Origin of the sequence: Lysinibacillus sp. AR18-8 (genome assembly GCF_001705465.1) — a bacterium.
GTDB classification, from domain to species: domain Bacteria; phylum Bacillota; class Bacilli; order Bacillales_A; family Planococcaceae; genus Lysinibacillus; species Lysinibacillus capsici.
In genome coordinates, this window is sequence record NZ_MDGU01000053.1 from 1 (window position 1) to 56,773 (window position 56,773).

53 protein-coding genes and 1 rRNA gene are annotated in these 56,773 nt (G+C 37.1%); 36 read left to right on the forward strand and 18 right to left on the reverse strand.

Annotation, left to right across the window (positions count from 1 at the left end):
* The first annotated feature begins 61 nt into the window (after nt 1-61).
* Nucleotides 62-177, forward strand: a 5S ribosomal RNA gene (gene rrf / locus BFM98_RS22450).
* Between the two features lie 101 nt (nt 178-278).
* Here rrf and BFM98_RS22455 read toward each other — a convergent pair.
* Nucleotides 279-950, reverse strand: coding sequence for a LytTR family DNA-binding domain-containing protein (locus BFM98_RS22455; protein WP_048395918.1), 672 nt, complete (start codon nt 948-950; stop codon nt 279-281).
* Between the two features lie 214 nt (nt 951-1,164).
* Between BFM98_RS22455 and aceA the strand changes: the two genes are divergently transcribed.
* Nucleotides 1,165-2,448: an isocitrate lyase gene (gene aceA / locus BFM98_RS22460; RefSeq protein WP_004233046.1), complete on the forward strand. Its 1,284-nt coding sequence runs from the start codon at nt 1,165-1,167 to the stop codon at nt 2,446-2,448.
* A gap of 112 nt (nt 2,449-2,560) precedes the next feature.
* Nucleotides 2,561-4,159: a malate synthase A gene (gene aceB / locus BFM98_RS22465; protein WP_048395937.1), complete on the forward strand. Its 1,599-nt coding sequence runs from the start codon at nt 2,561-2,563 to the stop codon at nt 4,157-4,159.
* Nucleotides 4,160-4,433: 274 nt separating this feature from the next.
* Here aceB and BFM98_RS22470 read toward each other — a convergent pair whose 3' ends face one another.
* Nucleotides 4,434-5,099: an O-methyltransferase gene (locus tag BFM98_RS22470; RefSeq protein ID WP_066038441.1), complete on the reverse strand. Its 666-nt coding sequence runs from the start codon at nt 5,097-5,099 to the stop codon at nt 4,434-4,436.
* A gap of 129 nt (nt 5,100-5,228) precedes the next feature.
* On the opposite strand from BFM98_RS22470, the gene BFM98_RS22475 reads away from it, so the two are divergent.
* The 6 genes from BFM98_RS22475 (at nt 5,229) to BFM98_RS22500 (ending at nt 10,288) form a co-directional block, all read left to right on the forward strand.
* Nucleotides 5,229-6,122, forward strand: coding sequence for a LysR family transcriptional regulator (locus BFM98_RS22475; RefSeq protein ID WP_054548490.1), 894 nt, complete (start codon nt 5,229-5,231; stop codon nt 6,120-6,122).
* A 72-nt stretch (nt 6,123-6,194) separates the two neighbouring features.
* Nucleotides 6,195-6,590: a GntR family transcriptional regulator gene (locus tag BFM98_RS22480; RefSeq protein WP_048395924.1), complete on the forward strand. Its 396-nt coding sequence runs from the start codon at nt 6,195-6,197 to the stop codon at nt 6,588-6,590.
* Nucleotides 6,591-6,594: 4 nt separating this feature from the next.
* Nucleotides 6,595-7,692 (forward strand): DUF1648 domain-containing protein, encoded by a 1,098-nt coding sequence (locus BFM98_RS22485; protein WP_066038442.1) that lies wholly within the window; start codon nt 6,595-6,597, stop codon nt 7,690-7,692.
* A gap of 73 nt (nt 7,693-7,765) precedes the next feature.
* Nucleotides 7,766-8,437 carry a response regulator transcription factor gene (locus BFM98_RS22490; protein WP_048395929.1) on the forward strand — a complete coding sequence of 224 codons (672 nt, stop codon included), beginning with the start codon at nt 7,766-7,768 and terminating at the stop codon, nt 8,435-8,437.
* On the forward strand, nt 8,434-9,807 hold the full coding sequence (locus tag BFM98_RS22495; protein ID WP_066038443.1) for a HAMP domain-containing sensor histidine kinase: 1,374 nt from the start codon (nt 8,434-8,436) through the stop codon (nt 9,805-9,807). Before BFM98_RS22490 ends, BFM98_RS22495 begins: the two co-directional genes overlap by 4 nt.
* A 73-nt stretch (nt 9,808-9,880) precedes the next feature.
* The gene (locus BFM98_RS22500) at nt 9,881-10,288 is read left to right on the forward strand and encodes a hypothetical protein (RefSeq protein ID WP_048395933.1); all 408 of its coding nucleotides are present in this window, start codon (nt 9,881-9,883) and stop codon (nt 10,286-10,288) included.
* Between the two features lie 44 nt (nt 10,289-10,332).
* Here the strand turns inward: BFM98_RS22500 and BFM98_RS22505 are convergent, their stop codons facing one another.
* The gene (locus BFM98_RS22505; RefSeq protein WP_066038444.1) at nt 10,333-12,249 is read right to left on the reverse strand and encodes an SEL1-like repeat protein; all 1,917 of its coding nucleotides are present in this window, start codon (nt 12,247-12,249) and stop codon (nt 10,333-10,335) included.
* A gap of 238 nt (nt 12,250-12,487) precedes the next feature.
* Here BFM98_RS22505 and BFM98_RS22510 point away from each other — a divergent pair, with 238 nt between their 5' ends.
* The 4 genes from BFM98_RS22510 to BFM98_RS22525 all read left to right on the forward strand — a co-directional run bounded on the left by BFM98_RS22510 (nt 12,488) and on the right by BFM98_RS22525 (nt 16,331).
* On the forward strand, nt 12,488-13,201 hold the full coding sequence (locus BFM98_RS22510; RefSeq protein WP_066038445.1) for a glycosyltransferase family 2 protein: 714 nt from the start codon (nt 12,488-12,490) through the stop codon (nt 13,199-13,201).
* Between the two features lie 84 nt (nt 13,202-13,285).
* Complete coding sequence (locus tag BFM98_RS22515; protein ID WP_004233098.1) at nt 13,286-13,546, forward strand: metal-sensitive transcriptional regulator; 261 nt, start codon at nt 13,286-13,288, stop codon at nt 13,544-13,546.
* Nucleotides 13,547-13,799: 253 nt separating this feature from the next.
* Nucleotides 13,800-14,936: a transglutaminase domain-containing protein gene (locus BFM98_RS22520; RefSeq protein ID WP_066038446.1), complete on the forward strand. Its 1,137-nt coding sequence runs from the start codon at nt 13,800-13,802 to the stop codon at nt 14,934-14,936.
* 90 nt (nt 14,937-15,026) lie between these two features.
* Entirely contained in the window at nt 15,027-16,331 is a 1,305-nt protein-coding gene (locus BFM98_RS22525; protein WP_254660076.1) for a transglutaminase domain-containing protein, read from the forward strand.
* A gap of 21 nt (nt 16,332-16,352) precedes the next feature.
* Here the strand turns inward: BFM98_RS22525 and BFM98_RS22530 are convergent, their stop codons facing one another.
* The 7 genes from BFM98_RS22530 to BFM98_RS22560 form a co-directional block, all read right to left on the reverse strand.
* On the reverse strand, nt 16,353-17,300 hold the full coding sequence (locus tag BFM98_RS22530; RefSeq protein ID WP_066038448.1) for an N-acetylglucosamine kinase: 948 nt from the start codon (nt 17,298-17,300) through the stop codon (nt 16,353-16,355).
* Complete coding sequence (gene argH / locus BFM98_RS22535) at nt 17,297-18,811, reverse strand: argininosuccinate lyase (protein WP_066038449.1); 1,515 nt, start codon at nt 18,809-18,811, stop codon at nt 17,297-17,299. Before argH ends, BFM98_RS22530 begins: the two co-directional genes overlap by 4 nt.
* A gap of 27 nt (nt 18,812-18,838) precedes the next feature.
* The gene (locus BFM98_RS22540; RefSeq protein ID WP_066038450.1) at nt 18,839-20,545 is read right to left on the reverse strand and encodes an ABC transporter permease; all 1,707 of its coding nucleotides are present in this window, start codon (nt 20,543-20,545) and stop codon (nt 18,839-18,841) included.
* A gap of 12 nt (nt 20,546-20,557) precedes the next feature.
* Nucleotides 20,558-21,628: an ABC transporter ATP-binding protein gene (locus BFM98_RS22545; RefSeq protein ID WP_066038451.1), complete on the reverse strand. Its 1,071-nt coding sequence runs from the start codon at nt 21,626-21,628 to the stop codon at nt 20,558-20,560.
* Nucleotides 21,629-21,711: 83 nt separating this feature from the next.
* Nucleotides 21,712-22,818, reverse strand: a complete 1,107-nt coding sequence (locus tag BFM98_RS22550; protein ID WP_048395791.1) for an extracellular solute-binding protein — start codon at nt 22,816-22,818, stop codon at nt 21,712-21,714.
* Between the two features lie 199 nt (nt 22,819-23,017).
* Nucleotides 23,018-23,932, reverse strand: a complete 915-nt coding sequence (locus tag BFM98_RS22555) for an EamA family transporter (protein WP_048395789.1) — start codon at nt 23,930-23,932, stop codon at nt 23,018-23,020.
* An 18-nt stretch (nt 23,933-23,950) separates the two neighbouring features.
* A complete protein-coding gene (locus tag BFM98_RS22560; RefSeq protein ID WP_066038452.1) occupies nt 23,951-24,514 on the reverse strand; it encodes a GNAT family N-acetyltransferase in 564 nt (187 codons plus the stop codon).
* Nucleotides 24,515-24,670: 156 nt separating this feature from the next.
* Here BFM98_RS22560 and BFM98_RS22565 point away from each other — a divergent pair, with 156 nt between their 5' ends.
* The 5 genes from BFM98_RS22565 to BFM98_RS22585 all read left to right on the forward strand — a co-directional run bounded on the left by BFM98_RS22565 (nt 24,671) and on the right by BFM98_RS22585 (nt 28,053).
* On the forward strand, nt 24,671-25,618 hold the full coding sequence (locus BFM98_RS22565; protein WP_054548551.1) for a carbohydrate kinase family protein: 948 nt from the start codon (nt 24,671-24,673) through the stop codon (nt 25,616-25,618).
* Between the two features lie 21 nt (nt 25,619-25,639).
* Nucleotides 25,640-26,071 (forward strand): protein-tyrosine phosphatase family protein, encoded by a 432-nt coding sequence (locus BFM98_RS22570; protein ID WP_066038453.1) that lies wholly within the window; start codon nt 25,640-25,642, stop codon nt 26,069-26,071.
* 118 nt (nt 26,072-26,189) lie between these two features.
* Nucleotides 26,190-26,393 (forward strand): PLDc N-terminal domain-containing protein, encoded by a 204-nt coding sequence (locus tag BFM98_RS22575; protein ID WP_081010918.1) that lies wholly within the window; start codon nt 26,190-26,192, stop codon nt 26,391-26,393.
* Nucleotides 26,390-27,274, forward strand: coding sequence for an ABC transporter ATP-binding protein (locus BFM98_RS22580; protein ID WP_048395781.1), 885 nt, complete (start codon nt 26,390-26,392; stop codon nt 27,272-27,274). The genes BFM98_RS22575 and BFM98_RS22580 overlap by 4 nt, the downstream gene beginning before the upstream one ends.
* Nucleotides 27,271-28,053: an ABC transporter permease gene (locus tag BFM98_RS22585; protein ID WP_066038454.1), complete on the forward strand. Its 783-nt coding sequence runs from the start codon at nt 27,271-27,273 to the stop codon at nt 28,051-28,053. Before BFM98_RS22580 ends, BFM98_RS22585 begins: the two co-directional genes overlap by 4 nt.
* A gap of 39 nt (nt 28,054-28,092) precedes the next feature.
* Here the strand turns inward: BFM98_RS22585 and BFM98_RS22590 are convergent, their stop codons facing one another.
* Nucleotides 28,093-28,746: a GAP family protein gene (locus tag BFM98_RS22590; RefSeq protein ID WP_066038455.1), complete on the reverse strand. Its 654-nt coding sequence runs from the start codon at nt 28,744-28,746 to the stop codon at nt 28,093-28,095.
* Nucleotides 28,743-29,513 carry a MerR family transcriptional regulator gene (locus tag BFM98_RS22595; protein ID WP_254660077.1) on the reverse strand — a complete coding sequence of 257 codons (771 nt, stop codon included), beginning with the start codon at nt 29,511-29,513 and terminating at the stop codon, nt 28,743-28,745. The genes BFM98_RS22590 and BFM98_RS22595 overlap by 4 nt, the downstream gene beginning before the upstream one ends.
* A 175-nt stretch (nt 29,514-29,688) precedes the next feature.
* Between BFM98_RS22595 and BFM98_RS22600 the strand changes: the two genes are divergently transcribed.
* The gene (locus BFM98_RS22600; RefSeq protein ID WP_048395772.1) at nt 29,689-30,393 is read left to right on the forward strand and encodes a CBS domain-containing protein; all 705 of its coding nucleotides are present in this window, start codon (nt 29,689-29,691) and stop codon (nt 30,391-30,393) included.
* A gap of 25 nt (nt 30,394-30,418) precedes the next feature.
* Here BFM98_RS22600 and BFM98_RS22605 read toward each other — a convergent pair whose 3' ends face one another.
* Nucleotides 30,419-31,138 carry a DUF421 domain-containing protein gene (locus tag BFM98_RS22605; protein WP_082148191.1) on the reverse strand — a complete coding sequence of 240 codons (720 nt, stop codon included), beginning with the start codon at nt 31,136-31,138 and terminating at the stop codon, nt 30,419-30,421.
* Between the two features lie 102 nt (nt 31,139-31,240).
* Here BFM98_RS22605 and BFM98_RS22610 point away from each other — a divergent pair, with 102 nt between their 5' ends.
* The gene (locus tag BFM98_RS22610) at nt 31,241-32,446 is read left to right on the forward strand and encodes an MFS transporter (protein WP_048395769.1); all 1,206 of its coding nucleotides are present in this window, start codon (nt 31,241-31,243) and stop codon (nt 32,444-32,446) included.
* Nucleotides 32,447-32,474: 28 nt separating this feature from the next.
* Here BFM98_RS22610 and BFM98_RS22615 read toward each other — a convergent pair whose 3' ends face one another.
* Entirely contained in the window at nt 32,475-33,161 is a 687-nt protein-coding gene (locus BFM98_RS22615; RefSeq protein ID WP_036075307.1) for an adenine nucleotide alpha hydrolase family protein, read from the reverse strand.
* Between the two features lie 564 nt (nt 33,162-33,725).
* Between BFM98_RS22615 and BFM98_RS22620 the strand changes: the two genes are divergently transcribed.
* From BFM98_RS22620 to BFM98_RS22650, 7 genes are read left to right on the forward strand one after another with little or no spacing between them, the layout of a single operon-like run.
* Nucleotides 33,726-36,137 carry a Na+/H+ antiporter subunit A gene (locus BFM98_RS22620; protein WP_066038457.1) on the forward strand — a complete coding sequence of 804 codons (2,412 nt, stop codon included), beginning with the start codon at nt 33,726-33,728 and terminating at the stop codon, nt 36,135-36,137.
* Nucleotides 36,127-36,549: a Na(+)/H(+) antiporter subunit B gene (locus BFM98_RS22625; protein ID WP_004233141.1), complete on the forward strand. Its 423-nt coding sequence runs from the start codon at nt 36,127-36,129 to the stop codon at nt 36,547-36,549. The genes BFM98_RS22620 and BFM98_RS22625 overlap by 11 nt, the downstream gene beginning before the upstream one ends.
* A 3-nt stretch (nt 36,550-36,552) precedes the next feature.
* Nucleotides 36,553-36,891, forward strand: a complete 339-nt coding sequence (locus BFM98_RS22630; protein WP_004233143.1) for a Na(+)/H(+) antiporter subunit C — start codon at nt 36,553-36,555, stop codon at nt 36,889-36,891.
* The gene (locus BFM98_RS22635; RefSeq protein WP_066038458.1) at nt 36,884-38,389 is read left to right on the forward strand and encodes a Na+/H+ antiporter subunit D; all 1,506 of its coding nucleotides are present in this window, start codon (nt 36,884-36,886) and stop codon (nt 38,387-38,389) included. Before BFM98_RS22630 ends, BFM98_RS22635 begins: the two co-directional genes overlap by 8 nt.
* On the forward strand, nt 38,389-38,871 hold the full coding sequence (locus BFM98_RS22640; RefSeq protein ID WP_048395764.1) for a Na+/H+ antiporter subunit E: 483 nt from the start codon (nt 38,389-38,391) through the stop codon (nt 38,869-38,871). Before BFM98_RS22635 ends, BFM98_RS22640 begins: the two co-directional genes overlap by 1 nt.
* Nucleotides 38,871-39,155 (forward strand): Na(+)/H(+) antiporter subunit F1, encoded by a 285-nt coding sequence (locus BFM98_RS22645; protein WP_004233151.1) that lies wholly within the window; start codon nt 38,871-38,873, stop codon nt 39,153-39,155. The genes BFM98_RS22640 and BFM98_RS22645 overlap by 1 nt, the downstream gene beginning before the upstream one ends.
* Entirely contained in the window at nt 39,133-39,501 is a 369-nt protein-coding gene (locus BFM98_RS22650) for a Na+/H+ antiporter subunit G (protein WP_048395761.1), read from the forward strand. The genes BFM98_RS22645 and BFM98_RS22650 overlap by 23 nt, the downstream gene beginning before the upstream one ends.
* Nucleotides 39,502-39,730: 229 nt before the next feature.
* Here BFM98_RS22650 and BFM98_RS22655 read toward each other — a convergent pair whose 3' ends face one another.
* Nucleotides 39,731-40,444, reverse strand: coding sequence for a DNA-binding response regulator (locus BFM98_RS22655; protein ID WP_066038459.1), 714 nt, complete (start codon nt 40,442-40,444; stop codon nt 39,731-39,733).
* Nucleotides 40,445-40,458: 14 nt separating this feature from the next.
* Complete coding sequence (locus BFM98_RS22660; protein WP_066038460.1) at nt 40,459-43,467, reverse strand: ATP-binding protein; 3,009 nt, start codon at nt 43,465-43,467, stop codon at nt 40,459-40,461.
* 422 nt (nt 43,468-43,889) lie between these two features.
* Between BFM98_RS22660 and BFM98_RS22665 the strand changes: the two genes are divergently transcribed.
* The 3 genes from BFM98_RS22665 to BFM98_RS22675 all read left to right on the forward strand — a co-directional run bounded on the left by BFM98_RS22665 (nt 43,890) and on the right by BFM98_RS22675 (nt 46,192).
* Nucleotides 43,890-44,684: a transporter substrate-binding domain-containing protein gene (locus BFM98_RS22665; protein WP_066038461.1), complete on the forward strand. Its 795-nt coding sequence runs from the start codon at nt 43,890-43,892 to the stop codon at nt 44,682-44,684.
* 133 nt (nt 44,685-44,817) lie between these two features.
* Nucleotides 44,818-45,477, forward strand: coding sequence for an amino acid ABC transporter permease (locus BFM98_RS22670; protein WP_036075291.1), 660 nt, complete (start codon nt 44,818-44,820; stop codon nt 45,475-45,477).
* Nucleotides 45,470-46,192 (forward strand): amino acid ABC transporter ATP-binding protein, encoded by a 723-nt coding sequence (locus tag BFM98_RS22675; protein ID WP_054548544.1) that lies wholly within the window; start codon nt 45,470-45,472, stop codon nt 46,190-46,192. Before BFM98_RS22670 ends, BFM98_RS22675 begins: the two co-directional genes overlap by 8 nt.
* A gap of 51 nt (nt 46,193-46,243) precedes the next feature.
* On the opposite strand, the gene BFM98_RS22680 is transcribed toward BFM98_RS22675, so the two are convergent.
* Nucleotides 46,244-47,287, reverse strand: a complete 1,044-nt coding sequence (locus BFM98_RS22680) for a saccharopine dehydrogenase family protein (protein ID WP_066038462.1) — start codon at nt 47,285-47,287, stop codon at nt 46,244-46,246.
* A complete protein-coding gene (locus BFM98_RS22685; protein WP_066038463.1) occupies nt 47,284-47,988 on the reverse strand; it encodes a class I SAM-dependent methyltransferase in 705 nt (234 codons plus the stop codon). Before BFM98_RS22685 ends, BFM98_RS22680 begins: the two co-directional genes overlap by 4 nt.
* 615 nt (nt 47,989-48,603) lie before the next feature.
* Between BFM98_RS22685 and BFM98_RS22690 the strand changes: the two genes are divergently transcribed.
* From BFM98_RS22690 to BFM98_RS23575, 6 genes are all read left to right on the forward strand, one after another.
* Complete coding sequence (locus BFM98_RS22690; RefSeq protein WP_066038464.1) at nt 48,604-49,656, forward strand: helix-turn-helix transcriptional regulator; 1,053 nt, start codon at nt 48,604-48,606, stop codon at nt 49,654-49,656.
* Between the two features lie 282 nt (nt 49,657-49,938).
* Complete coding sequence (locus tag BFM98_RS22695; protein ID WP_048390798.1) at nt 49,939-51,087, forward strand: hypothetical protein; 1,149 nt, start codon at nt 49,939-49,941, stop codon at nt 51,085-51,087.
* A 1-nt stretch (nt 51,088) separates the two neighbouring features.
* Nucleotides 51,089-51,484, forward strand: coding sequence for a hypothetical protein (locus BFM98_RS22700; RefSeq protein ID WP_048390796.1), 396 nt, complete (start codon nt 51,089-51,091; stop codon nt 51,482-51,484).
* 29 nt (nt 51,485-51,513) lie between these two features.
* The gene (locus BFM98_RS22705; RefSeq protein WP_048390794.1) at nt 51,514-52,020 is read left to right on the forward strand and encodes a GNAT family N-acetyltransferase; all 507 of its coding nucleotides are present in this window, start codon (nt 51,514-51,516) and stop codon (nt 52,018-52,020) included.
* A gap of 18 nt (nt 52,021-52,038) precedes the next feature.
* On the forward strand, nt 52,039-52,665 hold the full coding sequence (locus BFM98_RS22710) for a phage tail protein (RefSeq protein ID WP_054548540.1): 627 nt from the start codon (nt 52,039-52,041) through the stop codon (nt 52,663-52,665).
* A gap of 65 nt (nt 52,666-52,730) precedes the next feature.
* Nucleotides 52,731-56,773 (forward strand): InlB B-repeat-containing protein (locus tag BFM98_RS23575; RefSeq protein ID WP_175400803.1); only part of this gene is annotated, 4,043 nt, incomplete at its 3' end.

Genomic DNA, 56,773 nt, shown 5'->3' on the forward strand with positions numbered 1-56,773 from the left:
AAACATTCAATGCACCGTTTACCCAGTTTTGAAAGAATAAATCTTTCAATTAAATACAAAGTCTAGTGATGATGGCAAAGAGGTCACACCCGTTCCCATACCGAACACGGAAGTTAAGCTCTTTAGCGCCGATGGTAGTTGGGGGCTTCCCCCTGTGAGAGTAGGACGTCGCTAGGCAAAAGAAAGATCAGAGAATAAATTCTCTGGTCTTTTTTGTTGTCTCAAATTAAGAAGATAGTTTAAAGTAGGCTGTCCCCGGAAAAGGACAGCCGTATATACTAAAACTCAAGAGCACTCCGAAGATCATTTAGATAAGATTGACTTACTGGTAACTCACTTCCATCAATTAAAGTGACAATAAAATTTGACGTTAAATCACGTGCCATTTTTTTTATGAAATGTATATTTACAATGTAAGATCTATGGATACGAATAAAATATGATGGTAATCGTAATTGAAGTTCTTTAAGTGTAATACTTGTTTTATACTGATCACCCTCTACATAAAACCATGTTTTTTTCTGTAGGCTTTCAATATGAGATATTTTATTAATTGCTACAGGATTCCATTCCTCCTCTTGCTTTCCAGTTAAAAATTGAAATGGTGCTGCTTTTTTTGCTGTAAATGATGACGGTAGGACAATGACGAGAGCAGCAGGCTTATTTTGAATGTATATGGGATAACCAATGCCATAATATGGCGTATCGAAAAGAGAATTATCTAAAATAGCATCTGTTTTTTTTTGAGTCTGTAACACTTGGTCGGCAATACTCCCAGGTAATACTTGTTGACCTATCTCTAAATGAATACTTTGGTGACCAGAGTGAAAATAAACATAAGCATTTTCAACAGCAATAGCAATGGATGAATCAGCAGGTATCCAGTCTTTCAACATAAAAATATATTGTTGTGAAATATCTTTTACGAAAGAATTTAACTCATTGTTCATTGTGAATATCCCCCTTGTTTGTAAACAGTCTTCCAAATTTCATCGTCAAAAAAGGTAGTTTTATCCTTAAAATTTGATCTTTTATCGAAAAATAATGAAAATTCAAATAGTCTGTTATATATTAATTTACAACAAATAAACCTGTTATGGAACAGATAATTAAAAGTTTTTTAACAGAGTATATTGTACACAAAGGGGAAGGTGGAATTTCAATATGTCAACTCGTCAAGAAAGAATCGAAGCTTTAGAAAAACAATGGGCTGAAAACCCACGTTGGGCTGGTATTGAACGCACATATTCAGCTGAAGAAGTTGTTAAATTACAGGGGACAGTAGTAATTGAACAAACACTAGCACAAAAAGGTGCTACTCGACTGTGGAATTCATTACATGAGGAACCGTTTATCAATGCATTGGGGGCATTAACGGGGAATCAGGCAGTACAACAAGTAAAAGCTGGATTAAAGGCTATCTATCTATCAGGCTGGCAAGTAGCTGCTGATGCAAACCTGTCTGGTCAAATGTATCCTGACCAATCATTATATCCAGCTAACTCTGTACCAGCAGTAGTAAAACGAATTAATCAAGCGCTTCAACGTGCAGATCAAATTGATCATGCTGAAGGACGTGTTGATCAATTTGATTGGTTCGCGCCAATCGTAGCAGACGCAGAAGCAGGTTTTGGTGGGCCTCTAAACGTATTCGAGCTTGTAAAAGGTATGATTGAAGCAGGAGCAGCGGGTGTTCACTTAGAAGATCAATTAGCATCTGAAAAGAAATGTGGACACCTTGGAGGTAAAGTATTACTTCCAACACAAAATGCTGTTCGTAACTTAGTAGCTGCACGTTTAGCAACAGATGTAATGGGTGTAGATACAATTTTAATTGCACGTACAGATGCTGATGCTGCTGATATGGTTACATCAGATATTGATCCACGTGATGCAGAATTCATCACTGGTGAACGCACACCTGAAGGCTTCTTCCGTACAAAAGCTGGAATCAAACAAGCAATTGCTCGTGGTTTAGCTTACGCTCCATATGCAGATTTAATTTGGTGTGAAACTTCTAAACCATCACTTGAAGAAGCTAGAGAATTTGCTGAAGCTATTCATGCTGAGTTCCCAGGTAAAATGCTTGCATACAACTGCTCACCTTCATTCAACTGGAAGGCAAATCTTTCAGAAGAAGAAATTGCAGAGTATCAACGTGAACTTGGTAAGTTGGGTTACAAATTCCAATTCGTTACTTTAGCAGGTTTCCATGCACTTAACCACTCTATGTTTGAGCTTGCTCATGACTATAAAGATAATGGTATGGCTGCATATTCTAAGCTACAGCAGGCAGAATTTGCTTCTGAGTCTAAAGGCTATACAGCTACACGTCACCAACGCGAAGTAGGTACTGGATACTTTGATGAAATCTCTCAAGTTATCTCTGGTGGTACTTCTTCTACAACAGCAATGGCAGGTTCTACTGAAACAGAACAGTTTGTATAAGTCGTAGTTTAAATACGTGTTTTCCTAAATTCATAATCATAGAATAGTCTCCTCCGCTCCTCCTAAAGCGGAGGATGACGAAACTAAAATGGCAAAGGTGGGTAAACAGCTAATGGAACAAGCAACGACAGGTAAGCTTAAAATTGTTGGAGAACAAAATGAGCAAACTAATGAAATTTTGACACCTGAAGCTCTTGAATTTGTTCTTGCTCTGCACGAAAAATTTGATGCTCGTCGCAAGGAGCTGTTGGAGGCTCGACAAGAACGCCAAAAACGACTTGATGCGGGAGAGAAGCTGGATTTCCTACCAGAGACAAAGCATATTCGGGAAGGTGATTGGGTAATCGCACCACTTCCAAACGACTTACAAGATCGCCGTGTTGAAATTACAGGGCCAGTTGATCGGAAAATGGTTATTAATGCGTTAAATTCTGGAGCAAAAATGTTCATGGCATGCTTTGAAGATGCATCTTCTCCGACATGGGAAAATATGATTGGTGGTCAAATTAATATGCGTGATGCTATTAATAAGACGATTGAGTTTACACAAGAATCCAATGGTAAAACATATAAATTAAATGATGAGACAGCAGTGCTGTTAGTTCGTCCACGAGGTCTACACTTGCTTGAGAAGCATGTCCTGGTGGATGGAGAGCCGATTTCTGGCAGTTTCTTTGACTTCGGTTTATATCTATTCCACAATGCCAAAAACGCACTTGCACAAGGTACAGGGCCATATTTCTATCTACCAAAACTTGAAAGTCATTTAGAGGCTCGACTATGGAATGATGTCTTTGTGTTTGCTCAAGATTATATTGGTATTCCACAGGGGACAATAAAAGCTACTGTATTAATCGAAACGATTTTAGCAGCGTTTGAGATGGATGAAATTTTATATGAGCTACGTGAACATTCAGCTGGTTTGAATTGCGGTCGTTGGGATTATATTTTCAGCTATATTAAGCGTCTACGCAATCAAGCTGATGTTATTTTGCCAGACCGTGGGCAAGTAACGATGACAGTACCTTTTATGAAAGCCTATACATCTTTATGTATTCAAACATGTCACAAGCGAAATGCACCAGCAATGGGCGGAATGGCAGCTCAAATTCCAGTTAAAAATGACGATGAGGCGAATGCAGTGGCATTTGCAAAGGTGGCAGAAGATAAACGTCGTGAGGCAACAGAGGGGCACGACGGTACATGGGTAGCACATCCTGGTATGGTTGCAACAGCGATGGAGCAATTTGATGCTATTATGACAACGCCTAACCAAATTCATAAAAAGCGTGAGGATGTACAAGTATCTGCCGAAGATTTAGTAGCTGTACCAGAAGGAACAATAACAATTGAAGGTCTACGTATTAACTGTAGTGTTGGTGTACAATATATTGCTTCATGGCTTCGAGGTAACGGAGCTGCACCAATTAATAACTTGATGGAGGATGCTGCAACAGCAGAAATCTCTCGTACACAAGTATGGCAATGGATCCGTCATCCGAAAGGAATCTTAGATGATGGACGTGGTATTACACTAGCATTTGTTTTAGAAATATTGGAAGAAGAACTTGTGAAAATTAAAGAGGCTGTTGGGGAACAAGCTTATAACAGTGGTCGCTATGAAGAAGCTGCTGAACTGTTTAAATCCTTAATTGAACAAGATGAATTTGCGGAATTCTTGACACTTCCAGGGTATGAAAAATTAGCGTAAAATACAAGTCTACTATCCAACATATCAAACTTTCCTAATAACTATCTAAGGATTGCACTCGAGTACAATCCAGCCTATTCCACTAACATAACGTGACGGGGTCTGTTCCCTCGTTTAAAGAGTTGAGCACGATTGAATTAAAAGGGGTCTATAAATAAAAGTTAAGAGATTTTAAGGGGTAAAGATGTCTTACTAGCTTAGATGGGGAGCAGTAAGGCATCTTTTATATAGTACATCCGCGTAACTGCTTTTTTAGTTACGCGGTTTTTCTATGCTAATTTACTACGGCTAGTACAAAGCCGTCATACCCTTTGACACCCACTGTTTGTATAGCCGTTGCTTCAATTCTTGGGTTTGCTTTTACTAAATCCATAAATTCTTGTACGCCTCTAACACGTTCATCCTCACTATTTTCATTAGTTACCTCACCATTACGTACAACATTATCTGCAATGATAAGAGCGCCAGAGTTTGCTAATTTTAACGCCCACCTCAAGTAAGCGGGGTTATTAGGTTTATCAGCATCAATAAAGATAAAGTCAAATAATAGTCCAGCATTTTTTAAATTTGGTAATGTATCTAAGGCATTTCCTACAATGACCTCAACCTTTGGTCCATACCCTGCATTCTCTATATTTTGCTTGGCAACTTTGGCGTACTCTTCATTAATTTCTAATGTCACAACTTTTCCTGCCTGAGGAAGAGCTTGGGCTAAACAAATACTGCTATAGCCTCCAAGTGTGCCGATCTCTAAAATATTTACCGCACTTTTCATTTTTGCGAGTAAATATAATAGTCTCCCTTGAGTAGGAGATACATCAATCTCTGGAATACCTGCAGCTTTATTAGCCTGTAGTGCAGTATTAAGATGTTCGTTTTCTGGAAGGAGCTTAGTCATGAAATAGTCATCTACGTATTGCCAAACATTTAATTCTGTCATTATACAGTCCTCATTTCATTATGCTTTAAAGTGCAAGCTTGCCAATAAAGTGTATGATAGAATGAATCATAATAAAAATATATTATTATTATTAATACATAACTAAAGATTATGAATTGAGGTTAAATCATGAATAGTCATGGCTTAAAATTGTTTTATCAAGTTGCGGTTACAGGCAGTTTTACAAAAGCTGCAGAAATGCTATGCATAAGTCAACCTGCAGTTTCAAGTCAAATCAAACGTTTTGAACATGAAATTGGAGTCCAGCTATTTCAACAACAGGGACGTGGTGTAGTACTTACTGAATTCGGTGTGACACTAGCAGAAAAAGCTCAAAATCTTATTGCTCTTGAGCAACATATTGAAACATTTATAGAAGATTATCGACTTGCAAGAACTGGGAATTTACACATTGTTGCAACTTTCTTACCTGCTAATTTTTTAATTCCTAAATGGGCGGCTACTTTCAAGGCTGCTAATGAACAGGCGAATTTAATGATTACAACAACCAACACAAAGGATGCCTTTGAACAGTTAATAAACTATAAAGCGGATATGGCTATTTACGGTGGGGGAATGTCTGAAAGACCTAAGGAAATAGAGTGGGAGGAATTATATGAGGATGAATTATGGTTTGTAGTATCGCCAAATCATCGCTATGCACATCAGTCTATTACATTAGTTGAAATGTTTCAGGAGCCTTTTATTATGAGAGAAGTAGGTAGTTCGATGAGGGAGCATCTTTTCTCATTATGTCAAACATACCAAGTGAGACCACCAAATATCGCACTCCAATTTAATGGTATTCATGAAACCATTCGCTCAGTCATGGCGGGCTATGGTGCAAATTTTATTTCTTCTCTTGCGGTTAGAGAGTATGTAGAGAGTGGGCAATTGGCGAGAGTTTATGTGAAGGATATACATGCCATTAAACATAAAATTGCAATTTGTACAAGGAATAATGAGAAGCAGAATTTACTTGTGCAAAGATTTATTGAAACCATAAAAAATTCCCCCATTTAAACATTTGAATCTCATGCAAGGTGGAGAGAAATTTGTTATATTAGTTGTATAACAAATGTGGAGCTGATAAACATGTTTATTCAAATAGAATTTCAATCAGACGTACCTATTTATGAGCAGGTAACACGTCAAATTATCGAAGGAATTGCTAGAGGAGAAATGAAGCCAGGTGATACTTTGCCGTCTGTGCGGAGTTTAGCTGCCGATTTAGGTGTTAATATGCATACTGTTAATAAGAGTTATCATGAATTAGAGGCGAAAGGGATTATTACCATTCGGCCAAAATCTGGAGCTATTATAAGTTCAGCAGAGGAGAGAGCTTTATCACCTGAGCAACTACGACAAATCGAAAAGAATTTAAAACCTGTTGTGGCAGAAGGAATGGTGCTCGGTGCAACAGCTGAACAAATTGAGCACATGATGAAAAAAGTATTTGCTGATTTGCAAATTCCAGCAGAGGGAGTGTAGCAAAATGCTACTTGGCGTTTTTATAACCATTTACATCATGACATTAGCTTTGCAAATAGTCGTTCCCTATATTGTAAGAGAGACTATCGTTTTTGGAGTCACAGTGCCTGATCAAATTATTAAGCATCCCATCTTAGCTCAGTTGAAAAAACAGTATGTGCGGTTCGTAGGGGGAACAGGGATAGTTTTTCTAATCATCTTGATTATAAGTTACAATCAATTTGCTCCTTCTGAAGCTATTCAAAGTATTGTTTTATTAAGCTGTTTGTTTAGTATGCTTACAGTAAGTATGGCGTTGTATTGGATAAATCATCAAAAGGTATCGAAGTTGAAAAAACAAGAGCAGTGGGGTGCAAATATTAAACAAGTACGGGCAGTGGATTTAACTGCAAGAAGTCGTGATGAAATGCTTCCTTGGTCTTTTTTTGCTGTACCATTAGGAATATCCGTATTTTTGATCATTTACACATACCTTCATTACGATCTCATGCCAAATGATATAGCAGTACATTGGGGGCCGAGTGGTGAAGCGGATGCATGGAGAAACAAGACCTATTTTACGGCTATTTCACTGCCACTGGTAATGCTAATGATGCAATGTATGATGTGGGGAATTACCGACTCCATTAAACGTTCTGCAATTAAATTAGCTGTAAATCGCAAAGAGGAATCGTTGGAGGATCAGCTAAAAACACGAAAATACATGAGTTGGCAAATACTACTGATAAGTTCTGCATTAACAGCTTTATTAACAATTTTACAATTAAGCAACATCTATCCTTCTATGACAGTAGGCTATAAGCTATTACCAGTATTTATTTTGTTCTTAGTTGTTTTGCTGGGTTCATTACTGATATATGTGGTGAAAAAGTATAAACATAAAGTACGCTATGAAGCAAATATAGATTCCCAGGTAATGGACGTGGATGAGGATCGTTATTGGAAGGGCGGCTTAATTTATATGAATCGACAAGACCCATCCGTTTTTGTGGAGAAACGCTTCGGGGTAGGATGGACCATGAACCTTGCCAATCCTAGAGGCTATATTGTGATTGGTTTACCTTTTCTCTTATTGCTGTTGATTTCTATATTTTCGTTATAAAATAATAGTAATTTGTGATGAAAAAATTCGTTCTATATGATCGGATTTTTTCTTATTAACTGGAGGTGGGCAGATGAAGATCCTTGTTGTCGATGATGACGTTCATATTTTACAGCTAGTCAATATTTATCTTACTAAGGAAGGCTACCAAGTGCTACTTGCTGAAAATGCAAAGCAGGCACTAGCCTTACTCGAAGGGAATCTGCCTGATTTAGCTGTTGTTGATGTGATGATGCCAGGAATGGATGGTTTTACACTAACAGAGTATTTAACTCAAGATTATGATATTCCTGTTTTATTATTAACAGCAAAAGGTGAGCTAGAGGATAAAGAACGTGGCTTTTTAGCAGGATCTGACGATTATGTTGTAAAGCCCTTTGAACCAAAGGAATTATTATTTCGTATAGCTGCAATTTTGAGGAGATTTGATAAAAAAAATCAAGTAACCATTCAAGTAGGTAAACTAGTAATTGACCGACGAAGCTTTGAGGTTGTAATAGGGGAAAATACACTTATATTACCTTTAAAGGAATTTGAATTACTGGCTTTGTTAGCATCACGCCCCCATCAAGTATTTACTCGCAGCTATATTATGGAACAAGTATGGGGCTATGACTATGATGGAGATGAGCAAACGTTAAATACGCATGTGAAGCGGATTCGTGAAAGATTAAACCGATATGACACGGCTGTTGAAATTACAACAGTAAGAGGTGTTGGCTATAAGCTAGAGGAAACAACATGAAAACGTTATATAGTAAATTTGTTGTAACAACAATGCTAGTAATGATTGGAAGCTTATGTATGGGCTTTTTGGTAACGAATACCTATTACCATCAAGTTGTAAAAGAAAAAAATGATGCGAAAAACGTTAGCATAGCACAGGATATTGTGCATTATATTGAGACAGACGAACCAGAAGATTTAAATAGCTATCTGACAACCTTGGGTGAAATCGGCTATCAAATATATGTGACAACTGGTGAGGAGGGGCATTTTTTTGGCGGTCCATATCGTGATAAAACATTGTCAACATCTGTTGTGGAGCATGTTTTAAATGGGGAAACCTATCATGGTATGCGAGATTTTCCTAAAGAAACCTTTGTAACAGGATTTTTTGCTAACGAACTGAATAATACAATTGGTGTGCCATTTACCTATGAAAGCAAGTCCTATGCACTATTCATAAGACCAGATATTCGTTTATTGTTTTCTGAGGTGCATACAATACTCGCAGGATTAATGTTGGTTATGACAGTACTGAGTCTTCTTGCCATGCTACTATTTGCTAAAGCATTAATTCGCCCCATTACGAAGTTAACAGCAGCCACTCAACAGCTAGCACATGAAAAATTTGATACAGTTCTAGATATTGATCGTGCAGATGAAATTGGTCAATTAGCATCAAGCTTTAATAGGATGACCGAGAGATTACAGGAAAATGATCGTACACGGAAGGAATTTATTAGTAATGTATCACATGATTTTCAGTCGCCTTTATTAAATATTCAAGGGTATGTAGATTTACTGAAAAATCCTTCCCTTACTGAACAGGAAAGACAGGAATATGCAGCAATCATAGAGCTAGAAACAAAACGCCTATCTACATTAACCAAACAGTTATTATTATTAACTTCCCTTGACCAATCGACAAGAATTGTAAAACGAGAGTCTTATCGTTTAGATGAACAGTTAAAGGAAACCGTACGAAAGTATCGTTGGCAAATGGAAGAGTCACAGCTTCAAATATCATATAAGCTTGAGCAAATTATTTTTGATGGCGATGCAGGGCTTTTACAAAATGTATGGGATAATTTACTGACAAATGCCATTAAATATAATGTAGAGGGTGGGCAAATACATCTACATTTACAAAAAAGATCTGCCTCACTTGAAATTCTTGTTGAGGACAGTGGGATAGGAATGACTGAGGATCAATTAGCAAAAGCATATGACCGTTTTTATCGCGCCGATGCGTCTAGAACCAAGCAAGGGACAGGGCTAGGCTTAGCGATTGTCAAACAAATTGTTGAGCTACATGGAGGGACCATACAGATGCAAAGTACGATGCATGCGGGCACAAAGGTTTATATCCATCTACCAATTTTGTCATAAGGAGTTCATATAAAGTTCATGTTCACACGATAAACTGCTACTTAGTTGAAACACAACTAGGGGGAGTTATCGTATGGAACAAAAGTGGAGCATACGTCTTATTCGATTAGCGGCAATCTTTGCTTTAATCGGCACATATTTAGGTTCACATATGTCGGGATCAGGTAGCTATGAATATAGACCGATACATGCACATATTTTACTGGTCGGCTGGCTTAGTATGTTTGCCTGGGGTATTTTTTATAGAGCCTTCAAAGTGAAATCACAAAAATTAGTAACCATTCATGGTTGGACAGCTATTGTGGGTGTTCTGGGCTTAACGTTAGGCATGTGGTTTTACAATATAAATCCATTTAATTTTGGTAGCACTTTTACATTAGTCTTCTTTATTGTAGGAGGAACTACACTATTAATTAGCTTTGCTTTATTTATTGTTGTAACATTTATGATTCAACAACAAAAGGATAATAGCAGTCTTTAATAAAACCTACCGTGTCATTCGTGATGCGGTAGGTTTTAAAATATTTATTTAATTTCTTCAAGTGACTTTTTCAGCCATCTTGTCGCCTCTTGATAGTCTTGTGCAACACCATGCCCTTTTTTGTATAGCATACCAAGCTGGAATTGGGCTTTTTGATGTCCTTGATTAGCAGATAGTCGATAAAGCTGGGCTGCCTTTGCAAAGTCCTTTGGTACGCCCTGTCCATGAATGTGCATTTGGGCTAATTGGTATTGTGCTTTCATATGTCCTTGTGACGCAGCCTGTTCAATCCATTTAGCTGCCTCTGTGTAATCCTGCTCTACCCCTTTACCTTTATCAAATATATTGCCTAGTTGATACTGCGCACCTGCATGGCCTTGAATGGCTGCTAGGCGATAACATCTGCGCGCCTCTTCAAGATTTAAGGCTACCCCTAATCCCTGTTCATATAGTAGACCTAATTGATATTCAGCTTGAATATGTGATTGATCAGTTGCTGCTCGCCACCATATCACGGCCTCCTTATAATTTATAGGAACACCATTTCCAGATGTCAGTAATAGGCCAAGCTCATACTGAGCATCTGCATAGCCTTTTTCTGCCGCAGACCTAAAATATGACATTGCTTTGGCTGGATCTTGAAGCTGATATACATATAGACGTCCTAGCTCGAAGCCAGCGCTGATATGGCCATTGTCAGCAGCTAGCAGTAGCCACTTTTCTGCTGACACAAGATTCTGTTCTTTTTCATACAGCAGGCCAAGACAGTATTGAGCATTTAAATGTCCTTTATGTGCCGCTAGCTTGAACCATTTTAAAGCTTCTATATGATCTTCTATCATTCCTTGCCCAGTATTATAGAGCATGGCCAGTTGAAACTCTGCGTTAACATGGTCCTGTAAAGCAGCCATATGAAACCATTTTGCCGCTTCTTCTTGGTTTTGGGGAATACCACGCCCTTTTAGATGCATATAGCCGAGATTGTATTGAGCACTTGCATCTCCAGTTAAGGCAGCCATTTTGAAGTAGGCAACGGCTTTATCATAGCTTTGCTCCACACCCGTGCCATTATGATAAAGGAAGCCTAGATTGTTTTGGGCACTTGTATTACCTTGATTGGCTGCTAAGGTATACCACTTGGCAGCTTCGTTAAAATTTTGAGATAGGCCTAAGCCTTGATTATAGAGTACCCCTAAATTGTATTGAGCGTCAGCATTCCCTAAATCAGCCGCTATTTGGTAATGACGTGCAGCCTCTAGATAATCCTGTATAACGCCTTGGCCTAGATGATAAAGTACACCGAGGCTATAGTGAGCATTTGCGTCATTTTGTGCGGCAGCTCGTTCATACCATATTTTTGCAAGCCTATAGTCTCTTTCTACCCCTCGACCATGATTGTAAAGAGCACCTAAGTTATATTGAGCACTTGCATCTCCGTTCTGGGCAGCTACTTCAAACCATTTGACAGCATGTTCGTAAGCCTCTCGTGACTGCTCATGCTGAAGTATATTTTTATCAAATATAGAAGGAAGTTCTGTGACATGAGAAGACAGGCGGTTCGACTTGAAACTACGATCATAGCGCTTCATAAACCATTCGACAATATCGCTAAGATAGTCTAAAACAATTTTAGCTGCTTTGGCTTCTACAATGTCATTACTAGTATGGCTTGTCATTTTATGAATTAGATTCATCAATAAATAAATCCGACGAGGATGAATTTGAGCCACAAAACTTCGATTATTTAATAGCATTCGAACATTTTTGAGTTTGGGTTCGGTATGCATTTCCAATCGGTAAATCTCATATAAAATTTCCTCTAATACAAGAAGTGACTTCTGTAAGGATTCTGCTGGGGTTGAAATGGCGAGCAAACTAGCATCCTGTAAATTTTTAGCTAATATTGTGAAGGACAGCTGTCTTAATTTTTGACATTGTTCTTCAAGATTTTCATAATGCATGACGAAAGTACTCACCTCTTTCAGTTAATTACCTCGGCGTCGTTGCAAGCAATTTCCTATTCAACCTTTTTACAAAGCGCCTCTTCATCTCTTTGTTCATATATCGGAGAAAAATCGATATTATTGATATGTTTTAATGGGATTCATCAGTTGAATTGTTGCTGTTACATGATACTATTTGATATAAGGGAGATTCGTAGCTACGGAGAACCTGTCAGCCTTTAGGTGGGGGATCGAAATGAAAAATATTGCAGCTATTATACCAGCATATAATCCACAACAATCACTCATTACCTATGTACATCAATTGCTAGCAACGACTATTACACAAATCATCATTGTCAATGATGGGAGTGATCAAAAATATAAAGATATTTTTGAAAACCTAGATAAAATTGAACGCTGCCAAGTACTACAGCATGATTGCAATATCGGTAAGGGTGGCGCACTTAAGACCGCCTTTGCATATATACGAGAACAACAAGCGAGGTGCCATGGTATCCTTACAGTTGGGGCCCATGGGCAACATACTTTACAAGATGTGAAGCTTGTTTTAACGATGACAAAGGTGTTTTCTGAAGGGATTGTGCTAGGTGTACGTAACTTTCGTTCAACTGATAGTACATTTCTTTCTTACTGGGGAAACCGTGCAACAAGCTTATTTTTCGAGATACTGTATCATAAGAAATTAATGGATACACAAACAGGTTTACGTTATATTTCCATCAATGAGTTGCCTTGGTTAATGAAAGTAAAAGGTGAACGCTATGATTATGATACAAACATGTTAGTTGCTGCACTTAAAAGAAAGTGTCCAGTTTTCGAAGTTGAAATTGGGCAATTACGTATAAAGAAGAATTCAATAATTCAGTACGATGAAATAACAAACGCTGGTACCATTATTATGAGAATGCTCATAAATTATCTAAAGCCAAGGAATAGTAATGGCTAGGTTTAAATTTAAAATAATGAGCTAGGATAAAGAATAACGATCACTCATTAGAGCGTAGCGAGTATAAGAGAAGGAGCAATGTATATGGAATATTCAGATCAAGTGAAAAATCGTGTGAAACGGATGGAAGGACAGCTACGTGGCATTTTGAAAATGATGGAGGAGGAAAAAGACTGTAAGGCAGTCATTACACAATTATCAGCAGTACGCTCTGCTGTAGACCGTACAGTTGGGGTTATTGTTAGTACAAACCTATTGGAATGTGTACAGAATGCTGAAGGGGATGGCGAAAAAATGAACGAAGCCATTCAGGAAGCAGTTAATTTAGTGGTGAAAAGTAGATAATTTTCTAAACTCCTGAACAATTACAGAATCTAAATCGAAATAAAACTCACTATTAATTAGGTGAGTTTTATTATTTTGCAAAAAAATAGTTATATTCGCTAATTATATTTTATTATTAGGTATTTTATATTATATAAAATTGAATATATTTTTAGTTAAAAGTCTTAGTTAGTGAACTTGTATGATAGCTTAGTAGGTACATTCTTTGCTATGCTAAATAGTGAAGAAAGAATCAAAGGGAAGGTGATGAGTGATGAAAAAATTATTGTTATGTGGTGCGGCTTTATTGATATTAAGTCCAACTGCAGTCTATGCAAAACAAACAGAAAATACCTCCCAAATTTATCCTATGGTTGCTAACTCAACAGTAGCAAATTGGGATCAATTAACAGAAGAACTTGCAAAGCAAATACAAAACTTTGAGACCGATATAAAAATTACGTATACAGGCAAAATAGGCGACCTCAAAAAAGAAATGATGGACGCACTTGAAAAAGCTAAGCAACAAGCCGTTTATGCAAGTGGACATATAGAAAGTACCATGGTTTCCGCAGATTCTCTAGGGAATGTAACGTATAAAATGAAGTACCTGACAAATCAAACTCAAGAAGTAGATGTACAAAAAAAGATTAATCTAATATTGAAAAATATTATCAAACCTTCTATGACAGATTTCCAAAAAGTAAAAGCTATTAACGATTATATTGTATCCAATACTATGTACGGGACTAAAACTAAGGCAAGTCCACATAGTGCTTATGCTTTGTTTTTTGAAGGACAGGCTGTATGCCAGGGTTATGCATTGGCAGCACATGCTATGTTAGAGCAGTCTGGGATAGAGACAAAATATGTTGTAGGTTTTGTAAATGGGAATGAGGCACATGCTTGGAATTTAGTAAAGGTTGATGGGAAATGGTATCATTTGGATACAACATGGAACGATCCTTTGCCAAATCGCGTTGGTGCTGCGTCCTATGACTATTTTTTAGTGTCGGACAATCAAATTAGCAAAGATCACACTTGGATTAAAGGAAATTATCCTCCTGCTACAAGCACTAAATACAGTTATTTGCTTAATGTTCATTTCGCACATCAGTTAAATAATATTGTTTATTTTAGTAATACTGCAGATAACGATAAACTGTATAAGCTTGATATGACTAGTGGTAGCAAGTCAAAGGTATTAGATAAACGTGCGTTGTATATTACAGGGACTAATCAAAACCTATATTATAGTGATTACAGTAACGGTGGGTATTTGACAAAGCTAGATTTAAAAACGTTAAAAGCTGAGGTGCTAGTGAAGCAGCCAGTAACAAATTTAAAGGTTAGTGACAATTATTTAATGTATAATGTCCAGACAAAAGAACATAAACTTAAAATTAATTAAGTCAACAAACAAATATTAACAGGCACAAATGGACCCTTAAGTGAGTTCTTTGTGCTTTTTTTGTATATAATGTAAAGAAGACGGTTGGAGGTGAGGAGTTTGTGGAAGAAATTAGCTATAATTGCCATTATTATTATTTTTATTGATCCTATTTATACGGCTGGTAAGGCTGTTGTTCAGCAGGTGGTCGATTGGACAAATAATGATGAAATAGAAACTATGCTACTTTCAACTAAAGAGAAGATTGTAGATGTTACTGCAAGACTTTCAGATAATGCCTTAATTGAAACAGCCCTACCTATAGAAGATGTCCATGAAGCGGAGGTAGCCCCTACAGCTCCACCTATTCAGAAACCTGAAACAAAGTTAGTCGTGACAAATGCCAAGGAACTGGCTGATGCGATGTATGCGTATTATAATAGCTTTTCACCAAAGTTTGAAATTCAATATAAAGGGAATACACAGCGAATTGAACAAATTGTAGAAGAGGCCTATAACAATGCTATCAAACGCGATGACTATGTTTACGGCCATGTAAGTAAACATTCAATTCGATATGAATATGGGCGAAATAAAGCAACTATTTTTGGAGAACAGAGCTATTTAATGACGCCAGAGCAGGCGGCATATGTAGAAATGAATGTTCAAGAAATTATTGCTAAGATTACTAAAAAATCTATGACGGATGTAGAAAAGGTACGAGCTGTCAATGACTATATTGTTGCCAATACTTCCTATACAGAACAAACGAATTCTAGCCCACACAGTGCTTATACCGTTCTTGCCGAGCACGGGGGAGTATGTCAGGGCTATGCTTTACTTGCCCACTCTATGCTTCAAAAATTGGGTATTGAAACAAAATATATCGTAGGCTATGTAGGTCAAGAGGGACATGCGTGGAATCTAGTCAAGCTGGATGGACAATGGTATCATCTCGATACGACATGGAATGATCCAGTACCAGATCGTAAGGGCGCAATACGCTACCAATACTTTTTAGTAGATGACCGTACAATGGCGAAGGATCACACGTGGATTGCTGAAGACTATCCAAAAGCAACAAGCACACTGTATAGTTATTATCATGATATAGACTTCCCAGCGCAGGTTGGAGACCAATTGTTTTATAGTAATATTGCAGATGACAATAAGTTATATGTACTAGATATGAAAACTGGTAAAACGAAGCGTGTCACAAATTCACGGGCACAATATATCGTTTATTCGGATGGTTGGCTCTACTTTAGTAATTATTCCCGAGGGGCGTATTTAACAAAGATTCGTCCAGATGGTAGTGGAGAAGAGGTACTAAATAGGGAGGATTCGAAGGATTTATTTATAAAGGATGGGTATCTCTATTTTACGACGAATGAATTGAAGAGACTGGCACTTTAAAAGCAAGAAAAGGGCAATGACTTATAAACAGTCATATGCCCTTTTTGTTCGTTCAATTAAATAGGTGATAGGCTGATGCTGACAAAGGATAATGTCCACTTGAGGATACATGAAGGTTATTTCCTCTGTAAAGATCTTTAAAATGAGTGGATTATGCTTAATGGCACCACCATTGCAATATAGATTAAATGGTGTATTCTGATAGTTAATTTTTTTCAATACAGCGTTTGCTAGAATAGCTAGTTCGTGGGCTGCTTGTTGAGATATTTCGATGGCACAAGCATCTTTTTGCTCGACTGCCTTTGCCACAAAGGAACCCATCTTGGCCAGTTGTGCATTGGTATAGGAAGGGCGGAAGAGCCATTCAGCGAGCTCTGTAACATCTTGTATACCTAAAGATTGATAGACGGCTTCCTTTAAGATTGTTGGTTTCCCTCGACCATCCTCCATTTTAAATATAGCTCTTACGACTTCCTGCCCTAACCAATACCCACTTCCCTCATCGCCAGCCCGATGTCCCCAACCCCCTACACGTACAATTCGTTGCCCATCAAAGGCATAGGCAATAGCTCCTGTTCCAGCGATGAGTAGTGCACCTGCCTGTCCAGCAGTCACACCTAATAGTGTGGCCTCCGCATCATTTTCAATAATCAGTGTATCGATTTGTAACTGTGTGGTCTGAAGAGCATTTTGAACAATGGTTACGACGGTTGCATGATCCTTCGGAGAATCAATGCCAGCTAAAGCAAAGGTAGCTACAGCAATTTGAGAATTAGGATACTTTTGCAAAAATGTTTCAACATTTGCTAAAAGCTCTTGTAAAATTGCTGTAGCTGATTCAACACCAATGGCTTGATAATTAGAGCCTTTAGCGGATATAGAATATTCAATGTCACCAGATTCAGCATGAACAACTGCACATGCTGTTTTTGTCGCCCCACCATCAATAATTAATAACCATTGCTTCATTGATTCCATTCCTCTAGAAAGGCTGTTAGTTCTTTTTCTGCTTCAATAATGGAACTTTCCTTTAAGCGAATCCATTCATAAAAATCATGGGCATTCAGTTTGGAGCGTTCAAGGGCAGCTTTCATAGTGGCTGGAGCGGGTCCACCTAGTAATGTTCGTACACCAACAAAAGATTCTGGTTTTAATGTCTTATAGAAATCCTCTTCTGAAATAGTTAATTCCTTGCCCGTGATCAATTTCGATTGTGTATTTGCAAGTCCCCATGTAAGACTAGCTAATGATTCCTCTCCATGAGCAAGTAGAACCTTAATACATTTACTAACAATACTATGTGCTTGACGGAAGGAAATGCCCTCTGAACGGACTAATGTATCAGCGAGCTCAGTGACATTCGCAAAGCTATTTTCAGCGCGATTTTTTAACTTCTTCTTATTGACATCCATTGTAACAACAAGCGAACCAAACAACTTATAAATACCAATTAAGCGGTCAATGGCACGCCATAAATAAGGCTGCATATCATCCTCAGTGTCTACGATATCGCCAAAAGGTGTATTATGTACCATCTGTAATACTGTACTTGCATCTCCTACAACCGCAGATAGTAATGAGCGTGTATGTTCTATAGAAACAGGATTACGCTTTTGAGGCATAATAGAGCTTATTTGCACATATGGACTTGCGAGTGTAAACGCATTAAACTCCTGAGTAGCCCATAATAAAAAATCTTGAGAAGTACGGCCAAGATTGAGTGCTGCAAGCTGTACAATACTTGCAGCCTCAGCTATATAATCTGCTCCTGCAACTGCATCCCATGCATTTTCGATAATATCATCAAAGGCTAGTAGATCACGCATACGTTCTCTACTAATATCAAAGCCTGTCGTTGTTAAGGCAGCGGCTCCCATACTGCTACGATTGACGGTTTTATAGACATGCTGCATTCGTTCAAAATCACGCTCTAGCTGATCGATCACGGCCTTTAAATAATGGGCGAAGGTTGTAGGCTGGGCCTGCTGTGTATGTGTGTAGCCAATCATAATGGTATCGATATGTTCCTCTGCAGCAGCGATTAAATCATCACGTAATGTTAGTAACTCGCGCATTAATAGTAATAATTTTTTTCTTAATGTCATTCGATAGATGGCAATACCCATATCATTTCGGCTTCTGCCAATGTGAAGATTTCCAGCAACATCACCAGCAAGCTCTATTAATTTATTTTCAATGCGGAAAAATAAATCCTCATATTGGGGACTGTAATCCTCTAAACGATAATAATTTAAGTCAATTTTTTTTAGAGCTATCCCAATTTGCTTTGCCTCATCTTTTTTTACAAGTCCTTGTTCTTCTAACATTTTTAAATGAGCAATATTGATTTGTAGCATAATTGTTAAAAAATTTTTCTTTGCCTCATCATAAGCTGGCTGTAAAACGATTTTTCGATAGATGTTAGAAGGGAATATCATCCCATCTTCCAGCTGTGTTTTATTGCGAAAATCTTCAAACATTGTCATGGCCCCCTAATAGATTGGCAGCTAAATGGCTGTACCAGCACTGCCTTTTGATAGTTTTTCAGAAATAATAAGGACAACTAAAATTAAACAAATTTGTAAGACACCATAAGCACAGGCGGTCCCAAATTTAAATGCATATAATTTTTGGAATATCGCTACAGACAATGGAATAGTGGATGTACTGTAAATTAGAATGGATGCAACAAATTCACCAAAGCTTTGCACGAGGGCTAAGAGTGTCCCTGCTAAAATCCCGGTGAATGTTAAAGGCACGACAATACGTCTAAATGTATACCACCAGTTGGCTCCTAAGCCACGTGATGCCTCTTCAATCGATTGATCTAGCTGTACAAGAGAGGCGGATGTTGATCGAAAAACAAGTGGTAAATGTCGAATAAAGTAGGCTAATGGCAAAATCCAAAATGTCCCGATCAATACTTGATTAAAACTAAAGATACTTTCTGTACTAAAAGCAGCAATTAAATTAACAGCAACAACTGTTCCTGGCAAAGCCCAAGGTACCATTATCAAAATATCGAGCAAGGTTTTCCCTTTAAAATTTAAGCGCACCATAGCATAAGCAGCCGCGACACCAAAGATGATATTGCCCAGTGTTGCAATGACACCCATTTGAATGGAGTTCCAAATAGGCCGCCATGTGCGCTCATCGGTAAAAAGGGCAATATAATGATCAATTGTATAGTCGGTCGGGAGAATTTGCGTTTTCCAAGCGCCATCCACAGAAAAAGAGATCAATATCAGCACTAAAATAGGCAGTATCAATATTAATGTGCCAACAAAAGAAGCGATTGTTGCTATAATTTTTACCTTTTTTGAGGATACCTCTGAACGATGAACACTAATTCCCTTACTTAGATTTTGATAATTTCTGCGATTTTGATACCAGCGCATAATGATTAAAAAAGTGATAGATACAAAAGATAATATCATCGACTGTGTTGCAGCCATCTCAAGATTCCCATTTGTACGTGATAAATAAATTTGCATCGTCATAGTACGCTCTACACCAAACATCAAAGGTGCAGTATAAGAAGCCATAGAAATCATAAACACCAATAAGGATGAGGCAACAATAGAAGGTGTGAGCATTGGTAAAATAACCTTTGTCCATACGCGAATACGCCCTGCACCCAGACTAGTAGCTGCCTCTTCAAGAGCAGGATCAAGCCCCTTAATGGCAGCAGAGGCAGTCAAATAGAAGTACGTATACATTGTGAATGTATGAACAACGATGACACCCCATATTCCCTTCAAGGCAAAAGGAACGTGTTCCAACCCAAATAGATGCTGAAAAATTCGTGGGAAAATCCCGCTATCACCATATAAAAATGAAAAGGACAAAACACCTACTAGAGGAGGAAGTGCCATTGGAACCAAAACTAAAACAGACAATATCCGTCTCCCAGGGAAATTATAGCGTTCTAGTAAAAAGGCCATTGTTACCCCAACAAGTGCACAGCAAATAACACTGATGAATGAAATATAAATACTGGTCCACAAGGCCTCTAAATTTGCTGGACTAGCTATATCAAAAAATTTCTTATAGTGCAAGAATGCTTCATCGCCAGCAAAGCTTTGGATGAAAGTTTGATAGAAGGGGTAAACCACATAGGCGAATAACACTAAAAATAATGGCGATATTAAAACATAGACAAACCAATTAGCATGAAAAATTCGCGTCCACGTACTTTCAGACTGTTTCTCCATATTGGCTTCCTCCTATTCCCCTAAAAAGTATAGTGAATCTTGTGCCATATGGATTGTAATATCTTCACCGATCTTTTTGATTTGGTCATAAGAATTAATAAGCATTACTTTAAGTGAGAACGCAGTAAAATCTACAATGTAATTAACGCTAATGCCTGTGAATTCAACAAATGTAATTTTTCCTGTTAATGTGTTTTCACCAGTACCAAGTTGAATCGATTCTGGACGAATAGAAATAAATACTTTGTCTCCAATCATATGCGTTAAGGAGGGAGAGCTTTGTTGCTTTCGCCCAGTTAAATTATGTCCATTCACTGTTCGTACTTGTACATTTTCCCCATCAATAGCTTGGATTGAGCATTCAATTAAATTAGTTTCACCAATAAAATTTGCCACAAAACGATCCTTGGGTTGATGATAAATTTCCTGAGGAGTACCAATTTGTTTGATATAGCCATTTTCCATGACCATAATTCGATCCGACATAGACATGGCCTCCATTTGATCGTGAGTAACGTATATCGTTGTGACTCCAAGCTCAGATTGGATTCGTTTGATTTCAATACGTGTTTCCTCACGCAATTTTGCATCTAGATTGGATAGAGGTTCATCAAGCAATAAAATATCTGGCTCTATCACGAGTGCTCTAGCTAAAGCAACACGTTGCTGCTGTCCACCAGATAGCTCATTTATTTTTCTGTTGCCGTAAGCAGCAAGATGCACTTGGCCTCTAATTCGATCAACCTTGTGCTGAATCTCAGCTTTTGAAAATTTTCGAACTTGTAAACCAAATGCAATATTCTCATCAACTGTCATATGGGGGAAAAGGGCATAATTTTGAAATACCATGCCGATATTGCGCTTATTGGGCTGAAGTCGAGTGACATCTCGCTCATCAAAAAGAATTTTGCCTTTAGTAGGGTAATAAAAGCCTGCAAGCATCCTTAAAGTGGTTGTTTTGCCACAGCCGCTAGGACCGAGAAAGGTAAAAAATTCACCAGCTTTTATTTCAAGATTTAAGTCTTTCACGCCATACACTTGACCAAATTGCTTCGAGACATTTTCAATTCTGACACTTCTCAATCATTAGCTCCTCTCTAACAAAGAATCTAGATGATACAGGAAGGTAAAAATTCGCTGTATAAGCCGAATTTTTACCCGTTCTACTATTTACCGCGCCCTTTAATATTGTTATCCCAGTATTCCATCCATTCTGCTTCTTTGTCAGACATTAGCTGCCAATCAATATCAAATGTTTTTAAATCTAATTCCTGATACCATTCTGGCATGGAGGCTTTGTCGATATCAGAACGTGTAGGAATTTGATAGTAATCATTAGCTAATTGTGTTACCATCTCTTTTTCAAATAAAAACTCTACAAATAGTTTCGCATTTTCTAGGTTTTTCGCATTGTTTACAACTGCTACACCGTCTACTAAAATAGGTGCTCCACTTTTAGGATAAATATAATCAAAAGGATAATCTGTCGTATATTTTTTTAACAAAATATCTTGTAGATTCCATAGGGAGACACTGCCTTCTTGACGTGTTAGCTTTAAATACAAGGCATTAGGGTCTTGTGTGTACTCCTTTGTATTGGCATCTAATTGTAGTAACCATTCATAGCCTTTATCTGGTGAATCTGCATCTTGCCGTACAATCATGGAAGAATAAATCGTACGCATTGTGCCTGACGCCAGTACACCTCTGATTAAAATTTGATCCTTCCATTTAGGATCTAATAAGTCATCCCAGTCCTGTGGACCAGTTTCTTTTGTTAGTAAATCACTATTAATCATAATTACTTCTGGTAACAGCATCTCGCCGAACCATCGTCCTTCAACATCTTTGTGTGTGGTATCAATAGAGTCAATAAAGCTCGGCTGCCAAGCATGTAGTAAGTCTTCATTGGCGCCAACAATGAGCGCTGATTGGGTTCCGCCCCACCAAAAATCTGCTTGAGGATTGGCTTTCTCTCCACGAAGACGTTCTAAAATTTGTTGAGCACCCATCGTTAGAAATTCTACTTCAATGTCTGGATATTTTTCATTAAACTGATCGATCACATTTTGCACCATTTCTTCGTCACGTCCAGTGTAAATTACTAGCTTGCCTGAAGGCGACGTTGCTGCTACTTCTGTTTTTTTACCATCCGATGCCTCGTCATTATTTGCTGCATCATTTGTAGAATTTTGCTGATCTTTGCCATTACAAGCAGCTAAAACGAAAAGCATTAACATAAGGAAAAAACCAAGAATATAGGCTTTTTTCATCAACTTCCCCTTTCTTAAAGTAAGTTACTTGCATATTGCAGTATAATACCGAAGGGGAACATTAATGTTAGAATTATTAAAAAATTACATTTGCATTCATCATAACGAAGTGCATAATGGTAAGCAATGGCATTTCATTAAAGTTCAAAAAAACTCCTTAAAAAGGAATCATTCCATTTTTAAGGAGTTTTTTGTCGTTTTATGAATGTGCTTCTAATAAGCTATCCTTTTGTTGACGTTGTGCAACAATGGTTGGCAGCATCATACCAGCAATCACCAGTACAATCCCGATAATTTGTACAGCAGTTAAAGGTTCATGCAAAACAATAACAGAAACAGTAACAGCCACTGGTAATTCAATGGCACTTAAAATAGAAGCAAGCGCACCACCGATTTTAGGGATAGCAATTGAAAATAGATAAATCGGTAAAATGATACCGAAAAGACCTAGTGCTAGTCCGTATTTCCACAGGCCTTGCATAAATAGTTTACCGTTCCAAATAACCTCTGGGCTTAGGAAAATACTGATCAAAATAAGGGCTACAGAGGAAACGATTAATACCCTTGATGTGGTAGTCACGCCCTCGACGGGTCGAGAATTAAATTGAATAAAACATGCAAAAGTAACGGCTGCTGTAAAACCGAATAGCCATCCTTGAATAGGAATGTCACTTAAATCTACATTTAATACACCTGCAGCTAGAATCGTTCCTATAAATAAGATAACGATTGAAATTACTTCAGGTCTACTTGGTAATCTTTTATGGAGGGCACAATCAATCAGTAGACCAATCCATGTAAATTGGAATAACATGACTACTGCAAGAGAAGCAGGAAGATACTTTAAAGATTCTCCGTACACGATACCTGTTGTCCCTGTAAAAATTCCCGCGCATATTAAAATAAGTAAGCCCTTCTTGGACGGTCTTGGTAATTTTCTGTCAGTAAAAATAAAGATGGATATTACGAGTAAAAAGCCAATAATATATTGGCTTGATACAGCCTCTGCTGATGTAAAGCCATGCTGCATAGCTACTTTGACAATAGTCGACAAGATCCCGTAACTACTAGATGCAATAACAATCAAAAGAGGGTAAATCAAATTGTTTTTCATATATTAGTTATTCACTTCCTAAAACTGTTTAACCATATGGTGAAAAGGCTCATCAATAATTGACCAAGGCTCCGTAATAACAAATCCTAGTCGTTCATAAAGACGGCGAGCTTCTTCTTTTTGGGTTTCAACATTTAATGATAATTTTGTATAGCCACGCTGCTTTGTCAGCTCTTCAGCAAATTGTAATAGCAATGTTCCGATTCCTTTACCACGTGCAGCTGGTGCAACACAAACTGTATCAATGTAAGCCTCATCTTCATGGGCTTCTTGGTCAATAACAATGGATGGCGCATTTTTTGCTTCAAGCCATTTAACAAGGTTAGCGTCCATGTGAACGGCTTGTTCGCCGTGATAATAAACGAGAATCCCCAAAATCTGTTCATTTTCAGTAGCGACAAAAGTATTTAAATAAGAATGTCGATTGTCTTCTTGGTGAAAAAGAACAGTCAGCTCTTGTATAACAGCCTCCGTTGATTGCTCACCAGTTAAGCGATTAGCAATATCGCCAATGGCGTCGATAATTAAAGGCACAACGGCATGGGCATCTTGTGGTTGCGCTTGTCGAATTGTAATACTCATTTTGATAATCCCTACCTTTCTATAGGCAAGTATAACAAAGATAGGGGATGACTCAAGTTATCCATCCGCTCATAAAGAAATCCCAAAAGTAAAAACCTTTATAGAATGACAATTTTCGTGTTAATCTATAATGACTAGACTTTCAGGAGGACTATCATGACAAAGCAAGAGAAGGATTTTATATTAGTCTATGGAGATGCTTTTATTGACTATATTGCTGATGATGTAACAAACACATCATTTACTAAATATATGGGTGGCGCAACGGTCAATGTTGCAGCGGGTATTAGCCGCATTGGTGCGCCTTCCGCATTAATTACAATTACGGGGGATGACGAGGGCTCGCAATTTGTGCGAGATGGGCTTGCCCAAGAGGGTGTGAAACTGGATTATGCCGTATTTGATCCAGCAAAACGAGTAAGTGGTGTATATGTGCATCTAACAGAAGCATGTGAGCGAATTTTTAAGGATTATGTTGATGAAACACCTGATTTACAAGTTGAACCATCACAGCTAAATGAAGCAGCTTTTAAGCATGCCTCTGCTTTAACGGTGTGTTCAGGCACAATGTTCCATCCAACAGCTCTTGCTACAACACGAGCAGCAGTAGAAATGGCTAAGGACAAGGGTGCGATTATTGCAATGGATGCAAATATTCGTCCTTTACGTTGGAGCAGTGAAGAAATTTGTCGAGATACGATTACATCATTTTTCGAGGATGTCGATATTTTAAAGGTGACGGATGATGAGCTATTCTTCCTGACAGAGACAAGTAGCTTAGAAGAAGGTATCGAGCAATTAAATAGCTATTTAGTGCCTATTATTTTAATTACCGTAGGAGAAAACGGGACTTATGCAGTCCTTAATGGTGAAGTTATCCATGTACCTACTGAGAAAGTAGTGCCTGTGGATACAACAGGTGCGGGAGATGCATTTATGGCAGGTGTCCTACGTGATGTCCATTACAATGGTTTACCTACAACAAAAGAAGAACTAGTGCGTTGTACAAGCTTTGGCAACAAATTAGGAGCTTTTGCCGCAACAAAAGCAGGTGCTTTAACGGCTCTACCATATTATGAGGATATTAAGCATTTACTAAAATAAAACATGTGAGGCGTGGAGAATATGGGGAAAGACTACGATGTTTTAGTAAAGGATCAACTGTTCTTTGGCGGTGCAAAAGATGCAGAGGCTGCATTTACACAAGAATCCGTTGATGTTGTGATAGATGTTCGTGTTCAAGGGCTATCCCCTCAAGACCAGGAGACAGTTCCTTATTCTTATAAACATATGCCTATAGCAGATGAAGATAGTGAAGTAGCATCATCCATCCAACAAGTCGCGCAAGAAGTTGCTATAGCCTTTGAGACAGGGCAGAAAGTATATGTCCACTGTGGAAGTGGTGGTGGACGTGCAGGTGTTGCAGCTACTGCTATATTAATGGAGTTGGGTATGGCTGATTCATTAGAAGCAGCACAGGCAGCTGTCAAAAAAGCTCGTCCAGTGGTGACGATACGCCCTAAAATGGAAGACGCGCTGCAAAAACTTTATAAATAATTGAGAAGATGTACTAATTAAGGTACATCTTTTTTTATGATGTAAGAGATACTTTGTTCTATACATATTAGAACAAAGTTGTTATAGTTAATGTATAACAACTAATGAGGTGATCTGTATGATGGAGGAATTAGCAAAAGTTCCATGGGCAGTAATAGCACCGCTCATCATCGTTCAAATTATTTTGATGATTGTAGCACTTATTGATTTACGAAAAATTCATGCAACAAACGGCCCTAAAATTCTTTGGGTGTTTATTATTCTTTTTGCTAATCTATTTGGATCAATTGCGTACTTTATAGTGGGGAGAAAGCAGTCATGACAACTTTACTTCAAGTTATAGGTTTGACCAAGCAATTTGCAGAGCACAAAGTTGTAGATGCTATTCATTTTAACTTAGAGGAAAAAACTTCTACGGCTTTAATTGGTCCAAATGGAGCTGGCAAGACAACCACTTTATCTATGTTAACGGGGCTTTTAAGACCGACTGCTGGAAATGTAAAGATGCTAGGTAATGATTTACGTGCGAATATAGGTTTTTTACCCCAATATCCACAATTTCATCCTTGGTTAACTGCGTTAGAGTTTACAGAAATGGCTGCAAAATTGAATGGTGTAGCAGCCAAAAAGGCTAAATTAGAAGCACAAAAAACCTTAGAATTTGTAGGGTTAGGGGACGTCCAACATAAAAAAATAGCCTCTTTTTCAGGTGGAATGAAGCAGCGACTGGGTATTTCCCAAGCAATAGTGCATAAGCCTAAATTACTGCTATTAGACGAACCTGTTTCAGCTTTAGATCCAGTCGGCCGTAGAGAAGTACTTGATTTATTAAAAGGACTACAGCAAGAGACGACTATTTTATACTCAACGCATATTTTAAATGATGCTGAAGAAATGACAGATCAACTATTATTCTTGCAAAATGGAAAACTAGTAGAGCAGGGAACATTACGTGAAGTACGGCAACGTTTTGATGAGCAAAATTATGTCATTGAATTTGGCAGTGAAGAAGAGGCTAAGCTTTTTGCAAATTCCTCTAATCATGTAATAGGTTGTAATGTGTATATTGAGATCGTGAATGAAGAGCCGACGATGAAAATGTTGCTTCAACGGTTAAGTGAATGTCCTTATACAATTAGAAAGGTAGAGCGACAGACAGCATCTTTGGAAGAAATTTTCATGAAGGTGGCGAAAAAGGCATGAGAGGATTCAATGTACTTCTGCAAAAGGAATTTAGAGAAGCATGGCGGAGTTGGAAGTTTCTATGGATTCCTCTAGTGTTTGCTCTGCTTGGAATGAGTGATCCACTAACAAACTATTATATGATGGATATTTTAAATGCTGTTGGAAATGTTCCAGAGGGCTTTGAAATGTTGATGCCAGAATTAATGCCACTGGATTTAATTCAAGCTTCTATCGGGCAATTTCAAACAATTGGCTTGTTGGTGATGATGGCTTCGTTTGTAGGAGCTGTCAGTAAGGAACGTGCTAATGGTATGGCAACATTACTATATGCTCGACCTATATCATTTGGCGCATATTTTTTGAGTAAATTTGTTGTTATGAGCACCATTTGTTTTGTTAGTATTTTAGCTGGGTTTGGTGCAAGTGTCTATTATACAACTATTCTATATGGAACGTTGGACGTGGGTGCACTGTTAGTAAGCTTTTCTACGTACTATATTTGGTTGCTATTTGTGATAGCTGTTACGTTAATGATGAGTGCCAGCTTTAAAACAGTTATTGCTACAACATGTGCATTTACAGTGATCTTTGTTGGGCAAATTATCGATATGATTATAGGAATCTTTTGGACAATATCACCGTGGAAACTAGCAAGCTACGGAATTGCAAAATTTCGAGGGACAATAGATATGTCAGATTACTGGTGGAGCTTAGTCATTACGCTAGCATTGACAATTATCTGCATCGGCATTGGTATCGTGATGATGAAAAGAAATGCGTCTATGACAAAAATCTGAAGAGAAAACGGTAAAAATGGATTTTTACCGTTTTTTATTTTAAATCATCCTACCATTTATAAGCAAAATCAATCCTACAAAGAACATAATCCAAGAAAGGGTCGAGCTTGTTCTTTGATCAAAAAGCGTTTGAATTTTTCTTAAAGGTTTATTCATAAATCGGCGGAATAATAGATGTAAGCATAGTAGGATGATCCCTGGTGCAATCATTACTAAATTGTATCCTGCCAATAAAGGTAACCATTCATAAAACACTATTTGATTACTCGTTAAAATACCTATTGCCGCGAAATAAGGAAGAGCGGTTGCAACTTCTAAAATAGAAGTTGTGAAACCTAAAGCTACCATAGAGCTGACATGTAAAGATTTTGGTTTAGGGGATCCATTTGCCTTTCTTTTTGGAACTAACCAACTGCCAATAAATAAAATTCCCCCTACCATGGTCATGATTAATCGAGCTGAGTAACTATCTAGCAAATTAGAAATAGGGTTGAATATGACACCTAGACCTAACATTAAAAAAATCCCAGTACTAAAGTAAAACAACCCAACAGTCATTAAATAGGTTAATAAAAGGCGGATCTGCTGTTTTTTAGCCACAAGCAATACATAGACGGATACACCAATTATAGAAGGACTAAACATGTCTAACAAAGCTAAGGTACCAATCAGTAGCAACATTTCTATGTTCATGATTGTGACTTTCCTAACGCCTGTTTTTTTGTTTCATAAACATGAAAAGCCTGCTCTATAAAATGTAGAAATTCTTCCTCTAAAGGATATAATCCTATTTGTTCAGATTTATAAGTAGATTTTCTTATCGTCCACATCTTCTCTAAAAATTCATCATTTCCGTTATATTCTACCTCGGCTTTTTCCATCATTCGTTTAATAATAAACTGCACGGAATCGGCTTCAGGGCTTTCCTTATGAAGCTGCTTTAATTGACCTAATAAACCAATCCACTCTAAAGAATTAGGATCATTTTTATTTAAATTGGGTAATTTTCTAAATAGTTCCATTTCTTTGGCTGCAAAAATCTGCTGGCGGAAGGCTTGCTTATTATCTCGTTCTTGATTTGAAAGCTTAATGTACTTTTGGATAAGGGACTCTGTCAACCCACCTTCGATAGACGAAGCATTCTTTAATCCAAGAATAGTGTTCTTCATTTGCTGTAGTTTCTTTTGCTCTTCTGCTACAAAAGCTAACTGATGGTCTAAACTTGCTTCCCAGTTCCATGAATTATTGATAAGCGTCTGAATTTCTTTCAACTTGAAGCCCAATGCCTTTAAAAATACAATCTGTTGTAACGTTTTGAGTTCGTTCTCTCCGTATATCCTATGTCCCCCCTCAGTCTTTGCTATAGGAAGTAACAAGCCGATCTCCTCATAGTAACGTAACGTTCGAACAGAAATGCCAGTTTGTTTTGATACATTGTGAATCGTAAGCAAGGTAATCACTCCTCCTCTCTGTTAATGACATTATATAAAATGACGTAACGTCACTTTCAAGAGGGATTGTAAAACTCCTTTCTTGGAATCTCTATAACTTAGGAATATAATGGGTGTGTAACTCGAAATTTGTCAAATAACTCGGAAAATATATAGACTACTATAGAAAGAAGGGACATGAAAAGTGGGAACTGAAAATTCCGATCGTTTCCTGACAGCGTTTAATCGAATAGATCATAGACTGAGAGATATTGTAGGTGCGAAGGATTTTATGCCTTTTTATCGGCTGATTGATCAAGCAAAGAAAAAGGATGTCTTGGTGAAGAAATATGAAGATGATCTCCGCTCATATGCGGACTTACGAAATGCGATTGTGCATCATCGTACATCATTACATTATGTGATTGCAGAGCCACATACTGATGTTGTAGAACGAATTGAATACATAGATGCTACCCTTGCTAAGCCAACGCTTGTGGGGCAAATGTTCCGTAAAAGAGTATTGATTTTTCAAGAAAATGATTCTTTAAAACATGTTTTAAAAGTGATACGTCAGCGCAAATATACACAATTTCCTGTTTATTATAATAAGCAGTTTAAGGGGCTCATCACAACAGTAGGAATCACAAATTGGCTTGCGTCAAAGATGGGTGGTGATCATTTACCGAAAAGAATACCCACACTGCATGATATCTTATTGCATGAGAAAAATAGAGTGAATTACAAATTTGTCAGTAGAACGATATCCATCTATGAGGCTGAGGAAATATTTAAACAAGGAGTCGAAAGAGGGAGACGCTTTGAGGCATTATTAATAACGGAGCATGGTCAACCACATCAAAGATTACTCGGTATTATTACGCCCTTAGATATTGTCAAAATTGATTAACAAAAAAACGAGACTAGACAAGCAATTAAGGGCTTGAATGTCTCGCTTTATCTTTTAAGCTGATGTACAAGGAACCATTTGTTTGGACTTGAGCAAAATAAACTTCTTCTACAGAATGCACATTTTGCTTTTTCAATTTCTTTATTACCCAGTCTTCTGTCAGCTCAAGTTCAACAATATTCTCGGTAATAAGTTGACCATCAGAAATAACTTCTGTAGGAAGGTAGGTAGGTGGTGATACATCGGCTTTAACATCCTGCTTTGTAGCCACTTGTTCAGAGGTTTTTTGTAGCACACTGAGCTTTCCATTCGTTTCTAGTAAAGCATACTCAACGTCCTGTACGGAGAAAATGGCTTGTTCACGTAACATCATTGTAAGCTCATCTAGATGAAGACGGTTTTTTTGTAGTGCTGATTCTAATATAAGACCCTTTTGAATAACAATTGTTGGTTTATCATCAATGAGAACGCGAGCTTTTTTAGATTTAATCGTAATAACGGTCATCAAATACGTTAAAGCACTCCACCAAACGAGAGAAATCAAACCATCTAAAAATGGTGTTTCTTCCTGAGAGGCAATTTCTGAAGCGATCGACCCAAATGTAATACCTGTAATGTAATGGAAAAACGTTAACTGGCCTAATTGTTTTTTACCAAGTAGACGTGCCAGAATTAGTAAGGCAAAAAACGAAAGTGTTGTTCGTAGAATCATTTCCCAAAAGTGAGCATGAATAAAGCTTTCCATGCATATATCAACTCCTTTTACAGCTGTCGAACTATAGCTTGTGCAAAATGGTCGATAGTATGCGACAATCATTTTTAAACAAAATAAGAATGAGGTGGCAACATGAATAAACAATTAAATGTAACCAATCCAATCTATCCAATAATGATTGCAATCGGTGTTGCTCACCTAATCAATGATACGATGCAAGCTGTTATCCCAGCGATGTTTCCGATATTTAAGAGTGAATTAGGATTGACCTTTACACAAATTGGAATGATTTCTTTTGTATTAAACATATTTGCTTCTGCATTGCAGCCTGCGGTAGGCTTTATTAGTGATAAAAAACCAATGCCTTATGCTTTACCTATCGGTATGATTAGTTCATTTATAGGGATTGCTATTATAGCGTTCACAACGCAGTATTGGATTATTATTATTGCGGTATTATTTATAGGCTTCGGGTCAGCTATTTTTCACCCTGAGGGATCGAGAGTTTCCTTTATGGCAGCTGGATCTAAACGAGGACTTGCGCAGTCAATTTATCAAGTGGGGGGAAATTCAGGGCAAGCACTAGCACCATTAATTAGTGCTTATATCTTTGATATTTTAGGGCAACGTGGGGCTGCAATCATATTAGTAATTGCAACGTTTGGTATCATTTTATTAAGTAAAATTGCTACATGGTATAAAAAACAATTGGAGCAGGAGCGTGCAACTAAGAAAAAGCGTGTACTCGTCTCAACATTGCCTCCATTAACAAAGAAACAAGTAGGAATCGCATTAACATTATTATTTACAATTATTTTTGCACGATCATTTTATACAACAAATATAACAAGTTTTTATGTGTTTTATCTAATGGATCACTATGAGGTCAGCCTTCGACTAGGGCAAATATTAATATTCACCTTCATGGCATTTGGTGTAGTAGGTACCTTTTTCGGAGGTTCTTTATCAGACCGTATTGGTAGGAAAAATGTCATTATCCTTTCTGTAGTTGGCCCTATGCCATTTTGTTTAGCATTGCCATATGTACCATTATGGGCGGCTATGATATTTTTAGTTATTATTGGTACGTTGATTATGATTAGCTTCTCCGTAACGGTGGTCTATGCGCAAGAGTTAGTCCCAACAAAAATTGGCACCATGGCAGGTTTAACAACAGGATTTGCTTTTGGAATGGGCGCAATAGGGGCAATGGTTATCGGCGTTTTAATGGATCATAAAGGCATTGATTTTACAATGATTGTTGTTTCATTATTACCTTTATTATTACTAGTTGCCTTCTTCTTACCGAAAGATAAACCTGCTTCAGCTGCTGTCTAATAAAAAAAACGCGTATCTACGCGTTTTTTTATTGTCTTAATGGAGCTAAAAATTCTGCTGGCAATTTTTCCTGATCAATTACATAGCCCTCTGAAATATGAACTTCATGCATTTTATCGTTGTAAGTAAATTTAAAGATGCCATTGTCAAAATCTGTGCCAATTTCTTTGAAGAATATACCTTCAATCGATACATACTTAGGACATGTAAATGCTACTTTAAAGTTCTCCTGTTCTTTAATTAAGTAAGCACGTACTCCTTTTTCATATGTTTCATTTGCATCATCATCGGTTGGGCGTTGAACAGCTACGATATGAAAATCAACAAAAGGGACTTCCTTTAACAGTACGTTTAAGAACGAACCTTTAGTGATTTCCTCCCAACGGCTTTGTGCGCTTTGCCCTACGATAATTTGTGAAATACTATAATTCTTCGCGACCTCTGCAATAACCTTTTGTATGGGGCGTTTTTCATTATCTTGCAAAATAAATTTTTCAACCTCAAGTTCATCTGATAACTTTTTCCATTGCTCTATATAACTAGATTTCTCTGCGTCAAATGCATCAAGGGGTTGCGAATCGACTGAAAGAATATAGAGTGGGCAATCAAGCATTGTGGCCATCTTATGACCACGACGAATCAAACGTTCGCCATTTAAGCCGTAATAAACACAAACTAATATACTTTCATCCAAACGCCCTTTTACATGCTTCATAAAAAATGTACACCTCTTATCTGTTGGTATTTTGTTAATTTCACTGTTGATTTTGAAAAAATTATCCTAAAACAGCTAAAATCGATGCTGTTACAGTGCATTATGCTCATTTATATTGTATACTTAAAAATGTATAAAAGTTAACGAAAATGTATTGGAAAACCCTTGAAGGATTAAGCTTAAATCGATAATTAGAGATTATTTAATTTATGCATTCTGTGCATCTATGCTAATTTGCTTTCATATGCCACACTATTATGCAGTGAGTTAAATAGATAGTCAAGTGTCTTCATTATGCTGATATTAACTGAGTTGTAACTGTATAAATTATCTGATTTTCCACAAGTTATTTAGGCTTGCATCGGGTTAGAAGTGACTAAATAACTAAAATAACCGTTTTTATAAACAATTAGGCACTTTAATACCCCACCACATTCCATTAATAAATTTCAAGAATACATCTAATATGTTCCTTAGCTTGAACAAATTTCTAAAGTCTTAGCACTTTACATGCCCATCACCACAAAAATTTGCTAGATGATTTAGATAGTAGGAGGTTTTCATTTGGTCACAGTTCTCATTGCGATACTTTTGCCATTTGTTTGTGCTGCTCTAATTCCATTGCTTTACAGGCGACTAAGGCGTGTCACACATCTTGGCTGGTTTGTTTTATCTGTTCCATTCATCTTGTTTCTTTTACTCGCTCGCTATATTCCTCAATTAGCCGAGGGTAAAACCTTTATTCATACATGTGAGTGGATTCCCTCTTTTAATATAAATTTCACAACTTACCTAGATGGACTCAGTATGATTTTTGGTCTGCTGATTACAGGTGTAGGTAGTTTAGTCATTTTATATTCTATTTTTTATTTATCAACGAAAGAATCTCTTCATCATTTTTACTGCTATTTATTACTATTCATGGGCGCTATGCTTGGCGTTGTTTTTTCAGATAACCTAATGGTATTATACACATTTTGGGAATTAACGAGTGTGTCATCATTCCTATTAATCGCATTTTGGCATCATAGAAAGGCTTCTCGGGCAGGTGCTAAAAAAGCGATGATGATTACCGTCTTTGGCGGACTCTCAATGCTTGCGGGTTTCTTAATGCTCTATGTAGCTTCTCATACATTTAGTATTCGTGAAATTGTAGCTAATGTAGAGGTTATACGAGATCATACCTTATTTACGCCAGCGCTTATTCTAATTTTACTAGGGGCTTTTACAAAATCTGCACAATTTCCATTCCACATTTGGTTGCCTGATGCTATGGAGGCCCCAACACCTGTTAGTGCTTACTTACATTCCGCAACAATGGTGAAGGCAGGCATTTATTTAGTTGCTCGTTTTTCACCGGTTTTTGGAGGAGAGGCAGTATGGTTCTGGCTAGTTAGTGTTATCGGCCTAGTTACATTATTCTGGGGCTCCTTTAATGCTGTCCGTCAGACGGATTTAAAAGCATTATTAGCCTTTTCAACAGTGAGTCAGCTTGGTTTAATTATGAGTCTCTTTGGTCTTGGGTCTGTTGGTCATTATTATGGCTATGAGGAAAACTCGATTCTTTACACCCAAGCAAGCTTTGCAGCGCTATTTCACCTTGTGAATCATTCGACCTTTAAAGGAGCTTTATTCATGATGGTTGGAATTGTCGATCATGAAGTAGGTACCCGTGATATTCGTCGTTTAGGTGGCTTAATGTCTTTCATGCCTATCACTTTTACAATTGCTGTGATTGGTAGCTTCTCAATGGCAGGACTGCCACCATTTAATGGCTTTTTAAGTAAGGAAATGTTTTTTGCAGCAGTATTGGCTATTCGTGATGTAGAAGCATTCTCTATTGCTGATATAGGGCTGTTTTTTCCTATAGTAGCATGGGTGGCAAGTATCTTTACCTTTGTCTATAGTTTGATTTTAATTAGTCGTACATTTTTGGGTAAACTACAGCCAGAGAAGATTGATAAAAAACCACACGAAGCTCCACTTGGCATGTTAATATCGCCAATTATTTTATGCTTGTTGGTAGTTGGTATCTTTTTCTTCCCTAATATATTAGGTCATTATATTTTAGAGCCTGCTATGGCTAGTATTTATCCAACATTCCCAACTACAAGTGAGTTAACACCACATATTCATGCATGGCATGGCATCAATGCAGAGTTATTGATGACAGTAGGTGTCATTATTATTGGAATTATCTTATTTAAAACATTAAAAAGCTGGAAGCCACTTTATCGTCTATTTTCACAAAAGTATACGTTTAATACGTATTACAATCGAATGATAGAGATGAGTGAAAATGGCTCACAGAAGCTTACCAATAAATATATGACAGGTAATTTAACACATTATTTTGTCTATATATATGTATTTTTTGTTGCACTTATCGCTGGTTATTTTGTTTGGTCAGATGCCATGACCTTTAATTTTGACAAAGATTCCGCTATAGAATCCTACGAGTTAATCCTTGTGTTTGTCATGATTTTTGCTGCTGTTTGGATGATTTTCGCAAAGGGTCGGGTGACAGCCATGTTGCTAAATGGTGTACTAGGCTATTCTATTGCCTTCTTCTTTGTTATTTTCCGTGCACCAGACCTAGCTTTAACACAATTAGTTGTTGAATCGGTCACAACAGCTTTATTCCTTTTATGTTTTAAATATCTGCCAGATTTAATGCCAGAGCTACCACGTAAAAGGGTTCAATGGTCAAAAGCATTAATTTCTATTTTTGTTGGTGCAACCGTAACTATTGTTGGTTTAGCAGTAGTACACTATGATCGCTTTGAACCAGTGGCTACTTACTTCAATGATGCCTATGAATTGGCTGGCGGTTCCAACATCGTTAATACAATACTAGGGGATTTCCGTGCTTTTGATACGATGCTAGAGGTTGTTGTTCTTCTAATTGCTGGCTTAGGGGTCTATGCTCTGACAAAGCTTAAGCCACGAAAGGAGGAAGCAGATCATGAAAATTAATGATGTGATTTTAAGAACCGTCACCAAAGCCGTTGTGTTCATTATTTTAACACTCGGCGTGTATTTATTCTTTGCTGGGCATCATGCTCCTGGTGGTGGCTTTATAGGTGGTCTGGTGTTAGCCTCAGGCATTGTTTTGTTATATCTAGCCTATGATATTGAAACTGTTCATAAAGGGATGCCTTTCGACTTCAAAAAAGTTGCAGCTCTTGGTGTATTGCTAGCAACTGGAACAGCAATAGGTTCGTTGTTTTTTGATGTCCCATTTTTAACACAAGCACATACGTATATAGATGTTCCTATCTTTGGGAAAATGGGCTTTTCAACTGTCACTATTTTTGAAGCAGGTGTGGCTTTAACAGTGGTGGGGGTTGTTGTAACAATTATTTTAAGTATAAGCGAGGATGAGTAGCCAATGGAGTCTTTAATACTTGTTTTAGTAGGTATATTAGTAGCTGTTGCGACGTACTTAATCCTCTCGAAGCAGTTATTGCGTGTTATTTTAGGCACCGCTGTTTTATCTCATGCTGCCCACTTACTGATTTTGACTATGGGAGGTTTAAAAAAAGGGGATGTCCCGTTATTAGGAGAATCAGAGGGACCATATACAGATGCATTACCTCAAGCATTAATATTAACAGCGATTGTGATTAGCTTTGCTGTCACTGCTTTTGTTCTCGTTTTAGGGTATCGCGCGTACAAAACAAATGGTTCAGGGAATTTTGATGAATTGAGAGGTACGCCTGATGAGTAATATGATTGTTTTACCATTAATTGTACCAGTAATTACGGCTATTTTACTGGTGTTTTTAAAAGAGCATGTGACGCTACAACGTATCATCAGTTTATTGACATTGAGCTTTATTATTATCATTAGCGTCATTTTATTAGTAGAGATTCAAGAACAGGGTGTGATGCGCATTGATTTTAGTGGATGGGCACCACCATTTGGAATCTCATTTGTAGCCGATTCATTTGCGACACTATTAGTGTTAGTTGCAAATATTGTAGCTCTCATTTGTATGCTATATGCAATTTTTACAATGGAGCTAAGATATGAAAAAATGTATTTTTATCCATTTACCTTGCTGATGATAGCAGGTGTCAATGGCTCATTTTTGACGGGCGATATTTTTAACTTATTTGTGTGTTTTGAAGTAATGTTGCTCGCTTCCTATGCATTGATTAGCTTAGGTGGCGAAAAAATTCAGCTACGTGAAGCATTGAAATATGTGCTCATCAACATTGTTGCCTCTTGGATTTTCTTAGTAGCACTAGCTTTTCTGTATGGAACGGTAGGCACATTAAATATGGCACATATTTCAGTTCGTGTAATGGAGGCAGGAGCTAATCCTCTTATTACAACAGTAGCGCTTATTTTCTTAATCGTCTTTAGCTTGAAGGCTGGACTTTTATTATTCTTCTGGTTGCCAGGATCTTATAGTGTACCACCAACTGCCATTGCTGCTTTATTTGCTGCTTTATTAACAAAGGTAGGGATGTATGCACTTGTACGTTCCTTTACATTGCTGTTCCCTAACAATTCTGAAGTCACACACACAGCTCTTGGCATCATGGCTGGACTCACAATTATAGCAGGCTGTATCGGTGCACTTTCAGGTCGTGATGTTAGAACAATAGCCTCTTACAATGTACTAATTGGCGTTGGTTTTATAATAATTGGGCTAGCTGTAGGCACAGAGTCAGCCTTACAAGGTGTTATCTACTATTTAATGCACGATATGATAGCTAAGGCTATGTTGTTCTTAGCTGTTGGCATGATGATATATCTCACTGGGGAAACAGTAATTGATAAGATGAGTGGACTTATTCGTAACTACCCCTTTTTTGGATGGTTGTTCTTTATAGCAATGTGTTCACTAGCTGGTATACCCCCACTGAGTGGTTTTTTAGGAAAGGTTTTAATTGGACAAGGTGCGATAGAAGGTGGCCATTTCGTTCTATTAGGTCTAGGGTTTTTCTCTAGTTTAATTGTTTTATATTCATTGTTAAGGATATTTCTTTCTTCCTTTTTCGGCGAAACCATTATTAGCTTAGAGGATGAAAAACCTTTACCTAAACGTATATTGTTGCCATTAACATTACTAGCTGTTTGCACATTTGGGTTAGGTATTGGGGCAGAAAAACTGGCACCATTTGTCACAGATGCAGCTGAAACACTTTATACACCATCTATCTATATCGATGCAGTTTTAGATGGCGAACAATGGCAAGGTGAGGTGAATAAATAATGGCGATGCAGTTTATTTTAAATTTATTTATCGCAACACTTTGGTTACTTCTACAGGATGAAGTGACACCACAATTTTCAACATTTTTAATGGGTTTTGTTGTAGGTATGGGTATTCTATATGCGATGCATCGCTTTTATGGTACTCAATTTTACATGAGGAGAGTCTTTTCCATTATCAAGTTATTATGGCTGTTTAACTGGGAACTATTTTTATCAAGCTATAGTGTATTAAGACAAATCACTACACCTAAGCTAAATATTACACCGGGTATTTTCACATATAAAACTGTATTAGAGGGTGATTGGGAGATTACAGCTCTTGCCTTACTGTTAACGTTAACACCTGGCTCTGTCGTCATGGAGGTATCGGAAGAGGGAGATGTCTTTTATATTCATGCTATGGACATCGAACAGTCAAAGGATGCTGTTATACGATCAATTGGAAAATTCGAACAAGCAATAATGGAGGTGACACGCTAATGATTAACAATATATTACTTCTTGCACTTGCTTTCTTCAGTATTTCCATTGCGCTGTCGTTATATCGTGTTATCCGTGGTCCGTCAATGCCTGATCGAGCGATAGCTCTCGATACAATTGGTGTTAATTTATTATCGGCTATTGCGATTGTCTCTATTATATTGAAGACTAAAGCATATTTAGAAGCTATTCTTATTTTGGGCATTTTAGCGTTTATCGGAACGATTGCATTTACAAAATATATAGAAAGAGGTGTGATTGTTGAACGTAAATCAAATGATTGAATGGGCAGCAGTTATCCTTATTCTTATAGGTTCCATTGTGAGTGTTATTAGCGCATTTGGGATGATTCGCCTACCAGATGTCTATACACGATCACATGCTGCTACGAAAAGCTCTACATTATCGGTTTTAACCTGTTTGTTAGGAGCGTTTATCTATTTCTGGGTACATGACGGTTTTGTTAGTGTACGGCTCATTTTAGGTATTCTTTTCGTCTTTGTGACAGCACCCGTTGCAGGGCATTTAATTTGTCGTGCTGCCTATCGTTCTCGCGTTCCATTAGCAAAGGACTCTGGTGAAGATGAATTAAAGTCAAAATTGTTCCCAGAAGAGCATACGATAAAATAGAAGGAGGACTGTTTGCCCTAAAGCAAACAGTCTTTTTAGTGCAAAATAATGAAAATAGTAGAACTGCAAAATTGATGAATAGATTGTTCAAAGAGAGTGGTGAAATCCCTGCACAAGAGATGAGAGAGCACTGGCTTAAGGTAGTAAACATTGGACATTTCTTAACATTGAAGTGGATTCTAAATAAGTGAAAGGGAAGTTGATTGGTTTAATCAACTTCCCTTTCAAATTATTCTTGAAAAACCAATTGATACCCAGAGCCTCTTACCATAACGATTTTAGCTGTATGACCTGGAATCGTTTCAAGTTTTTTTCTTAAATTGCTGATATGAACTCGTAAGGCTTGTGTTTGTCCAAAGCTATCCTCATCCCAAATAAGTCGGTACAGCTCAGCAGCGGGAAAAGCTTGATTGCAATGCTGTGCTAAAAAGAATAAAATTTGGAATTCCTTTGTTGATAAAGTTAATACAGTATCACCAATTGAAACTTTTCCTGAGTGTATATGGAAGTGTAATGTATGAATAATTTTGATTCCTTCATTTACAGAAGTATGTTCAATTGGTTGCTTCAACTTTTTATGTTGCTTTCGTTCAAGTAGCCGCTCAATTGTTTTTAAAAGTCGGTTGTGGTCAATGGGCTTTAAAATATAATCTATAGCCTGTACATTAAAGGCCTCTAAAGCATAATTTTCGTAAGCTGTAACAAAGACAATATCTATATAGCTTGAGACATCTTCTATTTTAGAAGCAAATTCAAGTCCAGTCATTTCAGTCATTTCAATGTCTAAAAACAATATATCAGGTTTTAACATATCAATATTTACTAAACCATCTTTTGGATTCTGGAAGGTTCCAATAATCTCAATAGAGCCACTTGCCTTTAGCATGGATTCTAATAAACGAATGGCTAAAATTTCATCATCTATAATAACTGCTTTTAACAAGCTGCTCACATCCTCTATAAAGTAATTATTGGAAATCTTATTTCAACAGTCGTTCCTTTGTTTTCATGGCTATCAAAATGGATAGTAGCGTTGTCGAATTTTTTTAATCTTTTGGAAATATTTAAAATACCAATGCCTTGACTAGCTGTTTTTTCACCATTTTGAATTTGCCTTAAAAGCTCTGAAGATATCCCAATGCCGTTGTCAATCAGTTGGAAAATCACCATATGCTCTTCCTGCCTTATAACTAATAGTAGCTCGCTAACCTCTTTTCTGACTTTCAAACCATGAAGAAGGGCATTCTCTACTAAAGGCTGAAGCAGTAAAGGAGGAATAAGACATTGGATAGGCTCATCCATGCAAATATTAAATTCTAATTGCTCAGGATATCTAGTACGATGAATATTTACATATGCCTCAATAAGACTAAGCTCCTTTTCCAAAGGGACAAGACTGTTGGCATTTTCAAAGGCAAAACTGTTACGTAAAAATGTAGCAAAATCTGTAATCATTGCCCGTGATTTATCTAAGTCTAAATAGCTTAGGGACAGAATGGAATTTAAGACATTATAAATAAAATGCGGTTTTATTTGTGCTTGTAAAAACGCAGTTTCCATTTTCACAGCCGTTTCTGCAGACTCCTTCAATAAAAGAAGATTGCGAACCCTTGTCATTAGCTCGGTAGCATCTAAAGGTTTATGTAAAAAATCATTTGCTCCAGATTGAAAGGCTGCAATCATATCCTCTGGGCGAACCGCCGCAGTCAACATTAGAATAGGTAGCTCTGTAGACGTGTAATGTTGCCTAACCTGTTGACAAATCTCATAGCCAGAAATAGTGGGCATCATTATATCTAAAATTAATAAATCAATACTAGGTTGTTGTGTAAGGTACTCAAAAACATGGTGTCCATTATCAATTGCTATAATGGAATAGTTTTCTTGTGTCAATATATCTATTAGTACCTTTAAATTAACAGCATCGTCATCTACAATAAGAATTTTTTTCTTTCCTATTTTCTCAACAATATGTGGGAATGTTAGGAAAGGATGCTGGTATGTTTGGATTGGCATTGATGGTAATTCCTCATTTGTCGGCTGACCTTTTCGTAATTTGAATGAAAAGGTAGCGCCTTGTCCGACAATAGAATCAACAAATATTTTCCCACCCTGCCGTTCGACAAGCTCCTTTGTAATATGTAAACCTAATCCACTGCCACCAATTGAATAATTGAATTGTTGGAACGGGTTAAAAATGGTTTTTAAATTTTCTGGTGCTATCCCACACCCAGTATCCTTAACTTCAATCACAAGGAATGACTGTTTCTCATAACAAGTTATATCAATTTTTCCTTCATTTGTATACTTCACTGCGTTATGAATTAAATTATATAAAATTTGGCGAAGACGGTTTTCATCAGCTTGGACAAAGGTTCCCCGTTCTATATGATTATAAATTTTGACATTCTTGCTAATCGTGTAGGAAAGCACTTCTACAGTCATATGTGTAATGGCATATAAATCAACAGATGCCATCCGCAATGTTAATTCATTCTCCTTCAGCTTTGAAAAATCAAGTAAATCATTGACTAAATAGGATAGACGTTCTGCAATATTGAAAATAAGTGATACTTTTTCTTTTTGTTCGTCCGCTGAGACAGGTAAACTATTATCCTTCAGCATAGATTGTGAAATGCCTATAATGCCATGTAAGGGCGTTTGGAATTCATGAGATGTTTTAGCGAGAAACTCATCCTTTAATTTATCTACACGTATCAGTGCCTCCGTTAGCTTGCCTTTTTCTAAATAAGAATCTGCAAAACGATGAGAAATATATAGGGAAAGCATTGTCAGGCAAATAAATGGCAACAATGGTGGTAGAGCACTCAGTTCAAGATTAATATTTGTATTTAAAGTAGCAACGATAAAATAAAGCAAAATGGCTAAAGAGCTTAATGTTAAATACATTACTCCAGTAGCACGTTTGTAAATTGCTATAATTTGTACATAGAAGATATAAACAATATTTGCGAATACATACAATGAGTTGATATTCTGAAATAGTGAATTAATGGATGTTGGAAGTAATGCAACCAGCATTAGAAGGGTACCTATTGCGCAAAACACTTTCACAACTAAACGATTCATATGTTTTATTAGAGCACGGTAAAAATACAACAATATAAAAAGGCCTACAGCTATACTAGAGATCATTTGCATTTTCTGAAATGGAGCATAGGAAATATTTATAAAGTCTAGTAATAACTTTTCGCCATGAGTAAGGGTGTAAACCCCACTTGCGAAACAAAATATAGAGAAGTAAAGCTGTTCTATACCAAATTTTGAATAAAGATATGAGCCAAAAAAGTAGATAAACATTGTTAAAAAACCTGCTAAGGTAATTAAATCGTAGAATATGGCACCCTCTCGAAGCTTTGCAATACTAGATTGATCCCCCAAAAAAATGGAGCTAATAATTCCTCCTCCTGGTGCATAATCAAAATTGGCTACATGAACAATCAATTCAAGTTCTTTTTTATCAGGCGAAAAATAAGCGGTATATGGGGTATTGTGGGGTATATAGCTGCTATCCTCAGCTGGTTCTCCACTATGTCCAACTCGCTTTCCGTTAATATACAATGCGTTCGACATTCGAATGTTACTCGTTTTAATTCCTAAAATATCTTCGGTATCATCGATTAAAACCTTGAGACGATAAGTCCCACTTTCAAATACAGGTATTTGTTGCCCATCAATTGTATATTTTGTCCAAGCTGAAGGGACATTAACAAGATAGCTTTGATAGGAATCAAAGGCTTCACCGTCCACTAAATGATTCGGGATAAATTCCCACTCCCCATCTAATTTGATAGGCGTATTATCGTGAAATGAATGATGACGTAAATCCATCACACCTTCAATCGCTTGCGGCCCATGCGACTTAGGTTGAGTTAAGAAAAAGGTAATGCCTGCTATCAGCACTGAGCCAATAATAATTGCGAACAATAACGATAATTTTTTCATCGTAAAAATCCCTTTCAAATGATTTATTTGGATTATACAAGATAACTTACGGCATTAATACAAAATTCCTACTAGCGATGAAATCTAAATATTGCGAGCTTAAAAGATGGCGATAATCTCTATCTCTGAACTGTTGAAATTAAGTTGTTTTTATGATGGAGGAATAAATAATGCTAAAACGGAAAATAGTAAAGTTACTTTGTAAAATGAATGAAAACAAAAATAAATTGACTTATCAGAAAATTATGCATATAATATTTAGCTAAAATTTTTTTAGTTTATCTTGATTATTATTTCAAAAGAGTATATCTTAATTAGCAGATAGATTTTTTATTCTTCAACATGAATAAATATCCAATCAACTATATTCGAGAAATGTATTCTCATACACAATAAATTATAAATAAAAGGAGTTACAATTTATGAAGAACAAGTTATTCATCATGATGCTGGTACTAGTAATGGGTGTACTTGCAGCATGTGGCACTAAAGACAATAATGCAAGCGATACAGGATCTACTACGGATACAGAGGGTAAGCAAGTATTAAAAGTTGGTACATCAGCCGACTATGCGCCATTTGAATATGTGGATGCAGCAAAAGGCGAAGAAATTATTGGATTTGATATTGATCTAATCAAATTAGTTGGAGAAAAAATAGGCGTTGATATGCAAGTGCAAGATATGGACTTTAACAGTTTAGTGCCAGCACTTCAAGCAGGGAAAATTGATGTCGTTATTTCTGGTATGACACCGAATCCAGAGCGTGAAAAAGTGGTAGATTTCTCAGATAAATATAATGAAACAGAGCAAGTAATCCTTGTTAAAAAGGATAGCGGTATTAAAAAAGAAGCTGACTTAGCTGGTAAAAAAATAGGTGTACAAACTGCATCTATTCAGGAAAACTTAGGTAATGAAATTGCGAAAAAGGTTGATGTAACAGTAGAAGGACGTACGCGAATCCCTGAGATTGTGCAAGATATGATGTCTAAACGTTTAGACGCAGGTATTTTAGAGGGTGGCGTTGCGAAAGGCTATTTAAAAACGAATGATCAATTAGAGGCTTTCCCAGTGGAAGAACAGCCTGAAGATTTCAAAGCAATCGCTGTTCCAAAAGGAAGCGATTTAAAAGATAAAATTAATAAAGCTTTAAAAGAGCTAGCTGAAGAAGGCAAAATCAAAGAGTTAGAAGAAAAATGGTTAGAAAAAGTTGAATAATAATTGCGTGCGATAGCTCTACTTTTGGGCTATCGCTTGTGCTTTTCATTATTATCCTTTAAGCCTCTTCTAAATTTGTGTTTGGTACAAAAAACAAAGCTACATCATGATGAAAAAGAAAGGAGGGAGCGCTGTGAATTTAGATTTTACAGCTATCGTTCCCTCTATTCCTTATATTTTAAAAGGGATAGGTGTTACACTTCAAATTGCAATCGGTGCATCCATCATTGGTTTTATCGTAGGTATACTTTTAGCATTATGTAAAATTGGTAAAGTGAATTTTTTACGTTGGTTTGCTGATTTCTATACGTCGATTTTCCGCGGTACACCTCTTGTATTACAATTACTAATTATTTATTATGCAGTACCGCAATTACTAGATATCCAAATTGAGCCTATTCCAACAGCTATTATTGCTTTTGGTTTAAACTCAGGTGCATATATTTCAGAGATTATCCGTGCTGGTATCAATGCAGTTGATAAAGGACAAATGGAAGCTGCACAAGCATTGGGGATTCCATATGCAAAAATGATGAAGGATATTATTATTCCGCAAGCAGTAAAAAATATTTTACCATCCTTAGTAAATGAATTTATTACATTAAATAAAGAAACAGCAGTTGTGACAGTAATCAGTGCATTAGATATTATGCGTCGTGCCTACATTGTAGGAGGTTCGACATACCGTTATCTTGAGCCATTACTTTTTGCAGGGGTAATCTATTACATCATGACGCTTGTTTTAACGTTCCTTGGTAAACGAATCGAGAAAGGAATGAGAAAAAGTGATTAAAATTGAAGATTTACACAAATCTTATGGGCAGAATGAAGTATTAAAGGGTATATCAACTGAAGTTAAAGAAAAAGAAGTAATTGCTATTATTGGACCTTCAGGATCAGGTAAATCGACATTTCTTCGTTGCTTAAATTTATTAGAAACTCCGACAAGTGGGAAGGTAACGATTGCAGGGGATGTCCTGACAGATAAAGGGACAAATATAATGAAAATACGTGAAGAAGTAGGTATGGTATTTCAGCATTTTCATCTTTTCCCTCATAAAACTGTGCTTGAAAATTTAACATATGCGCCAATCAATGTGAAGGGTTTGGATAAGGCTACAGCTATCAACAAAGCAGAAGAGTTACTAAAGAAAGTAGGTCTGTTTGAGAAGCGTCTAGAATATCCAAATCGTTTATCGGGAGGACAAAAGCAACGTGTTGCTATTGCGCGAGCACTTGCCATGGACCCTAAAGTTATATTATTTGATGAGCCTACATCGGCACTTGACCCTGAAATGGTTAAAGAGGTATTGGCTGTTATGAAAAACCTCGCAGATTCTGGGATGACCATGTTGATTGTGACACATGAGATGGGCTTTGCTCGTGAGGTTGCTGATCGTATTCTTTTCCTTGATGGCGGCAAGCTCATTGAGGATGCTCCTCCAGAACAGTTTTTTTCAGCGCCATCAACACAGCGTGCAAAGGATTTTTTAGAGAAGGTTTTATAATAAAACAACAGGCATTTAGCTTCTCCGTTAGATGAGAGCTAAATGCCATTTTTATTGAAGGGACATATCAAATTGAGTCTGAAAGGTGTCTAATGTAAATAATTCCTCAATATGATAGGCTCCTGCTGGATGTTTATTGTTAAGAAACTCGTTAGCTATAAATGCTGCAACTTTCGCTGTTACAAGTGATTCATCGCGATCAAGAAAGTCTAATGTGAAGCTTGCTTCTTTGTGATGTTTTTTCCCAATGGCTTCTATTTGTATGCCACACACATCAGAACCAATTTTAATTTTTTGAATAAGTGAAGCGAGCATGATTTGTAGACGATTAAATTTTAATAAGCATGCAATTCTACTCTTTTGTAAAAAGGATACAAATTTATTGAGTGGCTCAACATCAAAGCCTAATCTTGTGACGATAGGAATAGAAGGGAAATGCTTTGTTAATGTATGCTGGTCAGAGAAATTAAATTGATACACACTTCGTTTCCCAATCTTTTTAAATTTAACGGTTCTCTTATTAGTAAAATTAGCAACCTTCTGATTCTTGTAGCTACTAAACGGTTTATTTAATTGATGCAATATCCAAAGAATTGCCGCGGTGCCATGTGTATCACCTGCCCCAAGTAAGATGGAAATATGCATCTTCTCGAGGCTGGATAATTGCCTTGCAGCATGCATGACCATTAAGTTGGTCAAACCTGGAGCCATACCAACACTAAAAATGGCTGTAGAATGTTTCTGTACAGCTAGTAAGTGGAGTGCCTCTAACTTTTTAAGGAAGGTATAACTTGCAGTAATATCGATATAGATAATCCCTTTATTTAAGCAAAGCTGTGCAAATGTAGTATCTTTTTGCTCTAGACACATAATGACCAATGATACATTTTCTAATTGCTCTGGGTGCACTTTTGCCAACACATCCAATTGAAGAGGTCTTACTAAGTTTTTGTGCTGGACACAGAAATCCTTAGCCTTTTCTATATTTCTTCCTGCAATCCATATTCTGTTGGGATAGCTTTGCAACAATAATTTTGCAATTTTCCCTCCCACTTCACCATAGCCTCCAATGATTAAGATATTCCCATTTTTCATATAGCAGTTCCTCCCTTAATAGCAACTAAAGCGTCAATCATATGTGTTTTAAAATAGGGAAGGATTGTTGTAAAGCCAGCCTCTTTCAGTAAATTAATAAGCAATTCAAGAGTAATCGGATGGGTTGTTACGCTAAAGGATTGCTCAAAGCGTTGCCAATGATCCTCACTTATTCCGTTATGAAGCATGGAGCTTCGCCAATAACAAAGCTCATGTTTGAACGTTTGTGAAGTTAAATCAGCATTTATCGATGAAATAAATAACACTCCATTTTCTTTTAAGCTATCCGCAATCTTTTGAAGCATTGTTCTCTTTTGATCAAGGCTTTCTATGAAATGCAAAACCAAATGACAACTAACTACATCGAAGACCTCATTTACTCTTAAGGATAGTAGATCCTTCTCAACCCACATAATAGTAGGTCGATGTGGTAGCGATTCAATTTGTTTAGCAGCCAGCTCCAGCATTTCCTTTGAGGAATCGACTGCTGTGAAATGGGCAGAAGGAAATGATTTGCCTAAAGTGAGTAATTCCTGTCCACCTCCAGCACCTACCACTAAAAATTTATTTGCAGGAGTGAAATTCTGAAGTATATTGACCATCATGTCATAAATAAGATCATAGCCTATGATTTTTTGTCGAATGGACTGTTGATAATTGTTGACAGAAAGACTGTCCCAGCTATGTATAGATCTATTCATTAAAATACCTCCAAAGCAATTTATTTTTATCCGTTAAAATTTCGAGAGCAATTTCTTCATCTTTAAGCAATCATTCTGATGAAAGGCTGATGATTGTTTAGTGAAGTCACCTAGTATCTGTGTAGGACTATTCCCTAAAAATATCTGGTGGACCACCTTAACTAGGTAGGAAAATAGTTTGATGTGCTAGACCTCCTATAAGTTGTAATGGCACTCTTTTTGCATATAGATTAGCTCCCATATTAAGAGGAAGTACCATAAATTGTGCTTGGTTTTTTTGTATGTGAGCTAAAAGGGTATCTACTGTTTCCCAGGTAATAAGTTCAATATCCTCTTTTGTTCTGCCAACAGGATGCTTGGAAAAATAGCAGGCGAGTTAGGGGCACTAATAGTAGCTTTAATCTGAATTCTCACCACCCACAATTGCTTGAGACGATTTCTCTGAGCAGCCACTAATAACGGAAGTAGCTAGCAAGAAAATAAAAAGTAAAAATTTTCTTCAAAATAGTATTCCTACTAGTTGAACTTCTGTACAATTCAATTAAGAATTATTCTCAATTATAAACTTTCGGAAAAAAAGAACTATCCCATATTTCTGGGGGGAGGTAGGTGTTTATGAAGGAAGCACAATATTGGCAACGAAAATCTGACCAATGCTTAAAGCACAGCAAAAATTCGTTTGAATATCGTCAATTGATGATCGAAGCTCTACGAACACATATAAATTTTGATGCGTATTGCTGTACATTAACGGATGTACATACTCTTTTTTCGGTAGGAGCAGTTACTGAACAATCAATAGAGGCGATTCATCAGGAGATTATGGAATTGGAATATACGACAGAAGATGTAAATAAATATGGATTCTTAGTTCAAAGTGGGCAAAACATAGGCAGGTTAAGCGATTCCTCTAGTCGGAGCTTTCGCTATAGAGAAGTTTTAATGCCCAATGGTTTTAGTGATGAAGTAAGAGCTGCATTAATTTATCAAGGACAATGCTATGGTTTTTTAACACTATTCAAAAGAGCTGAAAATGAACAGCCTTTATTTAAAGATCAAGATGTGGTGCTTATAAAAAGACTGATGCCAATTATGGGTGAATCATTAAAGAAGTTCTATCATTATATTATTGAGGAGAGGATTCCAGCTGTAGAAGGAGAACAAGGCATTGTTATTTTTGATAAAGGGTTAAAAATTCTTTCAAGTAATACCAAAGCTTGTGAATTGCTAGCCATTTTAAGAAAGTATGAAAGTTTAGCAGAAACTCAAGTTCCTAAGCCTATTCAAGCTATCTGTGCAAAATTACTTGCTGACAAGTACAATTCAAATACTTCTTTAATAGTACCTATCAAAGATACAGGCTATATTGCTATTCGGGCATCACTTTTGCTGACAAGCCAACAAGAACAGCAAATTGCTTTATTAATAAATGAAGCATCCTCAAGAGAAATGCTCAATTTCTTAATAACAGCGTATAATCTTACCCCTAGAGAAAAGGAAGTAGTATTTGAAGTTATTAAAGGGATTCCTACAAAAGAGATTGCTTATAATCTTGATATTTCAATCTACACGGTACAAGATCATTTAAAGGTAATTTTTCAAAAAGTAAATGTCTCAAATCGAAATGAGCTAGTATGGAAGATCTTCTCCCGCTTCCAATTAGATTAAAGGTGGACTACCAAAAGAAACTGCTATCTTTCTAGCAGTTTCTTTTGTTTATTAGCATTTTAATCAGTAGATTTGTATTAGAAGTTAAAAGGTTAAGAAAAATTAACCTAAAAAAGGGAATGAACTCATAGCGGAATCTATGGACCTATAATATAATGAAAAAAAGTTATAAAGAACCAAAAAAATGTAACCTTTAGATTTTTTATTAGGTAATAAGAATTATTTGTTTTACATAAATTAATTTCTGAATATTAAAATATTTTAATTGGAGGTATCACACTTATGGCATGGACATTTAGTTTTAACGTTACAAATGACACAGATCGAGATTTAGAATTGGTGGAATCACAATTGCACTGGGGATACTGGAATACAAATGGTGAAGAGGATAAAGGACCCCAATCAATTAAAGCAGGTCAAACAATACAGGCCGTTGGGGTCAAATCTGCCTTTGGTCCGAATGGTTACGAATTTTCTTGTTCATGGAAGGATAATAACAAGAATCATGAAGGAAATATGCAGGAACCATATGGTGTTGTAAGCCTTTATGTTAATGTGCCATATAACAATCCCAATGAAGCAACTTGCAGAGCGAATGGGTATTTTGAAGTGAATGAATGGAAGGGTATTACTCATGATGGACATAACTTTGTTCGAGATATACGGATTTCGAATAAGATGGACAGGATTAGAAAAAAGGAAGTACCTAATAGTTTATATACAGATTGGTCCAAAATAGACACATTAAAGGTTGTTGAGAATGTAGAAACTATTGATCTAAATCAGTATATTCCTAGTGGAGTTAACTTTGAAAAGAAAGCAATATTTAAAACGTCTATATTTAAAATTTCGAAAAAACTTTGGGATGGGGTTAATGATGTAGATTTTGATAGCCTTTATTTGAAAAAGCGTGAAGTGAATGATTATTTTTCTGTTGAGGTTACTTGCATAAGAGCAGATGCTTCAAAAGTTGAAACTGTCACTAGAAGAGGAAAAATAAAAGTAAAAGATGAACAGTTTATATCGACTACAAGTAAAAAAGTAGTAGAAAAGGTTAGCACGATTGAAACCGCACTGAAATTTTCGGAAAAAGCTTCAGTTTCTGAAGAAAAGATAGTGAAGGCGAGTGTTGAGCAAGAATTACAGACGGAATTAAGAGCGAAGTTTAATATATTAAATTCTGTGACCAAAGAACAACAACAAACAGAAAGAAAGTCAATTGATAGAGAATTTGAAGCACCAAACGATAAAGATATGGATGTTGTACCTTGGATTTTTAGTAAAATGATTCTTTTATATCGAACTGATAAAGATAATGTGACAACATTAATCGGAGCATCCGAATGGGATTACGCAATTTTGAACCGTACACATGAATTCGATGTTATGGATAATGCAAAGATAAAAGTAACAACAGGAGGGGAGAATTAAAATGGCAACTTGGACTTTTTCATTAATGATAACAAATGCAACAGATCGTGAATTAGAAGTTTTTCATAAGGAGAGAACTTGGGGTATTTGGAATACAGAGGATATTGAAGGCAAAGAGCCTATGAATGTTCCGCCTAATACAACTATTCAGGCTTTAGGAATTAAGGCTTCAACAGGGCCTAATGGCTATGAATGTTCTTGCTCTTGGCGAGATAAGGTACCGCCAGGTGAAAAATCCTATGGTACTATCTCGTTATCATTAGACGTACCGCAAAAAAGTCAAAATAGAGCTGAATGCTTGGCTGATCATCAATTTCATATAGATAGCTGGGAAAAACTACCGGAAAAAGGGCATAACTTTGTGCGTTCCATCATTGTTACAAACAAGAACTCCTAAGCGCAATTAATATTTGTATGGTGATAAATATGAAACGAATTACATGTGATTTTTCTGACGATTTGATAAATTTTGATGAAATAAGCTTACGTCTCGCTACAAAGGAAGACCAAGCGGTATTATATCGAATATTTGAAGAATCACGAATGGAGTTATCTTTTATAGAGGATGAAAATGTAAGGAAAAGTATTGTACAACAACAATATGAATTAGATAATGTGCAGACTAAGAAGATGTTCCCAAGGGCAGAAAAGATAATTGTTCAATATAAAGGGAAGCCAATCGGGAGATATACCATTGATAAAACAAATATAAACTATCGATTAATTTGGATAGGATTCCTTCATACGTGGAGAAGCAAAGGTATTGGGAAGTATATTATACAATCTATGATGAAGGAAGCAACCCATTATTTGAAGGGCATGGAACTTGAAGTGGCTAAATTTAATATAGCTGCCTATCAGTTATATAAAAAGCTAGGGTTTAAGATTGTAATGGATAAAGAAGCAACATTTGAGATGTACTGGAGAAAATAAACTTAAGGAGAGATATTTATGGAAGCATTTATAGGAGTAATTTTACCTTGGGCAGGAACATACGCTCCAATTGGATGGTTGTTTTGTAATGGACAACAATTACAAATTAATCAATACCAAGCTTTGTATGCAGTGATTGGATTCCAATACGGAGGGGATGGAAAAACGGTTTTTAATTTGCCAAATCTTAATGGCCGCGTTCCAGTAGGTGCCGATATGGGGGGACAAAGAGATGCAGGAATATCATCTTATTCGAATGGTAGTAAGGGTGGTACAGAGCAGACGACTTTAAGTATAAATAATTTACCAAGACACAATCATCTTTTTAGTAGCGCAGGTGGTATCCTTAAAAACGCTAATGCTACTGTTGCTATTCCCGTTGTAAATAATGATGGTACGACTAATATTCCAGATGATAACAGTACCCTCGGAAAAGGCATTTCTAATGGCAGGGACGCTAATATTTATAGTAAGAATACTTCAAACGGCACTCTAAAGTCCTTTGATGCTCCAGTAACTGGTGATGTATCAATTAGTGGGATAATAGGAGAGACAGGTAGTGGTACTTCATTTGATAATCGCCAACCTTATTTAGCAGTGAACTATATTATTTGTATCGAAGGACTATATCCACCGAGACCTTAGTAATTGAGGGGCGTGTTATGATGAAAATATTTTCTAGGTTAAAGATAGGCATTCTGTGTATTTGTATGATAGTACTAAATCTTTCTTCGATGACAATTGTGGAGGTTCCAAGAGTTTCAGCGACTACCTTTCCATCAAGCGAGGATTTTGAATCTAGTGACGGCGTGGGTACAAATCCCCGTATTATAGGGGATTGGGAATTTGCATTATTAAAAATTGATGGTACTTTGGATGATTCAAATAATAGTAACAATGATATTGACGATTTTTATCCAACTGATAAAAGTTTAGGGATGTCGGGTTACCCTGGTATTGTTACTACAGCTTCTATTAAGTCCATTAAAGGAAATTTCAAGCTAAACTCATTACGATTAGAAAGTGCGGTTAATGAAATTGTAGAACTCAAAATAGAAGGATATAGAGATAATACATTTGTTACCGGAGCTGTAGTTATAAATCAGTACATGCCTTTTGAAAAAATTGATGTCCCATTAACGGGGGAACCATGGCAAAACATCGATGAAATTAGAATTAGTAGAACAGATGGAGTTGCAGATATATTTGTGAGGATTTATCATTTGGATGTAAGTGCATCAGTTACGAGTACAGAAGATTTAATACCTCCAGAAATAAGCAATCCATCTATTAATGTTATGAATATTAGTAATAATAGCGTGACATTAAACTGGCTAAAAGCAACAGATAATATTACTTCTACAGAAGATTTAGAATATCAAATCTATCAATCTACAAGTAACAATATTGATACAGTTAGTCATATAGAGACAAATGGCATTGCTTTAGGAAACTATTCAAAGGATATCGCAACATTTGATATACCTGATTTATTACAAAATACAACCTACTATTTTAACATCATAGTGAAGGATGCAGCAGGAAATAAAACAGCCTATACTATGGTGAATGTAACTACACTTAAAGCGTATTCTGTAAGTTTTAGTGTGGACGGAGGAAGTACAGTCCCAGCACAAACAATAGCTCATGGAGAAAAAGCAACGGAGCCACCTTCACCAACGAAAGCAGGACATACATTTGTCGGCTGGTACACAAGCAGTATGGGAAATACACCATTTAATTTTGATACTGCGATTACAGGAGCCACAACGATTTATGCAAAATGGAATCCTGTGACGCATACAGTGAGCTTTGATGTAGATGGAGGAAGTACAATCCCAGCACAAACAATAGCTCATGGAGAAAAAGCAACGGAGCCACCTTCACCAACGAAAGTAGGACATACATTTGTCGGTTGGTACACAAGCAGTACGGGAAATACACCATTTAATTTTGATACGGCGATTACAGGAGACACAATCGTTTATGCAAAATGGAATCCCTTGACGTATACAGTGAGCTTTGATGTAGACGGAGGAAATACAATCCCAGCACAAACAATAGCTCATGGAGAAAAAACAACGGAGCCACCTTCACCAACGAAAGCAGGACATACATTTGTCGGCTGGTACACAAGCAGTATGGGAAATACACCATTTAATTTTGATACTACGATTACAGGAGACATAACGATTTATGCGAAATGGAGTCCTGTGACGCATACAGTGAGCTTTGATGTAGATGGAGGAAGTACAATCTCAGCACAAACAATAGCTCATGGAGAAAAAGCAACGGAGCCACCTTCACCAACGAAAGCAGGACATACATTTATTGGCTGGTACACAAGCAGTAGTGGGAATACAGCATTTAATTTTGATACTGCAATTACAGGAGACACAATGATTTATGCGAAATGGAATCCCGTGACACATACAGTGAGCTTTGATGTAGATGGGGGAAGTACAGTCCCAGCACAAACAATAGCTCATGGAGAAAAAGCGACGGAGCCACCTCCACCAACGAAAGTGGGACATACATTTGTTGGCTGGTATACAAGCAGTACGGGAAATACACCATTTAATTTTGATACTGTGATTACAGGGGACACAACGATTTATGCAAAATGGAATCCCGTGACACATACAGTGAGCTTTGATGTAGATGGGGGAAGTACAGTCCCAGCACAAACAATAGCTCATGGAGAAAAAGCGACGGAGCCACCTCCACCAACGAAAGCAGGACATACATTTGTTGGCTGGTATACAAGCAGTACGGGAAATACACCATTTAATTTTGATACTGTGATTACAGGGGACACAACGATTTATGCAAAATGGAATCCCGTGACACATACAGTGAGCTTTGATGTAGACGGAGGAAGTATAGTCCCAGCACAAACAATAGCTCATGGAGAAAAAGCAACGGAGCCACCTTCACCAACGAAAGCAGGACATACATTTGTCGGCTGGTACACAAGCAGTAGTGGGAATACAGCATTTAATTTTGATACTGCAATTACAGGAGACACAATGATTTATGCGAAATGGAATCCCGTGACACATACAGTGAGCTTTGATGTAGATGGGGGAAGTACAGTCCCAGCACAAACAATAGCTCATGGAGAAAAAGCGACGGAGCCACCTCCACCAACGAAAGTGGGACATACATTTATTGGCTGGTATACAAGCAGTACGGGAAATACACCGTTTAATTTTGATACTGTGATTACAGGGGACACAACGATTTATGCAAAATGGAATCCCGTGACACATACAGTGAGCTTTGATGTAGACGGAGGAAGTACAATCCCAGCACAAACAATAGCTCATGGAGAAAAAGCAACGGAGCCACCTCCACCAACGAAAGCAGGACATACATTTGTCGGCTGGTACACAAGCAGTATGGGAAATACAGCATTTAATTTTGATACTACGATTACAGGAGACACAATGATTTATGCGAAATGGAATCCTGTGACTGTGACACATACGGTAAGCTTTGATGTGGCTGGCGGTAGTGCTGTCTCCAATCAGATGGTGGTACATGAAGGAAAAGCAGGTCAGCCAACACCAGCGCCAACGAAAGCTGGCTATACATTTGGGGGCTGGTATACAAGTAATGCCTACACAACACCATATAATTTTAATACTCTTATTACAGCAAACACAGTGATCTATGCAAAATGGATTAGTAATAATACAGGTGGCGGTAATACTGATCCTTCACCAAATCCTGATTCAGGTTCATCAACACCTTCAACCAATGTAGAGGAAATTGTAGTAGATGTAGAATCTGGCAATGGTGATGTAGTTTCAAAAACAACGATAAAACGAGCAAAAAATGTAGATAACACGATGAATGATGATGTCACATTAACAGCAGCAAGCGCAACAGAGACAATTAGGAAATTAAAGGAACAAGGGAATGATAAAGCAAGGATTATCATCCCAGACGAGAAGGATCAAGTAAATCAAGTCAAAGTGTCCATTCCGAAAAATGTGCTGTCAATTTTGCAAATTGGAGCAGTCCATCTCGAAATTGTTACCGATAAGGTTAGAATTGAAGTGCCAAAAACTTCATTGGAAATGTTTAATGAGAATCTATACTTCCGACTCGTTCCTATAAAAGGGCATGATAAACAGCTAGAGATTGTAGAACAAGCCAAAAGGGAAACCGTTGTGCAGCAATTGGTAGAAGGTGCGGTTGTAGAGTTACTTGGTCGTCCAATGACCATTGAAACCAATATGCAAAGCCGTCCTGTTAAATTAACATTGCCGTTGCCTACAGATTTAACAGATGAACAACTTGCCAATTTGGCGATCTTTATCGAGCATAGTGATGGCACAAAAGAAGTTGTACGTGGGAAGATTGTAGAATATCAAAAGGGAATAACAGGTTTACAGTTTGAGGTGAATAAATTCTCCACCTTCTCCATTCTCTACTTACCAGAGAAGGAAGAAGTGAAGGAGCCAATTACTGAGGGTGTTACCCATCTACCTTACATTCAAGGCTATCCAGATGATACCTTCCGTCCAAATGCTCCTGTTACAAGGGCACAGATGGCAAGTATGTTTGCTCGTCAATTAACAGGTAACGCCATACCGCAAGCAAAGGCAACCTATACAGATACATTCCAACATGATGCTAAAGATGCAATCGAATTTGCGAAGGAAAAGGGTCTGTTTAAAGGGGTTACAGCAACGAACTTTAATCCAAACGGCTTGATTACGCGTGCACAGATGGCTACAGTGGC

Bases quoted from the DNA above. Each gene is read 5' to 3' on its own strand.
- BFM98_RS22485 (WP_066038442.1), top strand. From the start codon at position 6,595: ATGCTACTTGGCGTTTTTATAACCATTTACATCATGACATTAGCTTTG.
- BFM98_RS22500 (WP_048395933.1), top strand. From the start codon at position 9,881: ATGGAACAAAAGTGGAGCATACGTCTTATTCGATTAGCGGCAATCTTT.
- BFM98_RS22495 (WP_066038443.1), top strand. From the start codon at position 8,434: ATGAAAACGTTATATAGTAAATTTGTTGTAACAACAATGCTAGTAATG.
- BFM98_RS22635 (WP_066038458.1), top strand. From the start codon at position 36,884: ATGAGTAATATGATTGTTTTACCATTAATTGTACCAGTAATTACGGCT.
- BFM98_RS22615 (WP_036075307.1), bottom strand. From the start codon at position 33,161: ATGAAGCATGTAAAAGGGCGTTTGGATGAAAGTATATTAGTTTGTGTT.
- argH (WP_066038449.1), bottom strand. From the start codon at position 18,811: ATGTTTGAAGATTTTCGCAATAAAACACAGCTGGAAGATGGGATGATA.
- BFM98_RS22640 (WP_048395764.1), top strand. From the start codon at position 38,389: ATGGCGATGCAGTTTATTTTAAATTTATTTATCGCAACACTTTGGTTA.
- BFM98_RS22710 (WP_054548540.1), top strand. From the start codon at position 52,039: ATGGAAGCATTTATAGGAGTAATTTTACCTTGGGCAGGAACATACGCT.
- BFM98_RS22660 (WP_066038460.1), bottom strand. From the start codon at position 43,467: ATGAAAAAATTATCGTTATTGTTCGCAATTATTATTGGCTCAGTGCTG.
- BFM98_RS22555 (WP_048395789.1), bottom strand. From the start codon at position 23,932: ATGAAAAACAATTTGATTTACCCTCTTTTGATTGTTATTGCATCTAGT.
- BFM98_RS22700 (WP_048390796.1), top strand. From the start codon at position 51,089: ATGGCAACTTGGACTTTTTCATTAATGATAACAAATGCAACAGATCGT.
- BFM98_RS22475 (WP_054548490.1), top strand. From the start codon at position 5,229: ATGAATAGTCATGGCTTAAAATTGTTTTATCAAGTTGCGGTTACAGGC.
- BFM98_RS22565 (WP_054548551.1), top strand. From the start codon at position 24,671: ATGACAAAGCAAGAGAAGGATTTTATATTAGTCTATGGAGATGCTTTT.
- BFM98_RS22705 (WP_048390794.1), top strand. From the start codon at position 51,514: ATGAAACGAATTACATGTGATTTTTCTGACGATTTGATAAATTTTGAT.
- BFM98_RS22645 (WP_004233151.1), top strand. From the start codon at position 38,871: ATGATTAACAATATATTACTTCTTGCACTTGCTTTCTTCAGTATTTCC.
- BFM98_RS22680 (WP_066038462.1), bottom strand. From the start codon at position 47,287: ATGAAAAATGGGAATATCTTAATCATTGGAGGCTATGGTGAAGTGGGA.
- BFM98_RS22625 (WP_004233141.1), top strand. From the start codon at position 36,127: ATGAAAATTAATGATGTGATTTTAAGAACCGTCACCAAAGCCGTTGTG.
- BFM98_RS22575 (WP_081010918.1), top strand. From the start codon at position 26,190: ATGATGGAGGAATTAGCAAAAGTTCCATGGGCAGTAATAGCACCGCTC.
- BFM98_RS22480 (WP_048395924.1), top strand. From the start codon at position 6,195: ATGTTTATTCAAATAGAATTTCAATCAGACGTACCTATTTATGAGCAG.
- BFM98_RS22695 (WP_048390798.1), top strand. From the start codon at position 49,939: ATGGCATGGACATTTAGTTTTAACGTTACAAATGACACAGATCGAGAT.
- BFM98_RS22610 (WP_048395769.1), top strand. From the start codon at position 31,241: ATGAATAAACAATTAAATGTAACCAATCCAATCTATCCAATAATGATT.
- BFM98_RS22590 (WP_066038455.1), bottom strand. From the start codon at position 28,746: ATGAACATAGAAATGTTGCTACTGATTGGTACCTTAGCTTTGTTAGAC.
- BFM98_RS22630 (WP_004233143.1), top strand. From the start codon at position 36,553: ATGGAGTCTTTAATACTTGTTTTAGTAGGTATATTAGTAGCTGTTGCG.
- BFM98_RS22470 (WP_066038441.1), bottom strand. From the start codon at position 5,099: ATGACAGAATTAAATGTTTGGCAATACGTAGATGACTATTTCATGACT.
- BFM98_RS22510 (WP_066038445.1), top strand. From the start codon at position 12,488: ATGAAAAATATTGCAGCTATTATACCAGCATATAATCCACAACAATCA.
- BFM98_RS22690 (WP_066038464.1), top strand. From the start codon at position 48,604: ATGAAGGAAGCACAATATTGGCAACGAAAATCTGACCAATGCTTAAAG.
- BFM98_RS22455 (WP_048395918.1), bottom strand. From the start codon at position 950: ATGAACAATGAGTTAAATTCTTTCGTAAAAGATATTTCACAACAATAT.
- BFM98_RS22570 (WP_066038453.1), top strand. From the start codon at position 25,640: ATGGGGAAAGACTACGATGTTTTAGTAAAGGATCAACTGTTCTTTGGC.
- BFM98_RS22560 (WP_066038452.1), bottom strand. From the start codon at position 24,514: ATGAGTATTACAATTCGACAAGCGCAACCACAAGATGCCCATGCCGTT.
- BFM98_RS22550 (WP_048395791.1), bottom strand. From the start codon at position 22,818: ATGAAAAAAGCCTATATTCTTGGTTTTTTCCTTATGTTAATGCTTTTC.
- BFM98_RS22515 (WP_004233098.1), top strand. From the start codon at position 13,286: ATGGAATATTCAGATCAAGTGAAAAATCGTGTGAAACGGATGGAAGGA.
- BFM98_RS22540 (WP_066038450.1), bottom strand. From the start codon at position 20,545: ATGGAGAAACAGTCTGAAAGTACGTGGACGCGAATTTTTCATGCTAAT.
- BFM98_RS22505 (WP_066038444.1), bottom strand. From the start codon at position 12,249: ATGCATTATGAAAATCTTGAAGAACAATGTCAAAAATTAAGACAGCTG.
- BFM98_RS22490 (WP_048395929.1), top strand. From the start codon at position 7,766: ATGAAGATCCTTGTTGTCGATGATGACGTTCATATTTTACAGCTAGTC.
- aceA (WP_004233046.1), top strand. From the start codon at position 1,165: ATGTCAACTCGTCAAGAAAGAATCGAAGCTTTAGAAAAACAATGGGCT.
- BFM98_RS22605 (WP_082148191.1), bottom strand. From the start codon at position 31,138: ATGGAAAGCTTTATTCATGCTCACTTTTGGGAAATGATTCTACGAACA.
- BFM98_RS22580 (WP_048395781.1), top strand. From the start codon at position 26,390: ATGACAACTTTACTTCAAGTTATAGGTTTGACCAAGCAATTTGCAGAG.
- aceB (WP_048395937.1), top strand. From the start codon at position 2,561: ATGGAACAAGCAACGACAGGTAAGCTTAAAATTGTTGGAGAACAAAAT.
- BFM98_RS22585 (WP_066038454.1), top strand. From the start codon at position 27,271: ATGAGAGGATTCAATGTACTTCTGCAAAAGGAATTTAGAGAAGCATGG.
- BFM98_RS22685 (WP_066038463.1), bottom strand. From the start codon at position 47,988: ATGAATAGATCTATACATAGCTGGGACAGTCTTTCTGTCAACAATTAT.
- BFM98_RS22520 (WP_066038446.1), top strand. From the start codon at position 13,800: ATGAAAAAATTATTGTTATGTGGTGCGGCTTTATTGATATTAAGTCCA.
- BFM98_RS22530 (WP_066038448.1), bottom strand. From the start codon at position 17,300: ATGAAGCAATGGTTATTAATTATTGATGGTGGGGCGACAAAAACAGCA.
- BFM98_RS22665 (WP_066038461.1), top strand. From the start codon at position 43,890: ATGAAGAACAAGTTATTCATCATGATGCTGGTACTAGTAATGGGTGTA.